Source organism: Ectothiorhodospira magna, from assembly GCF_900110965.1.
GTDB lineage: Bacteria > Pseudomonadota > Gammaproteobacteria > Ectothiorhodospirales > Ectothiorhodospiraceae > Ectothiorhodospira > Ectothiorhodospira magna.
Window position 1 is genome coordinate 57672 of record NZ_FOFO01000007.1, and the last position, 45103, is coordinate 102774.

General features: G+C 61.6%; 38 protein-coding genes, 7 tRNA genes, 1 other RNA gene and 1 pseudogene (1 of these 47 running past the window's edge). 7 read left to right on the plus strand and 40 right to left on the minus strand.

The genetic code is table 11. From position 1 onward, the window contains the following. The 4 genes in view from BMX62_RS04215 to BMX62_RS04230 are tightly spaced (at most 40 nt apart) and all read right to left on the minus strand, a layout consistent with a single transcriptional unit that may run on beyond the window. Window positions 1-406, minus strand: the start of a protein-coding gene (locus BMX62_RS04215) for an ABC transporter ATP-binding protein (RefSeq protein WP_090204872.1). It extends 1283 nt beyond the left edge of the window; 406 of the gene's 1689 nt are visible here — the first part of the coding sequence; it begins with the start codon at window positions 404-406; its stop codon lies beyond the left edge, outside the window. 2 nt (window positions 407-408) lie between these two features. Beyond that, on the minus strand, window positions 409-1602 hold the full coding sequence (locus BMX62_RS04220; protein ID WP_090204755.1) for an ABC transporter permease: 1194 nt from the start codon (window positions 1600-1602) through the stop codon (window positions 409-411). Next, window positions 1595-2977, minus strand: coding sequence for an ABC transporter permease (locus BMX62_RS04225; protein ID WP_090204758.1), 1383 nt, complete (start codon window positions 2975-2977; stop codon window positions 1595-1597). The genes BMX62_RS04220 and BMX62_RS04225 overlap by 8 nt, the downstream gene beginning before the upstream one ends. Window positions 2978-3017: 40 nt before the next feature. Beyond that, window positions 3018-4889, minus strand: coding sequence for a peptide-binding protein (locus BMX62_RS04230; RefSeq protein ID WP_090204761.1), 1872 nt, complete (start codon window positions 4887-4889; stop codon window positions 3018-3020). 154 nt (window positions 4890-5043) lie between these two features. Here BMX62_RS04230 and BMX62_RS04235 point away from each other — a divergent pair, with 154 nt between their 5' ends. Next, window positions 5044-5832, plus strand: a complete 789-nt coding sequence (locus tag BMX62_RS04235) for an enoyl-ACP reductase FabI (protein WP_090204764.1) — start codon at window positions 5044-5046, stop codon at window positions 5830-5832. 48 nt (window positions 5833-5880) lie between these two features. Here BMX62_RS04235 and BMX62_RS04240 read toward each other — a convergent pair whose 3' ends face one another. The 24 genes and pseudogenes from BMX62_RS04240 to BMX62_RS04355 form a co-directional block, all read right to left on the minus strand. Then, window positions 5881-7767 carry a SurA N-terminal domain-containing protein gene (locus BMX62_RS04240; RefSeq protein ID WP_090204769.1) on the minus strand — a complete coding sequence of 629 codons (1887 nt, stop codon included), beginning with the start codon at window positions 7765-7767 and terminating at the stop codon, window positions 5881-5883. A 128-nt stretch (window positions 7768-7895) separates the two neighbouring features. Next, window positions 7896-7972 (minus strand) — tRNA-Asp (locus BMX62_RS04245). Window positions 7973-7989: 17 nt separating this feature from the next. Next, a tRNA-Val gene (locus BMX62_RS04250) sits at window positions 7990-8065 on the minus strand. Between the two features lie 12 nt (window positions 8066-8077). Then, window positions 8078-8350, minus strand: coding sequence for an HU family DNA-binding protein (locus BMX62_RS04255; RefSeq protein WP_090204772.1), 273 nt, complete (start codon window positions 8348-8350; stop codon window positions 8078-8080). A gap of 320 nt (window positions 8351-8670) precedes the next feature. Then, complete coding sequence (gene lon / locus BMX62_RS04260; protein WP_090204775.1) at window positions 8671-11112, minus strand: endopeptidase La; 2442 nt, start codon at window positions 11110-11112, stop codon at window positions 8671-8673. Window positions 11113-11398: 286 nt separating this feature from the next. After that, complete coding sequence (gene clpX, locus BMX62_RS04265) at window positions 11399-12673, minus strand: ATP-dependent Clp protease ATP-binding subunit ClpX (RefSeq protein ID WP_090204778.1); 1275 nt, start codon at window positions 12671-12673, stop codon at window positions 11399-11401. Between the two features lie 99 nt (window positions 12674-12772). Then, complete coding sequence (gene clpP / locus BMX62_RS04270) at window positions 12773-13432, minus strand: ATP-dependent Clp endopeptidase proteolytic subunit ClpP (protein ID WP_090204781.1); 660 nt, start codon at window positions 13430-13432, stop codon at window positions 12773-12775. 163 nt (window positions 13433-13595) lie between these two features. Beyond that, window positions 13596-14906 (minus strand): trigger factor, encoded by a 1311-nt coding sequence (tig, locus tag BMX62_RS04275; RefSeq protein ID WP_090204784.1) that lies wholly within the window; start codon window positions 14904-14906, stop codon window positions 13596-13598. Window positions 14907-15054: 148 nt separating this feature from the next. Next, window positions 15055-15139: transfer RNA gene (locus BMX62_RS04280), tRNA-Leu, on the minus strand. Window positions 15140-15257: 118 nt separating this feature from the next. Further along, a tRNA-Lys gene (locus BMX62_RS04285) sits at window positions 15258-15333 on the minus strand. A gap of 75 nt (window positions 15334-15408) precedes the next feature. After that, a tRNA-His gene (locus BMX62_RS04290) sits at window positions 15409-15484 on the minus strand. A 36-nt stretch (window positions 15485-15520) separates the two neighbouring features. Then, window positions 15521-15597, minus strand: a tRNA-Arg gene (locus tag BMX62_RS04295). Window positions 15598-15626: 29 nt separating this feature from the next. Continuing rightward, a tRNA-Pro gene (locus tag BMX62_RS04300) sits at window positions 15627-15703 on the minus strand. 73 nt (window positions 15704-15776) lie between these two features. Continuing rightward, window positions 15777-16553 carry a CDP-diacylglycerol--serine O-phosphatidyltransferase gene (gene pssA / locus BMX62_RS04305; protein WP_090204787.1) on the minus strand — a complete coding sequence of 259 codons (777 nt, stop codon included), beginning with the start codon at window positions 16551-16553 and terminating at the stop codon, window positions 15777-15779. Then, entirely contained in the window at window positions 16553-17191 is a 639-nt protein-coding gene (locus BMX62_RS04310; RefSeq protein ID WP_090204790.1) for a phosphatidylserine decarboxylase, read from the minus strand. Before BMX62_RS04310 ends, pssA begins: the two co-directional genes overlap by 1 nt. A gap of 124 nt (window positions 17192-17315) precedes the next feature. Continuing rightward, window positions 17316-18332 carry a ketol-acid reductoisomerase gene (ilvC, locus tag BMX62_RS04315; RefSeq protein ID WP_090204793.1) on the minus strand — a complete coding sequence of 339 codons (1017 nt, stop codon included), beginning with the start codon at window positions 18330-18332 and terminating at the stop codon, window positions 17316-17318. 59 nt (window positions 18333-18391) lie between these two features. Continuing rightward, window positions 18392-18886 (minus strand): acetolactate synthase small subunit, encoded by a 495-nt coding sequence (gene ilvN, locus BMX62_RS04320; RefSeq protein WP_090204796.1) that lies wholly within the window; start codon window positions 18884-18886, stop codon window positions 18392-18394. A gap of 7 nt (window positions 18887-18893) precedes the next feature. Continuing rightward, window positions 18894-20609 (minus strand): acetolactate synthase 3 large subunit, encoded by a 1716-nt coding sequence (locus tag BMX62_RS04325; RefSeq protein WP_090204799.1) that lies wholly within the window; start codon window positions 20607-20609, stop codon window positions 18894-18896. Window positions 20610-20762: 153 nt separating this feature from the next. After that, complete coding sequence (locus BMX62_RS04330) at window positions 20763-21914, minus strand: radical SAM protein (protein ID WP_090204802.1); 1152 nt, start codon at window positions 21912-21914, stop codon at window positions 20763-20765. Next, window positions 21911-23020: a geranylgeranyl reductase family protein gene (locus BMX62_RS04335; RefSeq protein WP_090204806.1), complete on the minus strand. Its 1110-nt coding sequence runs from the start codon at window positions 23018-23020 to the stop codon at window positions 21911-21913. The genes BMX62_RS04330 and BMX62_RS04335 overlap by 4 nt, the downstream gene beginning before the upstream one ends. Then, complete coding sequence (locus tag BMX62_RS04340) at window positions 23007-24113, minus strand: lipoate--protein ligase family protein (RefSeq protein ID WP_090204811.1); 1107 nt, start codon at window positions 24111-24113, stop codon at window positions 23007-23009. Before BMX62_RS04340 ends, BMX62_RS04335 begins: the two co-directional genes overlap by 14 nt. A 32-nt stretch (window positions 24114-24145) precedes the next feature. Beyond that, window positions 24146-25195, minus strand: a pseudogene (locus BMX62_RS04345) (radical SAM protein); the annotation flags it as partial. A 33-nt stretch (window positions 25196-25228) separates the two neighbouring features. After that, entirely contained in the window at window positions 25229-25669 is a 441-nt protein-coding gene (locus BMX62_RS04350) for a biotin/lipoyl attachment domain-containing protein (RefSeq protein ID WP_090204815.1), read from the minus strand. A gap of 79 nt (window positions 25670-25748) precedes the next feature. After that, window positions 25749-25979: a sulfurtransferase TusA family protein gene (locus BMX62_RS04355; RefSeq protein WP_090204818.1), complete on the minus strand. Its 231-nt coding sequence runs from the start codon at window positions 25977-25979 to the stop codon at window positions 25749-25751. A gap of 186 nt (window positions 25980-26165) precedes the next feature. On the opposite strand from BMX62_RS04355, the gene BMX62_RS04360 reads away from it, so the two are divergent. From BMX62_RS04360 to soxZ, 3 genes are all read left to right on the plus strand, one after another. Continuing rightward, window positions 26166-27707, plus strand: coding sequence for a M48 family metalloprotease (locus BMX62_RS04360; RefSeq protein ID WP_202906200.1), 1542 nt, complete (start codon window positions 26166-26168; stop codon window positions 27705-27707). Between the two features lie 123 nt (window positions 27708-27830). Then, window positions 27831-28301 carry a thiosulfate oxidation carrier protein SoxY gene (soxY, locus tag BMX62_RS04365; protein ID WP_090204821.1) on the plus strand — a complete coding sequence of 157 codons (471 nt, stop codon included), beginning with the start codon at window positions 27831-27833 and terminating at the stop codon, window positions 28299-28301. Window positions 28302-28340: 39 nt separating this feature from the next. Then, entirely contained in the window at window positions 28341-28649 is a 309-nt protein-coding gene (gene soxZ / locus BMX62_RS04370; RefSeq protein ID WP_090204826.1) for a thiosulfate oxidation carrier complex protein SoxZ, read from the plus strand. A gap of 180 nt (window positions 28650-28829) precedes the next feature. On the opposite strand, the gene BMX62_RS04375 is transcribed toward soxZ, so the two are convergent. Genes BMX62_RS04375 through glyA form a run of 11 tightly spaced genes read right to left on the minus strand, consistent with a single transcriptional unit; the run spans window position 28830 to window position 39843 of the window. Then, the gene (locus BMX62_RS04375) at window positions 28830-32186 is read right to left on the minus strand and encodes an EAL domain-containing protein (protein WP_090204829.1); all 3357 of its coding nucleotides are present in this window, start codon (window positions 32184-32186) and stop codon (window positions 28830-28832) included. 46 nt (window positions 32187-32232) lie between these two features. Next, window positions 32233-32745, minus strand: a complete 513-nt coding sequence (locus tag BMX62_RS04380; RefSeq protein WP_090204833.1) for a phosphatidylglycerophosphatase A family protein — start codon at window positions 32743-32745, stop codon at window positions 32233-32235. Then, window positions 32742-33713, minus strand: a complete 972-nt coding sequence (gene thiL / locus BMX62_RS04385) for a thiamine-phosphate kinase (protein WP_090204836.1) — start codon at window positions 33711-33713, stop codon at window positions 32742-32744. Before thiL ends, BMX62_RS04380 begins: the two co-directional genes overlap by 4 nt. 9 nt (window positions 33714-33722) lie before the next feature. Then, window positions 33723-34166, minus strand: a complete 444-nt coding sequence (gene nusB / locus BMX62_RS04390) for a transcription antitermination factor NusB (protein WP_090204838.1) — start codon at window positions 34164-34166, stop codon at window positions 33723-33725. Next, window positions 34163-34645: a 6,7-dimethyl-8-ribityllumazine synthase gene (gene ribH / locus BMX62_RS04395; RefSeq protein ID WP_090204841.1), complete on the minus strand. Its 483-nt coding sequence runs from the start codon at window positions 34643-34645 to the stop codon at window positions 34163-34165. Before ribH ends, nusB begins: the two co-directional genes overlap by 4 nt. Before the next feature lie 15 nt (window positions 34646-34660). After that, window positions 34661-35776, minus strand: coding sequence for a bifunctional 3,4-dihydroxy-2-butanone-4-phosphate synthase/GTP cyclohydrolase II (gene ribBA, locus BMX62_RS04400; protein WP_090204844.1), 1116 nt, complete (start codon window positions 35774-35776; stop codon window positions 34661-34663). Window positions 35777-35824: 48 nt separating this feature from the next. Beyond that, window positions 35825-36160, minus strand: coding sequence for a DUF3392 domain-containing protein (locus BMX62_RS04405; protein ID WP_090204847.1), 336 nt, complete (start codon window positions 36158-36160; stop codon window positions 35825-35827). A 57-nt stretch (window positions 36161-36217) separates the two neighbouring features. Further along, a complete protein-coding gene (locus tag BMX62_RS04410; protein WP_090204850.1) occupies window positions 36218-36874 on the minus strand; it encodes a riboflavin synthase in 657 nt (218 codons plus the stop codon). A 47-nt stretch (window positions 36875-36921) separates the two neighbouring features. Next, a complete protein-coding gene (gene ribD / locus BMX62_RS04415) occupies window positions 36922-38061 on the minus strand; it encodes a bifunctional diaminohydroxyphosphoribosylaminopyrimidine deaminase/5-amino-6-(5-phosphoribosylamino)uracil reductase RibD (RefSeq protein ID WP_238375848.1) in 1140 nt (379 codons plus the stop codon). Between the two features lie 12 nt (window positions 38062-38073). After that, window positions 38074-38556, minus strand: coding sequence for a transcriptional regulator NrdR (nrdR, locus tag BMX62_RS04420; RefSeq protein ID WP_090204855.1), 483 nt, complete (start codon window positions 38554-38556; stop codon window positions 38074-38076). Window positions 38557-38589: 33 nt separating this feature from the next. Continuing rightward, on the minus strand, window positions 38590-39843 hold the full coding sequence (glyA, locus tag BMX62_RS04425) for a serine hydroxymethyltransferase (protein WP_090204858.1): 1254 nt from the start codon (window positions 39841-39843) through the stop codon (window positions 38590-38592). A 136-nt stretch (window positions 39844-39979) separates the two neighbouring features. On the opposite strand from glyA, the gene BMX62_RS04430 reads away from it, so the two are divergent. Beyond that, the gene (locus tag BMX62_RS04430) at window positions 39980-40951 is read left to right on the plus strand and encodes a TAXI family TRAP transporter solute-binding subunit (RefSeq protein WP_090204861.1); all 972 of its coding nucleotides are present in this window, start codon (window positions 39980-39982) and stop codon (window positions 40949-40951) included. A 71-nt stretch (window positions 40952-41022) separates the two neighbouring features. Then, window positions 41023-43755: a TRAP transporter permease gene (locus BMX62_RS04435; protein WP_090204864.1), complete on the plus strand. Its 2733-nt coding sequence runs from the start codon at window positions 41023-41025 to the stop codon at window positions 43753-43755. Here the strand turns inward: BMX62_RS04435 and BMX62_RS04440 are convergent. Beyond that, entirely contained in the window at window positions 43749-44390 is a 642-nt protein-coding gene (locus BMX62_RS04440) for a 3'-5' exonuclease family protein (protein WP_202906201.1), read from the minus strand. The two genes, BMX62_RS04435 and BMX62_RS04440, sit on opposite strands and share 7 nt — an antisense overlap. 174 nt (window positions 44391-44564) lie before the next feature. Between BMX62_RS04440 and ssrA the strand changes: the two genes are divergently transcribed. Continuing rightward, window positions 44565-44917: a transfer-messenger RNA gene (ssrA, locus tag BMX62_RS04445) on the plus strand. Window positions 44918-45103 lie beyond the last annotated feature (186 nt).

Here is a 45103-nt window from a genome sequence, read left to right on the forward strand (position 1 = left end):
CCGCCTCCGACAATTCCGGACGATGGAGCCTGAGCACTTCGCCGATCTGCTCCCCCACCGTGAACACCGGGTTGAGGGAGGTCATGGGCTCCTGGAAGATCATGCTCATGCGGGCGCCGCGGATGCGGCGGCGTTCCGTCTCCGGCAGAGCCAGCATGTCCACGGTCCGGTGACTGCCGTCGGCGAGGCGTTCCTGGAACAGGATCTGTCCCCCGGGATGATCACTGATGCCCCGCGGCAGCAACTGGATCACCGACAGGGCCGTGACCGACTTGCCGCTGCCCGACTCCCCCACCAGACAGAAGGTTTCCCCCCGCTCGATAGCGAAACTGACATCATCCACAGCCTTCACCACGGCACCGCCGGCCTGGAGATGGGTCTGCAGGTTTCTGACCTCCAGCAGCATGGTCATGCCTTCTTCTTCAGATGGGGATCGAGGGCATCCCGCAGGGATTCCCCCACCAGGTTGTAGGCAAATACGGTGAGAAAGATGGCCCCACCGGGGAAGGCGGCCATCCACCAGTTGAAGGAGGAAGACTGTACCGCCTGATTGAGCATCTGCCCCCAGGAGGGATCATCCACCAGCCCCAGTCCGAGGAAGCTCAGGGTGGCCTCCGCCAGGATCGCCGAGGCCACGCCGAAACTGGCCGCCACCAGGATCGGCGCCACGCCATTGGGCAACATGTGGCGGAACAGCACGGAACGCAACGGCAGACCGCAGGCCACCGCCGCCTGCACATAGTCCTGCTCCCGCAGTTTGAGGAACTCGGCGCGCACATAGCGGGCATAACCGGACCAGGAGGTGATGCCGATGATGATCATCATCATGTAGAGACTGCGGCCAAAGAAGGCGACAAAGGTGAGCAGCAGGAACAGGGTGGGAATGGCCTCGAAGATCTCCACGATGCGCATGCCAATCATGTCCACGATGCCCGAGAAATACCCCATCAGCCCGCCGACGATGACCCCGATCACCAGGGCGATGCCGGTGGCGATGAAGCCGATGGCCAGGGCGATGCGGGAGGCATGGATCATCCGCGACAACACGTCGGCGCCGTTTTCCTCCGTGCCCAGCCAGTGCCGGCGCAGGTCATCGGCCAGGGGCGGCTCCATGCCCGTGTCGCCGAAGTCCCGCAGGTAATCCCTGGGGGAATAGGGAATCGGGGCACGCAGCACCCAGTCGTACTGGCCGGCCGCTTCCGCCTCCCGGTACTGTTCATGAATCACCAGTTTGGGGGGAGCCACAGTGACGGCACTGATCCCGCCGGCCACCACCAGCACCCCCAGCAGGATGAGCAGTTTCCTGGGCAGGGACAGGCGCAGGCACAACAACACCAGACCGGTGCAAAAACCCGCCATCAGGGTCACATCGGTGGGGGTCAGGTGACGCAGCACCGGACTGGACCAGTGGCCCCCCTCCAGGATCAGCCACGGATGGCTGCTGGCCAGGAAGGGGGCAAACACCGCCACCGCCGCCAGAATGCCGATCCAGGCCAGTCCCACCCGCGCCCCCCAGCGCAGCAGTACCTCCCGGACCACCTGGGCCGCATAGCCGCGGGAGCGCCGGGTGGGTGGGGGCGGCGCCTGTACCGTGTCAGTCATAACTCACCCGCGGGTCCGCAATCGCATAACACAGGTCCGCCAGCAGGTAGCCCACCAGCGTCAGCACACCACTGATCAGGGTGACCGACAGCACCAGTTCCCGGTCACGGGTCTGCACCGCCTCCACCGCCAGCTTGCCCATGCCATCGATGGAAAACAGGGTTTCAACGATCACCGAACCCGCCAGCAGGCTGGGCAGCAGGGTGGCGGACACGGTGATCAGGGGCAACAGGGAGTTGCGAAACACGTGTCGCCAGAGCACGTCCCTCTCCCCCACCCCCTTGGCCCTTGCGGTGCGGGCGTAGTCGGAGAGCAGATTTTCCAGCACCGCCGAGCGGGTCAGCTTGGCCAAAAAGGCAAACCCGCCGTAGGACAGGCACAACACCGGCAGGATCAGATGCCAGGCCCGGTCCAGCACAAACCCCCGGACGAACTCACCCTGGGCCAGCCCCGTCGCCAGGGCGATGCCCACCCCCATGCCCAGCAGCCCGAGGATACCGACCCGCAGGCCGGTGAACGTGGAGGCCGCCACCAGGCCCACCACCCCGGCCACCAGCAGCATCAGGACCAGATGCAGCGGCCCGAAGGTGACCTCCGACACCCCGTTGGCCATCAGCACCCCCAGCCCGCCGCCCAGGACCGCCCCGAGCAGGATGCGCCAGTGACGGGCCAGTTTCAGCGCGCCCCAGATCATCAGCGCGGCACACAGCCCCGCCAGCAGGAACAGCACAAGCAGGTCGGTGGCCACGGTCCAGTGGGGCAGGAACGGCATGTCCAGGGCCTCGCGCCGGTTGATGCCGCCGGTGGGGAACCAGCGCCAGAACTGCTCCGAGGCAAAGAATCCGATCAGCAGCACGCCGGCCAGCATGGTGGGCACGGACCACAGGCCCAGCAGGACCATCCCCGACCCGGTATCGAAGCGGCTGCCGCGCCGGGTGGCGGCCTGCACCCCCACGGCGATGGCGATGACGTAGATGATGGGAATGGACAGGATGTTGAGCAGCAAGGTGATGGGCAGGCGCTCGGCAATCAGCTCTCCCACCGGCCGGCCGTAGCGGAAACTGGTGCCCAGCTCGGAGCCCTTGAACAGGGAAAAGCCGCTGATGGCCCCGTCCTGATCGAAAGTGAAACCCGCCGGGGAGACATTGTTGAGCCAGCGCAGATACTGGATCGGCGCCGGCTGATCCAGGCCGTACATGCGGTTGTAATAGTCCTCCAGTGCCTGTTTGGCCTGGGGTTCCAGATTCATGCCATCCACCAGGGACTGGGCACTGATGCCGCCGGGGGCGGCGGCCATGACCACGAACACCACCACGGTGATCCCGATCAAGGTGGGAAACATGAGCAGCAGGCGACGGACGATATAGGTCAGCATGGCCGGGTCCCGGGGTCTGCGTGGATGCCACCGGGCATGGTCAGCGGGCGTATTTCTGCTGAATCGCCGGCACGTAGATCTCCACCGGGATGCTGGTCAGGTTCAGGCCCAGCCGGGTCTTTTGCAGATTGGTGATGCGCTGGTCGATGAAGGCCAGGGTCATGCGCCGCATGAGGAAGGTATAAGGTTGATCCTCGTGCAGAATGCGCTCCGCCTCGTGCCAGATGGCCATCCGCTCATCGTCGTCCACCGTGGCCCTGGCCCGCTCGATCACCGCATCCAGTGCCGGGTTGCGGTAATTGATGAAGTTGTCGCCACCGGACACGGTCTGGCTGGAATGGAACATCTGGTAGATGTCCGTTTCCACGCCGCTGGTCCAGCCCAGGGTAATGGCATCAAAATCCTTGCGGTTGAGCAGGTCCAGCATCACCGACCATTCGGTGGGCCGGGGACGCATCAGGATGCCGGCGCGGGCGTAGAGATCCCGCAGGAACAGCACCATGCGGCGGGTATCCTCGTTGTCCTGGAAGAACACCAGGTCGAACTCGAAGGCGCGGCCTTCCGGGTCCTGGAGGATGCCGTCGCCGTTGCGGTCCTCAAAGCCCGCCTCTCGCAACAGGGCACGGGCCCTTTCCAGATCAAAGGCATAGGGTTCAAGGGTGCGGTCATGCTGGGGGCTGCGGGGGTTGAAAGGGCTTACCGCCGGCTCGGCGTATCCCAGCATGATCTCGTCGATGATCCGCTGGACGTCCGTCAGATGGCTCATGGCCTGACGCACCCTGGGATCGGCGAACCGGGTGGGCCGGCCATCCCGTTCCTGATTCCAGCCGATGTAGGCGTAGCCGGCGGTCGGACTCATGTACTCGAAGTGATGGGTCCGCTGGCGCAGGCGGTCATCGGCCAGCAGTTGCCCGAATTCCCGTGGCCGGGCGCCGTAGACGTCCAGTTCCTGATTGCGGAACGTGGTCAGGCGGGCGCTGTCGTTCTCGATCACCCGCCACAACAGGCGGTTGAAGGGCGGGTCCACCGGCCCCCAGTACCGGGGATTGCGCTCCAGTTCCACCAGACCCTGATCCGGGGTCCAGCCCCTGGGGTCCGCCAGGCGATAGGGGCCGGATCCCATCAACAGGCCACGGGACTGGTTGAACCGCTGGGGATTGTCCAGAAAGGGCGCGTAGAAATGGCGGGGCAGGATCTGCAGGCCACCCGCCAGGGAAAGGCTGTTGAAGTAGGGATCGGAAAAGGTGAAAGCCACCTCATGGGTTCCCAGGGCCTTTACCGTCTCCAGTTTTTCCAGAAAGGCCCTGGACCTTGGGGCGGCGATGGCATCGGTCATGATGAAGTCGTAGGTGAACACCACGTCTGCGGCGGTGAGCGGCTCGCCATCGGAAAACTCGATCCCTTCTCTAAGCTGGAACGTGATGGTCAGGCCGTCGTCGCTGATGGACCAGTCCCGGGCCAGCAGACCCTGCCATTCCAGGGTATCCGGGTCACGGATCAGCAGGGACTCCAGCACATAGCTTTGTACCTCCGAGGCATAGGCGTCGGAAGAGACCAGCGGAGTCAACGTGGCCAGGCCGGTACCAAAAGCCCGGACCAGCCAGTCTCCCTGGGCATGGTCCGGTTGCTGGGTGGCAGCCCAGGCCCGGGCAAAGGCGGGGGGCACTTGCGCGTGGGCATCGGGACCGCCGTCCTGGGCGGCAATGGCCCCGGCCCTGAGCCGGGCATCCAAAGATTGCATCACCGCCCGCATGCGCCGCATGTCATCGGCCTGCTCCTGCATGGCCCGCTGCATCTCGGACAGCCGGTTCCATTGCCGGTCCACCTGGTACATGAGCATGACCACCAGCAGGGCGATCCCCAGCAGGAAGACCATCAGGATGGCATCTTTGGACGTAAAGCGCTTTTCCATGGATCGCGGATTCTTCTCAGGGTGCGTGACGGGTCCAGAGTATAGAGATTGCGGCCCGGCCCACAAGTTTCCCGGCAAAACCCGGCAAAGGCGCAGTCGTAGTATCATGACCGGCTTTAAAACCCGATCACAACATCAATCAGGAGACAACCTCATGGGCTTTATGACAGGCAAGCGCGTACTGATCGTCGGCCTCGCCAGCAACCGCTCCATCGCCTACGGTATCGCCAAGGCCATGGCCCGGGAAGGTGCCGAACTCGCCTTGAGCTACCAGAACGACCGCCTCAAAGACCGGGTGGAAAAGATGGCGGCAGAATTCAATGCCAGCATCGTACTGCCCTGCGATGTATCCAGCGACGAAGAGATCACCAGTCTGTTCGACGCCCTGGGCAAGCACTGGGACGGTCTGGACGGCCTGGTCCACTCGGTGGCCTTTGCCCCCAAGGAAGCCCTGGAAGGGGATTTTCTGGAGGGCATGTCCCGGGAAGCCTTCCGCGTGGCCCATGACATCAGCAGCTATAGCCTGTCTGCCCTGGCCAAGGCCGCACGACCCATGATGCAGGGTCGGGAAGGAGCCATTCTCACCCTGTCCTACCTGGGCGCTGTGCGCGCCATGCCCAACTACAACATGATGGGTCTGGCCAAAGCCAGCCTGGAGGCCAATGTACGCTTTCTGGCCTACACCCTGGGGCCGGAAGGCATCCGGGTCAACGGCATCTCCGCTGGCCCCATCCGCACCCTGGCCGCCGCCGGCATCGGCGATTTCCGCAAGATTCTCGACCATGTAGAGAAAAATGCACCGCTACGCCGCAACGTGACCATCGAACAGGTGGGTAATGCTGCCGCTTTCCTGTGCTCGGACCTGGCCTCCGGCATCACTGGAGAAATCACTTATGTGGACTCCGGCTACAGCACCCTGGGCCTGGGGCCGGCAGAAGTGTAATCCAGCTGACCCCGTTCGCCGGACCCTCCAGCGAACGGGGATCAGAGGTTAGAGATTGTTGCGGTGAATCTTGATCTTGGCCGCCGCCTCCATGGCATTGAGCATGGCCTCAAATTCCATCGCCCCGTGGAGTCCTTCCAGATGGGCCCTGGCCCGGGCCAGTTCCCTGGAATCAGGTTCCACATCCCTGACCTGATGCAGCTTGACCAGGGCATAGTCTCCGTTCTCCAAAGCCACCCCTTTCAGGCCCGACGCTGACAGGCCAAAAGCGGCAGTGATGACTGCCACAGGCACTTCGGCAGTCTCCCGGGTGATGGTACGCCGTTGCTCCAGACGGCCGGGCAAATCCGCCACTGCCGTTGCCAATGCCGTACCATCCTGCAAGGTTTTCAGTGCTGCCTCACCCGCCTCAAGGGCCAGACGGCCAGACTGTTCCCGCCGGATCAATGCCCGAATATCGTCTTTTACCTCCGCCAGGGGCCTGGGGGCCGCTGGCTCATGGTCCAGTACCCGCACCACGGCGGAACGGCCATCAGGCAAATCGATCAGGTCACTGTTGCGCCCTTCCTGGAGCACATCCTGACTAAAGGCGGCCTGACGCACCGCAGCAAAGCTGCCCAGTCCCGGCCCCTGGTTGCGGGTGATCCAGTCGGAACGGCGAATCTCAAGACCTGTGGCATCAGCGGCCGCCTCCAGACTGCCAGGATGTTCATAGCTTTCAGTCAGCAGACGTTCCATCAGTTCAATCTGACGGGACTCCACCTGCCGTGCCCGCAACTCATCGGCCACTTGATCGCGCACATGTTCAAAGGGTTCAGCCTGGGCCCGCTCAATATCCTTGAGCATCATCAGATGGAAGCCTTCACTGGTGCGCACCGGCTGACTCAGATCCCCCGCAGACAAGGTGAACAGCACCCCGTCCAGGGCTGGCCCCAAATCGCCTCGCTGGACATAGCCCAGATCCCCACCCCGAGCTGCGGTCAAACGATCCTCGGAGGCTTCTTCTGCCACCTGGGCAAATGGCTCGCCATCCGTCACCCTGGCCCGCAGAGCCTGGGCATGGGCGCGGGCATCCGCCACAGCATCCCCATCGGCATCCGCATCAAGCCGGACCAGGATATGGGCAGCCCGGCGGGCTTCCGGGGTGGTGAAACGATCAATCTGCTGCTGGTAATAGCGCCGCAATTCTGTCTCTGTGAGGGTGAGACGGGACTCCAGCTGCTCCAGATCCAGCAGCAGATACTCCAGACGCACCCGCTCCGGGGTACGGAAACGCTCACCGTGGGCAGCGTGATAGGCCTCGATCGCCTCATCGCTGATGGCCACGCCCGCGGCATATTCCGCCGCCGGGATGATGAAATAACTCAACTCCCGCTCCTGATCACGCAGCCGGAGATATTCATCCACTTCATGTTGGGTCACGAAGGCCGAAACCCGGATCCCGCCTTCGAACTGTTCCATCAACAGGCCCGTGGCCACGTCCTGTTCAAAGGCACCCCGACTGATACGCTGGGCTTCCAGGAGCTGGGTATATCGAACCGGATCAAAGACACCATCCCGCTGAAATACCTCAAAACCGGCCAGTTCCCGTGCCACCGCCTGGGGGCTGATCCGAAATCCCTGATCCTCTACCGCCTGTCGCAGCAGTTCCCGGCGAATCAGGGTCTGCAGGGCATTTTCCCGCAGGCGCTCATCGTCCACCAGTTCTGGTGGCAACCGGCCACCGAAGAACTGGGCCAATTGCTGCCGCTGTTGCTGCACTTCCCGCTGAAGTGTGCGGGTGGTGATTTCCACACCGTTGACTTCTGCGGCCACCAATCGGGTGCCACCGCCAAAATATTCATGGACACCCCAAAGGGCGAAGGGAATGGCGATCATGATGATGATCGCATAGGCCAGCCAGCCGCTGGCTTTATCACGAATTTTCAGGAGCATGGGAAAACACTATCCATCTGCCATTGGGACAATGGGCGACATGATACCGGATCAGCGGGGGGGACAGGCAAAAGATAGGACAATAAAAAAGGGCGCCCTGGGACACCCTTTTTAATACATACAACACATGGCGGAGCGGACGGGACTCGAACCCGCGACCCCCGGCGTGACAGGCCGGTATTCTAACCAACTGAACTACCGCTCCAGAAACTGCTGAAATATTGGTGGGTGCTGAGGGGATCGAACCCCCGACATTCGCCTTGTAAGGGCGACGCTCTACCAGCTGAGCTAAGCACCCATCTAAAGCAGGCTAGTTTACAGCATCCTTGAGGGCTTTACCAGCCTTAAAACTGGGAACATTGGAAGCGGCGATCTTGATGGTCTCGCCGGTACGGGGATTGCGGCCACTGCGGGCTTCACGCTTGCGCACCAGGAAGGTACCAAAGCCGACGATCGTCACCTGATCCCCTTTGCGGAGGCTTGCGGTAACCGCATCAATCATGGCATCCACTGCACGGGCCGCTGCTGCCTTGGGAAGATCGGCGGAATGGGCTACGGCCTCGATCAATTCGGATTTATTCATTACAGTTTTACCTTCGCTTGGGCAGATTAGGTGGACAGGATAGTGAGCGGAGTGCGCGAGCCGAGGAAAAATACAAACTGGCGCGCCTGACGACAGTGGTCGGCGCCGGGCTCGGGCAATGAAGATTCTGGGTATGGTTATGGACGTCCCGACAAGAACGCGGACTTTATACCAAGCCGATTTCGGGCCTGTCAACACGGCCCCTCGCCGACAGGGCGCCCCGGTTCGGGGGCGGGAAGATCCACCCACCCCGGCAGGGGAAAAAAATCCACATCCCCCACCGGGCACCATTGCTGGCATATGACCTTTTGGGTCGGGCATCAGTGATGGGGTACTCCCCGCCGGGTGGTATCCTTGCCTCTCTTGGAGACCACTTTTGCCTTTTCCGGTGAACAATCACCGGCCTCTGGCGATGGATGTTCCTTAAGGGCGATGGCCAGGACTTCATCAATCCAGCGTACCACCCGGATATCCAGCTTGCTTTTGATATTTTTGGGGATATCCACCAGATCCTTCTCGTTTTCCTGGGGAATGATGACGGTCTCAATCCCTCCCCGATGGGCCGCCAGCAGCTTCTCCTTGAGGCCGCCAATGGGCAGAACCTCACCTCTCAGGGTGATCTCGCCGGTCATGGCCACATCGGATCGCACCGGAATGTCCGTCAATGCCGAGACAATGGCCGTACACATACCGATACCGGCGCTGGGGCCATCCTTGGGGGTCGCCCCTTCCGGGACATGGATGTGAATATCCTTCTTTTCGTGAAAATCTTCGCTGATGCCCAAAGTGCGGCAACGACTGCGCACCACGGTCATGGCCGCCTGGATGGACTCCTGCATCACGTTGCCCAGCTTGCCAGTATGCAAACACTTGCCCTTACCGGGCACCACTGCAGATTCAATGGTCAGTAACTCGCCGCCCACCTCGGTCCAGGCCAGGCCGGTCACCTGCCCCACCTGATCATGTTCTTCTGCCAGACCATAGCGGAAACGTCGTACCCCCAGATATTTATCAAGATTCTTCGGGGTCACCTGGGTTTTGCGCTCGGTCCCCTTGAGTAGATGCTCCTTGACCACCTTACGACAAATCTTGGAAATTTCCCGCTCCAGGTTACGCACCCCCGCCTCACGGGTATAAAAACGGATCACGTCCCGGATGCTGGCCTCGGTCACCACCAGTTCACCTTCCTTGAGGCCATTGTTTTTCATCTGTTTGGGTAACAGATAGTTCTGGGCAATACTGGTCTTTTCATCCTCGGTGTAGCCCGGCAGCCGGATGACTTCCATACGATCCAGCAAAGGCCCGGGAATATTCAGGCTGTTGGCGGTGGCCACGAACATGACATCAGACAGATCAAAATCCACTTCCAGGTAGTGATCTGCAAAAGTGCTGTTCTGTTCCGGGTCCAGCACTTCCAGCAGGGCCGAGGCGGGATCACCCCGGAAATCCATGGCCATCTTGTCGATTTCATCCAGCAGGAACAGGGGATTACGCGCCGCGACCTTGGACAGGTTCTGCACGATCTTGCCGGGGAGCGCACCAATATAGGTGCGACGGTGCCCCCGGATCTCGGCCTCGTCCCGAACCCCCCCCAGGGACATGCGGGTGAACTTGCGATTGGTGGCCCGGGCAATGGAACGACCCAAAGAGGTTTTTCCCACCCCCGGTGGTCCCACCAGGCACAGGATCGGTCCTTTGAGCTTGCGGACCCGCTGCTGCACCGCCAGGTATTCCAGAATCCGTTCCTTGACCTTTTCCAGGCCGTAATGGTCCTCATCCAGTACCCGCTGGGCCTCCGCCAGGTCGTTACGCACCTTGCTGCGCTTCTTCCAGGGCATGTTGGCCAACCACTCCACGTAGTTGCGCACCACGGTGGCCTCGGCGGACATGGGAGACATCATCTTGAGCTTGTTAAGTTCGTTCTGGGCCTTTTGTCTGGCCTCTTTGGGCATACCTGCGCTGTCGATACGCCGCTGCAATTCCTCCAGTTCGTTGGGCGCATCTTCCATGTCCCCCAATTCTTTCTGGATTGCCTTCATCTGCTCATTGAGATAATACTCCCGCTGACTTTTTTCCATCTGCTGCTTCACCCGACCACGGATCCGCTTTTCAATCTGCAGGATATCAATTTCCCCTTCGATCATGGACATGAGGTGCTCTAGTCGGGCACGCACGTCGATGATTTCAAGAATTTTCTGTTTTTCCTCAATCTTCAGGGACATATGGGCGGCAATGGTGTCTGCCAGCCGGGCTGCATCGTCAATACCTGCCAAAGAGGTGAGAATTTCCGGTGGAATTTTTTTGTTCAGCTTGACGTACTGATCAAACAGATTGAGCACTGAGCGTGTCAGCACTTCCATCTCCCGCTCATCCCCTGCACCGGGCTGGGGCACCCGGGTAATCTGGGCAGTGAAATGCTCCGGGGCATCCACCAGTTCGATCACTCTGGCCCGCTCTGATCCTTCCACAAGCACCTTGATGGTACCATCAGGCAATTTGAGCAGTTGCAAAATGGAGGACAGGGTGCCTATCCGGTGAATCTCTGCTGCCGAAGGTTCATCCACTTCAGCACTCTTCTGGGCCACCAGCAGGATCTGCTTGTTTCCGGACATGGCCATGTCCAAGGCTCGAATGGACTTTTCCCGACCGACGAACAGCGGGATGACCATGTGGGGATAGACCACCACATCACGCAGGGGCAGCACCGGCACAGTGCGGATCGGGTCGTCCGTAGCTGCCTGGGGGGTTTGATCATTATCCATGGTGTTCGTCTCTCGATAAGGATTTGGTGACGGATGGGGTTGTCACCGGACACCATCCGGCGACGGTACTCCGCCATGACCTATTTGATGGGTATGTTCGCCGGGAAATCAAGACACCGGGAGACAAAAAGGCGGCAAATCGGATCAAGGGAAGAAAAAAATGCGGGAAACTGAGCGGAAAAGCCGATCAGCGCATGATGACATCGCCAGAATAACGGTCTTACCGGAGAAACCCGTCAACCTCAAAAGCATTGACGGGCTACCCCCGGTGGCCGTCAATCAATCCTCAATCCGAGGCGGCCTTTTGATAATCCGAGTTTTCGTAGATCAAGTAGGGATTGGCATCACCTTCGATCACCGCATCATCAATGACCACCTTGGACACACCCTCTACTGATGGAATCTCGTACATGGTATCCAGCAAGACCTGCTCCAGGATGGTACGCAAGCCTCGGGCGCCTGTCTTGCGTTCCATGGCCTTGCCCGCCACGGCACGCAATGCGTCCTCCCGAAACTCAATTTCCACCCCTTCCATATCAAACAGTTTGCGATACTGTTTGGTCAGGGCATTCTTGGGTTCGGTGAGGATGCGCACCAACGCCGCCTCGTCCAGTTCCTCCAGTGTAGCCACCAGGGGCAGACGACCCACAAACTCGGGAATCAGACCAAACTTGATCAAATCCTCCGGCTCTACACCAAACAGCAACTGGGTCGAGGCCTGAGCATCGTCACGGCTTCTGACTTCAGCCGAAAAACCGATACCACCCTTTTCAGTGCGGTCGCGGATGACTTTCTCCAGTCCGGCAAAGGCACCTCCCACAATGAAGAGAATATTGCGGGTATCCACCTGCAAAAACTCCTGCTGGGGATGTTTGCGCCCACCCTGGGGCGGGACTGAGGCGATGGTGCCCTCAATCAGCTTGAGCAGGGCCTGCTGTACCCCTTCACCGGATACATCCCGTGTGATGGAGGGGTTGTCCGACTTGCGGGAAATCTTGTCGATTTCGTCGATGTAGACAATGCCCGTCTGAGCTTTCTCCACATCGTAATCACATTTTTGCAGCAGCTTCTGGATGATGTTTTCCACATCCTCGCCCACATACCCCGCCTCGGTGAGGGTGGTGGCATCGGCGATGGTGAAAGGGACATTCAGCAGGCGCGCCAGGGTCTCCGCCAGCAGGGTCTTGCCGGAACCGGTGGGACCGATGAGCAGAATGTTGCTCTTGGCCAACTCCACCTCATCCTTGCCGGTGCTCGCCTCCAGGCGCTTGTAATGGTTGTAGACGGCCACGGAGAGAATTTTTTTGGCCCGCTCCTGGCCAATGACATATTCATCCAGAATCTGTTTGATCTCATGAGGACGAGGCAGCTTGCTACCTGAGGTGGCGCTTTGCTCCTGCATTTCCTCACGGATAATGTCGTTACATAGTTCCACACATTCGTCGCAGATGAACACCGACGGACCGGCAATCAGCTTGCGAACCTCGTGCTGGCTTTTGCCACAGAAGGAACAGTAAAGCAGTTTGCCGCTGTCTGAATCCTTGCCTTTCTTGTCGCTCATGAGCGGACCTACCTCAAATCATGCCATTCGGTGACACCTTGCCCCTTTTCGGGACAAGATGCAAGCCGCCGCCGGGCGCGGTTTAACCACGCTTCGGCATTATCGGGAATCAGCGCCCTGAAGCAGCGCCCGACTCTCCAGCACCTTATCGATGATGCCGTATTCCTGGGCTTCGACGGCACTGAGGAAACGATCGCGCTCGGTATCCTGCTCAATGCGTTCCACCGGCTGTCCGGTGTGTTTGGAAAGAATGCCGTTGAGCTGGTCGCGCACCTTGAGAATTTCCCTGGCGTGAATGTCGATGTCCGTCGCCTGTCCCTGGAACCCTCCCAGAGGCTGATGGATCATCACCCGGGAATGGGGCAGGCAATAGCGCTTGCCTTCAGCCCCACCAGCCAGCAGCACGGCACCCATGCTGGCCGCCTGACCGATACACAGCGTGCTCACATCGGGTTTGATGAACTGCATGGTGTCGTAGATGGCCAACCCGGCAGTGACCACGCCACCGGGAGAGTTGATATAGAGGCTGATGTCCTTGTCGGGATTTTCAGACTCCAAAAACAGCAGCTGCGCCACGATGACATTCGCCATGTAGTCCTCCACCGGACCCACAACGAAAATCACCCGCTCCTTGAGGAGTCGGGAATAGATGTCGTATGCACGTTCTCCCCTGGCGGTCTGCTCGACCACCATGGGAACCAGATTCAATGCCCGGGTATTCAGGGCACTGCCCTCTGCTGTAAACCCACGATCGCTCATCAGTGTCTCCGCGAGAAGCCCCACCCTTTCAGGGCGGGGAGGGATAGTGGCTGCAGAATGACAGCCACTGGAATCGGCATGGGCCTCTCAACCACAGGGTCGTGAGGCGCCGGCCAGGGCTCCACACCCATCGGCCCTCGCCTTTTCAGGCGGGGGCGCTGACTCAGGCCTGGGTGTCCTGGGACGGATTCATGATACGTTCAAAGCTGGTGGGCTCGTCATTGATCTGGCACTGGGCCAGCAGAAAATCCACCACTTGCTGCTCAAGCACCATGGCTTCCAGGGTGCTCATGGCCTGCTTGTTGGCGCGATAGTAGTTCATCACCTGTTCTGAATCTTCGTAACCGGCAGATATGGTTTCCAGCTCTGCGGTAATCAGACTTTGATCCACACGGATTGCATCCCGACGGATGATTTCACGAATGATCAGCCCCAGAGCCACCCGACGCTGGGCTTCCTCTTCAAACAGGTCATCACCCAGTTGCGGTACGCCCTGAGCACTGCGACCAAAACGGGATATCGCCTGCTCCCGCAGACGGTTGATTTCGTCCTTCACCACCGCCTGGGGCAGATCCAGCGGATTGCGCTCCAACAGCGCCTCCATGACCTGTTCCTTGACTTTGGCCTTGATCGCCTGCTCCAGTTCCCGGCCCATATTCTTGCGTACTTCTTCACGCAGCTTGTCCACGCCGCCTTCTTCGACACCAAAATCCTTGGCAAATTCCTCATTGATCTCAGGCAATACAGATTCCTGCACTGCCTTGATGGTCACGGCAAACTCAGCAGGACGCCCCGCCAGATGCTCGGCCGGGTAATCTTCCGGGAAGGTTACGGCGATGGTTTTCTGGTCACCGGCCTTGAGCCCTTCCAGCTGCTCTTCAAAGCCGGGAATCATGCGGCCTTCCCCCAGTTCCAGATTGGCATCCTCGGCACTACCACCCTCAAAGGGCTCGCCGTCCAGGGTGCCGGTGAAATCCATGACGACACGGTTGCCCTTGGCGGATTCCCGCTCTATATCGACCCATTGACGACGCTGCTTCTGCAGGGATTCGATGACTTTATCCACATCGGCGTCAGTGATCTCCACCTGGGGGCGGGAAATTTCCACACCACTCATGTCGGCAGGCTCTACCTGAGGAAAGACCTCGAAAGTGGCCACATACTCCAGCGCCTCGCCCGCCTCGACGGACTTGGGTTCGATATTCGGCATTCCGGCAGGCACCAGATTTTCCTGGTTGAGGGCATCCTGATAGGAAGACTGCATCAATTCCCCCAGCACCTCCTGATAGACACCATCGCCATAGCGCTGCTGGACCACCTTGAGCGGCACCTTGCCGGGGCGGAAGCCATCAATCTTCACCCGCTTCACCAGGGACTTGAGACGGCGATTCACTTCTTCCTGAATCCGCTCGGCAGGCACCTGAACCGTCATACGCCGTTCCAGGCTGCTCAAGGACTCCACTGATACTTGCATGGACTGAAAACCTCTTCGCGTCGTTCGCGTCTATTTCAGAATTCTTGGACCCGGCAAGGCCAGCCAACCAAAAGGCACCACATAACCCCTTGGCAGGTTACCGAGTGACCGGGGATGCAGCTGAACAGCCATTGCCGATGGGTGGGCATGGTGCGAAAGGAGAGACTCGAACTCTCACGGGTTGCCCCACTGGAACCTAAATCCAGCGCGTCTACCAGTTCCGCCACTTTCGCCAGACATCATTGCCACTACCGGACGTAGCGGGACATTATACAGGCACGTTCCCAGCTTCATAACCCACAATGAAAAAAGGCCCGACAATCGCCGGGCCTCCTGCGTATCCGAACACATTGGTGGGCCGTGTAGGAATCGAACCTACAACCAATGGATTAAGAGTCCACTGCTCTACCAATTGAGCTAACGGCCCAGGCACAGGCGTTTTCGTCTGAAAGTTACCCTGACGAGGCACCCTGAGAGGCTCAAACCATTATCCATAAAATATTGGGGTGGCCGACGGGACTCGAACCCGCGACAACCGGAATCACAATCCGGGACTCTACCAACTGAGCTACGGCCACCATAAAACGACATAAACCACATCAAGACCAGCCAAATGGCGCGCCCGGCAGGACTCGAACCTGCAACCCTCGGCTTAGAAGGCCGATGCTCTATCCGGTTGAGCTACAGGCGCTTGAATCGCGCCGCCTAGCGGTTCAAATATGGTCGGGGTAGAGGGATTCGAACCCCCGACATCCTGCTCCCAAAGCAGGCGCGCTACCAGACTGCGCTATACCCCGGTTCTACCGAGCATCGCGTGCAGTCAATAGGCGATGCCGAAGACGCGAATAGTACGCCGATCTGCAGGTATCGTCAATCCCTTGAGGATGATTCCTCCGAACCTTCCGGCAAGGCCCGCTGCTGACGCCGGCGGTGCCAGCGCAACAGCATCAGGGCCGGACCAGACAGGGCATAGACCACAAACCCGACCCACAGCACCTTGGGGGGATCGATGGCGGTGAGCATCACCGCCAGCACCACTGCGATGACCACGAAAAAGGGCACCCGATGACGAAAGTCCATGTCCTTGAAACTGAAATAGGTGAGACTACTCACCATGGCCGCCCCGCACAGAACGGTGACCAATAAGGCAGGCAACATGATCCCGGCGCCGGAGAACTCCAGATCGTTCCAGACCCAGACCAGCCCCATCATGACGGCGGCAGCGGCGGGACTGGGCAAACCCTGGAAAAAACGCTTGTCCGCCACCCCCAGCCTGGTATTGAAACGGGCCAGACGCAGGGCAGCAGCGGCGGTATAAAAAAAAGCGGCCACCAGCCCCAACTGGCCAAGCCCGTTGAGCACCCACAGATACATGACCACCGCCGGCGCCACCCCGAAGGAGACCATGTCCGCCAGGGAATCATACTCGGCCCCGAAGGCACTCTGGGTGTTGGTCAGTCGCGCCACTCTGCCATCCACGCCATCGAGCACCATGGCAATAAAGACCGACACCGCTGCGGCAATGAAGTCCCCGTTGATGGCCGCCATGATGGCGAAAAATCCGGCAAACAGCGCCGCAGTGGTAAACAGGTTGGGCAGAAGATAGATTCCCTTGCGCCCTTTGGGATGTTCCGGCGGCAACGCCATCACCACGAGCCTCCCGTGGGCTCTTTTTTGTGCAGCAAGGTGGCAATGACATTGACCCCCGCCAGAACCGTCTGACCGGGTTTTACGTCCACTCTGGCATTGTCGGGCAGATACAGTTCCACCGGGCGCCAGAACCCCAGAAACCCGCAGCGCCGGCCCTGCCCCAACCGCTCGCCGGCATGGGTCAGGATGCTCAGCCGATGGGGCCAGCGCCGACGGTCCGTGGCCATGACCACGTCCTCCTTTTCGTCGGTCTGCAACCAGATGGCAAAACGGCCCTCGGTCTCCGCCACTTCCTGTCCCTGGCCACCGGCCCAGTACTGCTGGAACTTGCCTTCAATCGGGCTGTGGACATTGAATTCACCAAAGCGGCGCTGCTGCAGGGTGACTTTGGTGGTTCGGCGGTCAAGAAACGGGTCATGACATTCCTGCACCTCGGTCACCACCGCATCCACCGGACTGACCACAGCCAGGGGACTGGGCGGAGTCTTGCGGGGCATGTCACGAAACATCACCACGGCTGCAATCAGCAACAGCCAGGTGGGCAATGCCCAGATACCAAAAAGAAAATGGGCCAGGGCCACCAGGACGGCGACCTGCGCCAGATAGGGACGTCCTTCCGGAGCGATGGGAAGCATGGATGTATCCCGCACGACAGGCCCGCGGGACAGGGTCGCCCCCGGACTAAATGACAGACACGACAGGGGCCGCGACTGGCGCAGCCCCCGACACAAACATCATTGATACCCCTTCACGAAGGCATCAGTTCCTGGACTTGTCCACGATCTTGTTGGCCTTGATCCAGGGCATCATGTCCCGCAGACGGGAACCCACCACTTCGATGGGATGCTCGCGGGCGATGCGACGGCTGGCCTTGAGCTTGGCATTGCCGGAAGCGCTTTCCAGAATGAATTCCCGGGCGAAATCACCGGTCTGGATTTCCCGCAGGATCTTGCGCATCTCTTCCTTGGTCTGCTCGTTGACCACGCGGGGGCCGCGGGTGATGTCGCCGTACTCCGCCGTATTGGAGATGGAGTAGCGCATGTCGGCAATGCCGCCCTCGTACATCAGGTCGACGATCAGCTTGAGTTCATGCAGACACTCAAAGTAGGCCATTTCCGGCGGATAGCCCGCTTCCACCAGGGTTTCAAAACCGGCCTGAACCAGGGCGGAGGCGCCACCGCAGAGCACCGCCTGCTCGCCGAACAGGTCGGTTTCGGTCTCGTCCTTGAAGGTGGTCTCGATCACGCCGGCGCGGCCACCGCCATTGGCGGAAGCATAGGACAGGGCGATATCACGGGCACGACCACTGGCGTCCTGGTAGACGGCGATCAGGCTGGGCACGCCGCCGCCCTGCTTGTAGGTGGAACGCACCAGATGGCCGGGACCCTTGGGCGCAACCATGATGACGTCCAGGTCGGGGCGGGGCTGAATCTGCTCGAAATGGATATTGAAGCCGTGGGCAAAGGCCAGGGCGCCACCTTCCTTGAGGTTGGGTTCCACCAGATCCCGGTAAAGGGCAGCCTGGTGCTCATCGGGGGCCAGGATCATCACCAGATCGGCATTCTTCACCGCCACTTCAATATTCTTGACATTGAGACCGGCATCTTCGGCCTTTCTGGCGGACGCCGAGCCGGGGCGCAAGCCCACGGTCACGTCAACGCCGGAGTCCTTGAGGTTGTTGGCGTGGGCGTGGCCCTGGGAGCCATAGCCGATGATGGCCACCTTCATCCCCTGGATGATGGAGAGATCGGCGTCTTTGTCGTAATAGACCTGCATGGTAGGTATCCCCGAAATACGGATAAGGAGTAAAAAGGTTCAGATGAAGAAAAATGGGATCAAAGTCTAAGCGCCACGTCGCCACGGGCAATGCCCATGACGCCGGAGCGTACCACTTCGACCACCTCGAAATCGCGCACTGCGTCGATGAAGGCATCCAGCTTGGGGCTGTCGCCGGTCAGTTCCACCACATAGGTGGTGGCGCTCACATCGATGATGTGGCCGCGAAAGATCTCGGTCATGCGCACGACCTCGGCCCGCTGTTCACCATCCTGGACCTTGAGCTTCACCATCATCATCTCCCGTTCGATGTGACGGTGTTCGGTCAGGTCCAGCAACTTGACCACGTCCACCAGCTTGTTGAGCTGCTTGGTGATCTGCTCGATCACCTCGTCGGACCCCCGGGTCACCAGGGTCAGACGGGACAGGGTCGGGTCCTCGGTGGGGGCCACGGTGAGGGACTCGATATTGTAGCCACGGGCCGAGAACAGGCCGGCCACCCGGGAGAGGGCGCCGGACTCGTTTTCCATCAGGATTGAGATTATGTGTCTCATGGTCGCATCACAGGAGGATCATTTCGTTCTGGCCCGCACCGGCCGGAACCATGGGATAGACGTTCTCGCTCTGGTCGGTGACAAAGTCCATGAACACCAGGCGATCCTTCATCTTCAGGGCTTCCTGGATGGCGCCTTCCACGTCACCCGGCTGTTCAATGCGCATGCCCACATGGCCATAGGCTTCGGCCAGTTGCACGAAATCAGGCAGCGCATCCATGTAGGACATGGCATAGCGCCCCTGATAGAAGAACTCCTGCCACTGGCGCACCATGCCCATGTAGCGGTTGTTCAGGGCCACCACCTTGATGGGCAGATGGTACTGCAGGGCGGTGGACAGCTCCTGAATGCACATCTGGATGCTGGCCTCGCCGGTGACACAGACCACGGTCTCGTCCGGATGGGCGATCTGGGTGCCGATGGCCGCCGGCAGACCAAAGCCCATGGTGCCCAGACCGCCGGAGTTGATCCAGCGATTGGGCTTGTCAAAGCCGTAGAACTGGGCCGTCCACATCTGGTGCTGACCCACGTCGGAACAGACAAAGGCATCGCCCTTGGTCAGGCGCCAGAGGGTCTCCAGCACGTGCTGGGGCTTGATCAGCTCGCTGGTCTTGTCGTACTTGAGGCAGTCCATGGCCCGCCAGTCGTCGATCTGCTTCCACCACTTGGCCAGGGCCTCCTGATCGGGCCGGGCCTCGCCGGCCTTGATCTCCTTGATCATGGCCTTGAGCACCGGGTCCACCTGTCCCACGATGGGCACGTCCACCTTCACGTTCTTGGAAATGGAGGCCGGGTCCACGTCCACATGGACGATGCGGGCATGGGGGCAGAATTTCTCGATGTTGCCGGTCACCCGGTCATCAAAGCGGGCGCCGATGGCAATGAGCACGTCGGCATGATGCATGGCCATGTTGGCCTCGTAGGTGCCATGCATGCCCAGCATGCCCAGGAACTGGCGATCGGAGGCTGGATAGCCACCCAGACCCATGAGGGTGTTGGTGATGGGGTAGTTCAGCAGACGGGTCAGTTCGGTCAGGGACTTGGCCGCATTGCCCAGGATCACGCCGCCGCCGGTATAGAGCATGGGCTGTTTTGCCGACAGGATCAGGTCCACCGCCTTGCGGATCTGCCCAGAGTGCCCCTTCACCGTGGGGTTGTAGGAGCGCATCTTGATGCTCTTGGGATAGCTGAACTGGCAACGGGCGGCGGTGATGTCCTTGGGGATGTCCACCACCACGGGACCGGGGCGGCCGGTGGTGGCCACATAAAACGCCTTTTTGATGGTAGTGGCCAGATCCTTGACATCCTTCACCAGGAAATTGTGCTTCACGCAAGGCCGGGTGATACCCACGGTATCCACTTCCTGGAAGGCATCGTTACCGATCAGACTGGTGGGCACCTGGCCGGTGAAGACCACCATGGGCACGGAATCCATATAGGCATCGGCAATGCCGGTGACGGCGTTGGTAGCGCCGGGACCGGACGTCACCAGGACCACACCGGGCTTGCCGGTGGACTTGGCGAAACCTTCGGCGGCATGTACTGCCCCCTGTTCATGTCGCACGAGGATATGGGTGACCTTGTCCTGTCGGTACAGGGCGTCGTAGATGTGAAGTACGGAGCCGCCAGGGTATCCGAATATCAGGTCAACACCTTCCTCCTGCAGACAGCGGACGAAAATCTCGGCACCGGTCAATTCCACGGTCTTGGTCTCCTGCTGCATAAGAAGCTTGCCTGCTCTGGGCTGACTTCGCGCTGGCGCCGTCCTCAAGGGCCGTGCCGGCAACGCGAAGGGGAAAAGGCTCGATCATAATATGTCGGCGCATGAATTTCATCATTTGGATAATTTGCCCCCCTAATTTTCAGTCCCCTGCCCTCACGGCTCGCCGTCGTGGTCGAAGGTGCCGATGTCCTCGCCGGCCATCTGGCGGCGCACGAATGCCACATCCCGATCCGACAGGGCAAACGGGAAGGACATGATGTCCGTGGGCGTTGAATCCCCGTAGGGACGATTGCAGGGGGAGATCTCGTCGTCGGAATGCCCAGGGCAACCGGAGGTCTGAAAGGGGCGACCGGACATTATCAGGGCCTCCAGTGTCTGCCGATCCAGGCCGAAATCGGTCACTTGCCCCTGCTCGTTGAAGCCCATGTCCTGCACCCGCATCCCGCGATGGTCGATCAGGAAACGGGCCAGTTGCACCCGCCGCCACTGGTCCCTGGGCACCGGCGACCAGTCCTCCATCAGGGAACCCCGTTCCGGGAAGAAGGCAAACAGATGATTGTGCCCGCCCATGTCACGGATGCGCTGGCAGACTTCCAGCATCTCCTGCTCCGTCTCCCCCATGCCGCAGATGAGATGGGCACCGAAACGCTCCGGGCCGTAGATCTCGGCGGCCCAGTCCAGGGCCCGCCAGTAGGTATCCCAGCGATGGGGACTGTCCACTGTAGCGCCCCGGGTACGCTCGAAGATTTTTGGGGTAACGGCATCCAGGGCCACGGTGAAGATCTGGGCACCCATGTCCCGCAACCGCACCAGATCGGCACGGTCCATGGTGGTGGGATTGGACAGGATGGAGACCGGGATGTGGGGCACCGCCTTGACCCATTTTTCCAGCAAAATCCCGGTGTCCTTGTCCGAATTCGGGTGGGTGATCATGGAGATGCACATGCGTTGAAAGCGTCCCTGATCGGCGCCGCTGCAGATGCGCTCGATCACGTCATCGTAACGGGCCGTGGGCCAGTTAACCCGAATGAAGTTGCGGTCGGCATAGTCGCGGGAGGCCTCCCGATGCCGGGCAAGGCCGCAATAACTGCAATTGGCCCGGCAGCCTTCTGGATAGGTCACCAACAGATTGAGACAATGGGTGCAGTCGGTGCGGTGCATCCAGCCCTTGACCAGCCCCAGGGTGATGGCGGCAGCGGTGGACATCTGCACGTATTCCGGGGAACGCATCCTGGGGGTGCTGATGGACGGATCAGGACGATAGCAATGCGCCGGGATGCCCCGGACATGGGCCAGAGAACTCATGGAAGTGTCCACTCCTCGGAGGCTGTGGGTGTGTGTTCCTGATTCGCGCCCTGCCAATATTCCGCAAAAGCAATCCAGCCACGACGGTGGGGGGCGTCCTGATCCAGTGCCGATGCCCGCCAGGCGGCGATCAGTTCCCGCCGCCGGATCACGGCCCGGTCCAGGCCGGGCTGATAGAGGTCGCGGATCTCCTCGTCATACTCGGCCAGGGCCCCGTCCTCGCCCCGCAGGCAGGCCAGCGCCGCCGCCCCGGCCCGCTCGCCGGAGATCACCGCCGGGGCGATGCCGCTGCCGGTGATCGGATGGGTCAGGCCCGCCGCATCGCCCACGAACAGCACCGCCCCATGGACCAGGGTCTTCCGCATGCCGCCCACGGGAATGGCCCCACCGGTACGACCCAGTATCTCCGGCCCGACCCGCCCTGCCCGCACCAGCGTCCGATGCAGGGCATCCAGGGGCGCCTTGAGATCCGGTGCCAGGCGCTTGTGGACCCCCAGACCCAGATTGGCTTGTGTCCCCTTGGGAAAGAGCCAGGCATACCCCCCGGGATAGTCCCCGGACAGCCAGATGTCCGTCTTCTGCTGGGCCTTGAGCAGCGGCACGGTGTACTGCCGGGTCTGTACCGTGGCCAGGGCCGGCAGCCCCAGATGGGCCGCCACCGGAGAATGGGGGCCATCCGCCGCCACCAGTACCCGGTAAGCGACGCCATGGGTTTCCTTCCCGCGCCGGATCCGGGCCACCCGCGCCGCCGGGTCCAGCCCCACCAGGGTCGCGCCGGTCCAGAGTCCGGCGCCGGCCTGTTCGGCCCGCCGGGCAATGGCCCGGTCAAAGGCACCGCGATGAATCATGATCCCGGGAAAGTCACTGTCGTGACCCATGCCCGAGGGCAGATAGGTGGTCATGCCGGTGATGGGCTGGCAGTACACCGACCCATCCCGGGCATGACACCCCATGGGCAGGGGGATGAACTCGGCACATTGCACCGGCTCCCCCACCACGGCCCGACGGTCCACCGCCAGTACCCGGGCACCGCCCTGGGCCGCGATCCGGGCGGCGCTGCCGCCACCGGGCCCCAGCCCCACCACCAGCACATCAACCGGCGGCATGGGTCTGCGCCCTTGTGGATGCCGGGTCACGGGAGTCCAGGGCCTTGCGCAGGACCTGCAGGAAGTCCTCCCGGGAGAGCATCAGCATCTCCACCCGGTAGGCGTCGAAGAAACGATGAATGTTCGCCTCCAGCTCCGCCACCGGCGTCTCCTTGAGGGACGCCTCCAGATCCACCAGCATGCGGCGGGGATTCACAAAGAAGTCACCGGTGATCCAGACCTGACGGATGATGTCCCGGGCCTCGTCCAGCATCACCCCGGCCCGCATAAGGCCGCCCGGACAGCGATGCACCGCCTCCAGCAGGGGCATCCCCCCCGCCGGGCGATGACGCTGGTAGACCCAGTCTTCCCTGTCGATCTCCGCCAGGGCCTGGGCAAAATGGGGCTGCTCCCGTGGGTTCAGGTCATCCACCGGCACCAGCTCCACCTGAAAAGCCTCGGCAAAGGCGCCGGCCAAGGCGGACTGGACCCGCGCCAGGGGCGGCGGCTCCCCCAGCAGCGCCCGCAGGTTCGTCACCCGCTCCCGGGCCGAGGCAATGGCCTTGTCGGAGCATTTTTCCGCCGGGATGCGCAACACCCTGAGCATGCGTTCCACGTCGAAGTCGATGAGCAGGGTGCCCTGATACATGATGGCGTTGCCGTCGAAGGCCCCGCCGGTGCCGGAGATCTTGCGGCCGTCCACCTCGATGTCGTTGCGGGGACGGTAGCGGGCATCCACCCCCAGACGACGGATGCCGTCCGCCGCGGCCTCGCAGATGCGCCGGGCAATCTCCCCCATGTGGGCGGTGCCGAGAAAACGGCGGTCCACGTACAGTTCCCAACCGATCTGACCCGGATCGAAATAGATGGCACCACCGCCGGTGATGCGCCGCTGGATGTGGATGCCCTCGGCCCGGCAGTGATCCACCCGCAACGCCTGCTCCACGTTCTGATGGAACCCCACCAGGGCGCAGGGCGTAAAGCGCAGAAAACGCAGGGTATGGGGACTGTCTCCCGCTTGATGACATTCCAGCAGGGTCCGGTTCAGGGCGATGTTCTCGGCGGCCCGGCGCAGACCGGTGTCCAGGACTCTGAGATGGGTCTTTTCCCACATCACTTCCACTCCCATTGCATGCCCTCGATGGCCTCCAGGTTCAGACCGGCCCGTTCATCTTCCAGCATCGGCTCGCCCACCGCCATGGAACAGCAGGAGGGGATGACGCGGACCCGATATCCCAGGCGGGCCGCCAGTTCCACGGTGCCTTCGGCCGGATGGGCCAGCCCGTTGAGGCCCGCCATCACCGCATAACTGTCGATCATGGCCTTCACCTCGCCCGGGGGACGGGCACACCCCAGCAGCAGCGGTGTCCCCGGCAGGGCCTGACGGGCATCCAGGAAAAATCGACCCACCGCATCCGGGTCCGGCGTCTCGAAAGGTCGTTTTCGATGGGCATGAAACGGCATCACCACCACCAGCACCACCCCATCGGGGGGATGACGCCGGAGCATCTCCAGGGCATGCCACTCCCCCAGAAAGTGTCCGTAATGCAGCCCCATGACGATATGAGGCACCACCTTCATGGGGGTCTTCACCAGGTGCGCCAGGGTGGCCTCGAAATCCTCCACCCTGCGTCGCAGGTGGTAGACCTGGGTGATGGTGTCCTGGGCACCGATCACATCCATCATGGCGGCATCAATGCCCGACTCGGCCATGCAGCGGGCGGCATCCTCGTCCACCAGGGCCGTGTGCAGGGCGATGCGAAATTGGGGAAATGCATCCTTGATGCGGCGAATGGTGTCGTAATAGGGGCCGTACTCCACCTCGTTGCGGTGGTTGGAGCCGCCGGTCAGCAGCATGCCCTGCCCTCCCGCCTCCACCAGTCGGTTCACCAATGCCCACAGGGCCTCGGGAGAACGGGCGGGGATCATGGGTTCCAGCAACTTGGCCTTGCAGTGATCGCACTGCAGCTTGCAGTGGGCACCGGTGATGGACACCGCAGGCCAGGCATGGCTGGCGCAACGGCTGATCTCGGTGGTCTGGTAGGACTTGAAGCTGGGGGTGTAGAAATCGATCCGGGCATCCGGGGCCAACCCATCGGCCAGATGCCGGTCCTGGAAACAGCGCACCAGGTCACGATTCAAGGGCAAATCTTCCAGGGCCTCGATCCGGGCAGCCAGCGGGTACCAGTCGGTCATGGGAAAGGGACTTGGGTCGGCCATCGCCGACGATCAGGCACAGCCGTTGAAGCCGTCCGCATCCATCTTGGCCTGAAAGGCCGTCAGGGCATCGGCACCGGTCTTGAGATCGACGGCATCGGCATCCCAGTCGGCGGGCTTGATCTTCACCAGCCAGCCCTGACCGTAGGGGTCCTGATTGATCAGGCCGGGACTGGCGGAAACGGCCTCATTGACGGCCACCACCTCGCCGCTGATCGGGGTCTTGGCAGGACCCACCCACTTGCCGGATTCCAAGGTAGCGCAGGATCTGCCCTTCTTCACCTCCTTGCCGGCCTTCTTCGGGGTGTAGGACTCCACCGGCCCCGCCAGGGCACAGGCATAGGCGGTCATGCCCAGGGTCACGTTGCCATCTGCCTCCCTGCGTACCCAGACGTTGTTGTCAATGCTGTAAAGTAGCGTTTCCGGCAGATCACAGCCCTTGACTGCGCCCATGGTGGTCTCCTTTATTTGATGATTTGAGGGAATTTGCTGCAGAAAACCGGGCGCCAGTCCCAGGGCCGGCTCCCCGGAATCAGGATTTGCGCATCAGAAAGATAAATTTGCCGCCTTCTTCCCGGTGTTCCAGCAGCGTGTTGCCCGTCTGCTTGGCGAAAGCCTCAAAGTCCTTCATGGACCCTGGATCGGTGGCGATAATGCGTAGCACCTGGCCACTATCCATGGCGGCCAGGGATTTCTTGGCGCGCAGAATAGGCAAGGGGCAGTTCAGCCCGGAGGCATCCAGTTCCTGGTCAACATCAGACATTGCAATTGTCTCCTCATGTATCAAATATTCATCGGAATGTTTTTTATTCCTCGTGAGAATATACCAATCTTCTTGTGACCCCACCAAATAACGAACGAACGATCGAGCCTGCTGTCCCACCGGTCATGCAGACATGATGCTGTCTCGATCCAGGAGATTCATGCTGCCAGAGGCCATGCTCAAACTATGGAAACATCCCACCACCATGAACGCCGGCATCCAGGCCCCCTCTGGGTAATTGGCGGGGGCGCGCCCTGGGGCCAACAGCCAACAGGTAACCATTACCCTACGGGGGCTGGCGTCCTGCGCACTGTCCTGACCCTGGCCCTGTGTCTGTTGCTGACCGTGGCCGCTCCCGTTGAGGCAGGCATCAACTTACCGGAAATCGGAGACCCCGCCTCCGCCCTGCTTTCCCCTTCCCAGGAACAGCAACTGGGCCGTACCCTGCTGCGGGAAGTGCGTCGCACCCTGCCTCTGAGCAACGATCCGATCCTGCTGGGCTATGTAGAGGCCCTGGGGCAGCGGCTGGTTTCCAGCGCCCCGGATGCCCACCCCAACTTCACTTTTCTGGTGGTGGATGACCCACGGATCAATGCCTTTGCCATGCCCGGCGGTATCATTGGTATTAATACCGGATTGATCGATGCTGCCCGCAATGAAGGGGAACTGGCCGCCGTCATCGCCCACGAAATCGCCCATGTCACCCAGCGCCATATCGCCCGGGCCTATGCAGGCAGTACCCGGATCGATCTGGCCACCGGGCTGGCAGTGTTGGCCGGCATCATTGCCAGCGCCCATGCCCCGGAGGTCGGACAGGCAGCCATCATTGGCGGCATGGCCGGCGCCGCCCAGGCACGCATCAACTTCACCCGTGCCCATGAACAGGAGGCGGATCGCATCGGTATCAGCATTCTGGCGGCAGCCCATTACGATCCCCAGTCCATGCCTGGCTTCTTTGAGCGCATGCTCCAGCTCAGTGGTGGCGCTGGAGAATCGGTACCCGAATACCTGCGCACCCATCCGGTCACCAGCAGTCGGATCACCGACAGTCGCTTGCGTGCAGATCAATATTCTGGTGATTTTCGCACTGACTCCCAGGCATTCCAGATGATCCGGGCCAGGGTTCAGGCCCTGCACGAACCAGCCCGGGTCATTGATCACCATACCCGCAGCCGGCGGGACAAGGAAAATGGCAACGTGGCCGGATACTACGGTCATGCCATTGCCCTCATCCAGCGGGGACAAACCCGCCAGGCTCTGGAGTTACTGCACAAGGCCAGCGATGCAACAGGAGAGGATCTATACCTGTCACTGGCCAAGGCAGAGGCTCACATGGCAGCCAGACCTGCAGACCATCCAGCTGCCCTGGCGATCCTGGAGCGTCTCAACGACCTTTATCCCGGACATCTGCCCGTGACTCAAATCCATGTACAGGCCCTGATCGGTGCCGGTGACTATGGCCGGGCCATCCAGCGGGTAGACAGCTGGCCGGCATCAACCTCCACGGCTCCGGAATTACTACGGCTCAAGGCCGATGCCGCCGCCCGCCTGGGCCGCGAGGCAGTCAGCCATGAAACCCTGGCAGAATACTATTTTCATCACGGGCAATACCGTGAAACCGTCAGGCAACTGGACATGGCCCTGGTGGCTCCGGACCTGACCTGGCATGTGGAAGAGCGGGTCAGGAGCAAGCGGGCCATTGCCCTGAGATTTGTGGATCACCGATAATCGATTGATATAACCAAAAAGTACTTGTAAAAAATTTTTAGTTAGCTAGGCTATCCCCCCTGGAGAGGCACCATGGCCTCCAACACCGTTGATCTCCTCCTGGTTATCTAAAGAGGCATAGGAATGGACAGCAAGCGTCGCGTGTTTCTCAAGGGCACCCTGGCGGCTGGCACCGTGGGTGTAGCCGTGGGCACGGGCCTGCTTACTCCGGCCATCGCGCTTGCTGATCGGCCCAAAACCGCCTTTGAGACCACCACCATAGAAGACGCGATCAGGGCTGCCCTGGGTGCGGGCAACCCACAAGACAGCGATCAGATCACCATTGATACCCAGGATGTTGCTGAAAATGGGGCCGTTGTCCCCATCACTGTCACATCCAGTCTCCCTGGCGTGACCCACATTGCCATCCTGACAGGCGCCAATCCCTTCCCTCTGGTGGCCAGCTACACACTGGGGGAAAACACCAAGGCCTTTGTTGCCACCCGTATCAAGATGGGCGAAACCTCCGACATTATCGCCGTGGTCAAGGCCAATGGCCGACTCTACAGCGCCCGCCAGAAGGTCCGGGTCACCCTGGGTGGCTGCGGCGCCTAGGGTCACAGCATATCCGGTGAATTTCCAGGAGAACCCACCATGTCCAGCATCCGAGTCCGCGCCCAGATTGAAGCAGGCATTGTGACCGTGCGCGCCATCATCAATCACCCCATGGAAACCGGTCAGCGTCGGGATCAGGCCGGAGAGGTCATTCCTGCCCATTACATCACTAAGGTCCAGGCTCAATGCAATGGCCAGGATGTGTTCACCGCCCACTGGGGGCCGGCCATTTCCCGCAATCCCTTTTTATCCTTTCAGTTTCAGGGGGCCGCCGTGGGTGATGTCCTGAAGCTGTCCTGGACAGACAACATGGGTGAGTCGGACACCAGCGAAATTTCCATCGACTGATACGCAGAAGATCGGTCGTGCCAGCAGCAGTACCAGCAGTGCCCCAAAAGTATTGTCGCGCCAGGGTTCCAGTCTGACCGGAACCACCACCAAAGAGGAGGAAAGATCTGGCCGGAATAGCGGTGCAGATCCGGCAGGAACATCATCAAATAATAACCTGCCGAATTGACCAGGCCCGGTTTATACCGGGCTTTTTTTGAACTGATGGCCGCCGGTATCCGCCTGCCCGGCAAACGCTGAAATATAGGCATAGCAGGTACGGGCATCCTCCCCCAGTTCCAGCAGACTGATGGTGCGCCGCCGCCATTGAGTAAAATCAGGTGCGCCAGGCATCCGGGACATGTCCTGAAATCCCATACTCCAGTCGGAAAACAAGCGGGAGGTAATGCTCCCTTCCATCACCACCCGGATATCCCGATGCCGGGGATCACGCCGGATATGTGCCATCACCGCCCGCACCTGATCCCGCCGGCCTTCCAGCATCTGCATGAACTCCCCTTCCTGATGGATCAAAAATCCCGTCACACCCCATTGGGCATTGGCTTCCCGGCTATGGGTGAGGATGCTTTGCAATACCTCGGAAGACATCGGCGGATCAGTCACCCGGCTGACATAGAGCACAAAACATTCCTCGTTTTGATCCTGTTCCCTTTCAGTCAGCTGCCGAAGTTGCTCGTTGACCGCTAAAATCAGTTCCTTTGGCTTCATGGGGGCATGGAACAGGTAACCCTGGAACAGATCACAGCCACCGCTCATCAATTCCAGATGCTGCCCCTGGGTTTCAACGCCCTCGGCCACCAGTTGCAGACCCAGGGACCGCCCCAGACTGATAACCGCCCTGACCACGGTACGACTTTCATGGTGGGTCTCGATACCATCCACAAAGGCCCGGTCGATTTTGAGGATGTCTACCGGCAAACGAGTCAGTTGAGCCAAAGAAGAGTATCCGGTACCAAAATCATCCACCGCCAGCCTCAGTCCCATATCGGTCAGACGACGCAACATGCGAATATTGGCATCAATATCGGCCATCAGCGCCGTTTCGGTCACCTCCAGGGTAATTCGTGTCGGATCGGCGGCGGTTTCCATCAACACGCGACGCATCTCGTCGAGCAGGGATTCATCAGTCAACTGGCGGGCGGACAGGTTGATGGACACATAAGGGGCATGGGCTCCCCAGCGACGACGCCATTCCACTTCGGCTCGACAGCCCTCACGAAATACCCACAAACCGATGGGCAAGATGGCCCCGCTCATCTCGGCGATGGGAATAAAAATGCCCGGAGACACCTCACCCTGGGGTGGAAACCAGCGCAGCAGCAGTTCCGCCCCCACAATCCGGCTGCGGTCAGAAGACACAATCGGCTGAAAGCGGGCCTCCAGTTCTTCCCGTTCAATGGCCAGACGCAGCCCCAGGGTCACATTCAAGCGCTGAAGGGCCTGATGATGCTGATAATCATTGAAAAACTGCCAACCGTCCCGTCCCTTCTGCTTGAGGGCATGCAAAGCGGTTTCAGCACACCGCAGCACGTCATCGGCACTATGGGTTGACCCCTGCCCGGTGGCCACACCAATACTGGCGGTTACCACCACGGGCACGCCGTCAATCTCAAAGGGACGGCGCATGGATTCATTCAGGCGCTCGGCCAGACCGGCGATGGAGGCCGCTTCCTCCACCCGCTCGGCCAATACGGCAAATTCATCCCCCGCCAGCCGGGCCACAATATCGCCGGGCCGCACCTGCTCCAGCAAACGTCGGGTGACGGCCACCAGCAAGGCATCCCCCGCCTCGCGGTCGTGGCTGTCATTGATGAGCTTGAATCCATCCAGCCCCAGATGCAGCAGAGCCACACTCAGGCCATGACGCCGGGAGCGCTCCAGGGCACTGCCCAAACGCTCGTGCAACAAGGCTCGATTGGGCAGTTCGGTCAAACCATCATGGGTGGCGCGCCAGATGAGTTCCTTTTCCGCCTGCTTGCGGGAGGAAATATCCACCACCGTTACCACCAGATTCCAGCGCCCCTCGTCGTGAAACTTGGCGATGGAGGCTTCAAGGGGCATGAAACTGCCATCCCGGCGGTAGCCGGTGATCTCCGCCCGCTCCGACATGCGCCGCTCCTGGATCGGGCTGTTGAGGAACGCTTGATAGACCTGTTGGTGGCGAGCCCGCATCTGGGGGGGGACCAGCATGTGTACGGGCTGGCCCAACAGTTCACCCTCATCATAACCAAACAATTCACAGGCCCGCCGGTTGACGTGGGTGATGATGGCCTGCTCGTCCGCCGTCAAAATGGCAATATCAGCCCAGGCCAGAATATGCCACGCCAGGGTGGTGGAAGGCATGGATGCCTGACCCCCTCCTCGGGATACGGTCCTGACAGACGCCTGTGCAGACTCTCCTGTGGTGACAGACAGGCGGTAGGCGTCCAGAATCAGAGGCGGTACCAGGCCAAAATGGGTCACGATGTGAAACTGGCCATCGGCATCACATCGGGCCAGACAGGCATGGGTCCAGGCATGGGGCAGGGCCGGATCGGTCCTCACCTCGCCCTGGGGGGCAGACACCCGAACCTGCTTCAACGCCCCGGCCAGCGCCTCGGGCGCTGTGGTGCCTGCCTCCCGAACCGCCGCAGCAAAGGCCGCCACACACACATGGACCCCTTCGCCAAAGTGGGTAAGAATCCCGTTGCCCCTGGGCCAGATGCCTGTGACACCGGGCACGCCGGACAACTGCTTGAGCACCCGGCGGTTGGTCGGGGTATCCACGGACATGAAATAGCTGCCAACGGCATGAATACCCCGGCGTTCCGAATGGCTCAGGCAACCGGCCATGCGTTCATCAAAATGGGGCGTTAACAGGGTCATGCGCCGGTTAAGACCGACTTGGGCACACCGTCGCAGCAACTGAATCTGTTCCGTCCCGAACAGACAGGGCATAAATACATCGGCACCAGAGCGACTCACCTGCCCCAGCAGGGTATCGAATGTCTGATCATCCGCATCAAAGGGCAGGTACTCTTCCCCCACCACATCTCCCCCCAGGGCCGCCAGGGAAACCTTGGCCGTATCTGCGATGCTGCGGGGCCACTCGTGATTATGTCCGGCAAAAAACAGTTTCAGGCCATGATGACGGGCCATGAACGGAATCACCGGGTCCATCAGCTGATTGGGCAAGGGAGAAAAATTAAAAAACAGGGGAGCCTGGATACTGGCTTTCAGACAGGAAAAATTCAGCAGTGGCACCTGCAGGGGCTGGGCGACTTCCGTGGCCACGGCAAGCCGGGGACCGGGTAACAGGGTGCCAACCAGCGCCACGCACCCCCGGTCCTGTACCAGACGCCGGGCAGCAGGGATGGCGGTTTCCGGCAGACTGCCATCATCCTCGATCACCAGTTCCACAACCTGGCCCAACACGCCACCTGTGGCGTTGATATCGTCCACGGCCATTTGCGCGGCCCTGGCAATCTCTTCGCCATACAACGCAGCCGACCCGGTGAGAGGGGCCAGAAGACCCAGACGGACAGAATCAGAAGCCATTAAATCCATACACCCCATGATGTGCCGTTAAGGGCATTGAACAGGGTCATGCTGTTGCCATCAAGACCTGCCACCACCAGGCCAGCAACTGCAATACCACCAGGGCATAAACCCCGGCCAGCAGATCATCCACCACAATGCCCGTGCCGCCACCCACTCGACGATCGACCCAACCGATGGGCCAGGGCTTGAGCACATCGAAGATGCGAAACAGCACAAAGCCCACCAACACCCAAATCCAGCCTGCCGGAGCTGCGATCATGGTGACCAAAAAGCCGGCGAACTCATCCCAGACAATACCAGGATGATCATGAACCCCCAGGCGCCGGGAACTTTCCCCGCACAACCAGATCCCGGCCACAATAACCACCAGGGTGGCTAACAGATAACCCCAAAGGGGCAGACCCGATAACAGCAGATACAAGGGAATGGCGGCCACGGTACCCGCTGTACCGGGCGCCTTGGGCGACAGGCCGCTACCAAAGCCGAAGGCCAGAAAATGTACCGGATCTGTGAAAACCTGCCGTGGCGGGACAGGAGGGGGACGATGTGAACTCATGGCCGCTCCAGGGTGTGAAAATGATCATATCCGCTGCGTTCCAACAGTAACCGGTTTCCCGTTGGCCCCAAAACCCGCAACCCCGGTCTGGCTTCAATCTCACCAATTTCCGTCACTAGACAGCCGGCAATGGCCAGAGCCTGGTGTACCGCAGCGATGTGTTCCGGGGGCACTGTGAACAGCAGTTCGTAATCATCCCCCCCGGTCAGGGGCAGAGTCCAGTCAATTGAGTCTACAGGGTGACCGCTGAGGAAAGCCGGCGACAGGGGCAGGGCAGATGTATGCAGGGTCGCCCCGACCCCGGAGGCTGTCAGGATATGCCCTAGGTCCTGGCATAGTCCGTCAGAGATATCAATACAGGCCGTGGCCAGATCACGCACCGCCAGACCCGCTGCCACTCTGGGGGTAGGTCGGTCCAGCCGCTGAACCAGGGGGTCATCCGGGTCCAGGGTCTGGCCAGCCAGCAGCCGTTGCAGCGCCAACGCCGCGTCCCCCGGTGTCCCTGTGACCATAATCCGATCTCCCGGGCGGGCACCCTGGCGCCGCAGGGCAGTGCCCGTGGGCACCAGCCCCATCACTTGCACCGTGATGGACAACGGCCCCCGGGTGGTGTCCCCCCCCACCAGTTCTACCTCGTGCTGCCGGGCCAGATCCAGCAGGCCCTGGGCAAAGGTTTCGAGCCAATCCGGGTTTTGGTCCGGCAGGGTCAGGGCCAGGGTGATCCAGCGAGGCAGGGCGCCCATGGCGGCCAGATCGCTTAAATTCACTGCCAGGGCCTTATGGCCCACAGCGGCCGGTGGGGTCTGCAGGGGAAAATGCACCCCCTGAATGAGGGTGTCCACCGATACCACCAGTTCATGCCCCGGCGGCACCCGCAACAGGGCTGCGTCATCCCCCACCCCCAGGATCACGTCCGGATGCCTGGGCGCCTGGGTGAAATAACGACGGATCAGGTCAAATTCCTTCACGGGCAGGCACTAGCGGATCGACACCTGGGCCGCCACCTTGTCGATGACCCCGTTGACGAACCGGTGTCCCTGCTCTGCGCCAAACTTCCTGGCCAGGGCCACCGCCTCGGTGATGGCCACCTTGTAGGGTACCTCGGGGCAATGGTGCAATTCATAGGCGGACAGCCGCAGGATGGCCCGCTCCACCGGGTCCACCTGTTCCATGGGGCGATCCAGATGAGGTTCCACCAGGGCGTCGACCACCTTCACCTGGTCGGTCACCCCCAGCAGGATCATGCGGAAATATTCCCAGTCCGCCTTTTCCATCTCGGGATCTTCCTTGAACTGGGCCAGGATGTCCTTGGGGTGGTAGCCGGTCAACTGCCACTGATACAGGGCCTGCATCACCAGACGCCGGGCGTGGCGCCGGGCGTGGATCAGGCGACGATGGTCCATGGAATGGGGCTGGTTCATACGCGAAGCGACCTGATCAGGCTGACCATCTCCAGGGCGCCCAGGGCGGCATCGGCGCCCTTGTTGCCGGCCTTGGTGCCGGCGCGCTCGATGGCCTGCTCGATGGTGTCCGTGGTCAGCACGCCGAAGGAGATGGGCAGACTGTATTCCAGCTGAATCTGAGCCAGGCCCTTGGTGGCCTCGCCCGCCACATAGTCGAAATGGGGGGTGGAACCGCGGATCACGCAGCCCAGGGCGATGATGGCGTCGTACTTGCCGGAATCGGCCATCACCTTGACCGCCAGGGGCAGTTCGTAGGCACCGGGCACCCGGGCCACGGTCAGGTTTGCGGCCGGTACGCCGTGACGCAGCAGGGCGTCCTCGGCCCCTTCCAGCAGGCGCTCGACAATGAAGGCGTTGAAGCGGGACAAGACCAGGCCGACGCGCACGTCGGAGAGGTCGGTGAAGGTCCCTTCATGGGTCTGGATGGCTGAGTTCATGGGATTACTCTTGAATTAGTCGTTGACGTATTCGACCACTTCGAGCCCGAAACCACCGAGCCCATGGAAGCGTTTGGGGGAGGACAGCAGGCGCATCTTGCGGATGCCCAGGTCCTTGAGAATCTGGGCGCCGATGCCGTGGGTGCGCAGCTCGGCCGGTTCCTGCTCATCCTGGACCGGCGGGCTGGGGTGGCGGCTGCGCAGGGCCATCTCCCGCAGGCGACGGACCATTTCCCGGGGACTTTCCGGCTTGTGAATGACCACCGCCACCCCGGCCCCTTCCGCCTCGATGCGTGCCAGCGCCCCCCGCAACGGCCAGCCACAGTTGGGGCCGCGATAGGCCAGGGTATCGCACAGGCCACCCCCCAGATGGACACGCACCAGGGTGGGCGTCTCGCCGTCCACTTCGCCCTTGACCAAGGCAAAGTGCAGGGCCTTGTCCACCGTATCCTCATAGGCGATGAGGCGAAACTCGCCGAACTCGGTGGGAAACGGGCTTTCCGCCACCCGCTCCACGCTGCGCTCGTTCTCGATGCGGTAGCGGATCAGATCCTCGATGGTCCCCATCTTCAGGTCATGCTCGGCGGCAAAGCGCTCCAGGTCCGGGCGCCGGGCCATGGAGCCGTCCTCGTTGAGGATCTCGACGATCACCGCCGCCGGCTCGAACCCCGCCAGGCGGGCATAGTCACAGCCGGCCTCGGTATGTCCGGCCCGCACCAGCACCCCACCCGGCTGGGCCATGAGGGGAAAGATGTGTCCGGGCTGGACCAGATCCTCGGGGCGGGCATTGGGCGCCACCGCGGTACGCACCGTATGGGCGCGATCATAGGCGGAAATCCCGGTGGTCACCCCTTCCGCCGCCTCGATGGAGACGGTGAAGTTGGTGGCATGCTTGTCGTTGGTATCCCCCACCATCAGCGGCAGCTTGAGCTGACGACAGCGTTCCCGGGTCAGGGTCAGGCAGATGAGGCCACGCCCGAAGCGGGCCATGAAATTGATGTCTTCGGGCCGGGTCAGGGAGGCGATCATGAGCAGATCACCCTCGTTTTCCCGGTCCTCGTCATCGACGATGATCACCATCCGACCCTGACGCAGGTCTTCGATGATTTCTTCCGTGGTATTGAGTGACATGGGCAATCGCCGGCTGGAAGTTGGGAATGAAAATCCGGTACAACCGGATCAAAGCTGATGCTTGCGCTCGGCCAGAAAGCCCAGCAGCAGGAAGGCGCCCACCACCATGGGGGCCATCCAGCGGGTATCCACCATGACCAGGACATTGGCCAGCAGCGGCGTGAAAAACACCGTCAGGGCACCGTAGCCAAAGGCACACATCAGCACAAAGCCCAAGAGACGCAGCAGGCGATGATAGGGCCGCAGGATGATTTTCAGGGTGCGATTGATGTCATTGCCATAAATCACCAGCAACGTGGCCACAAGGGCCAGGGCAATCTGGCCCACATGACCCCGTACCCAGCTTCCTGCCTGCAGCAGGATGGTATCCAGCCATTCAATCATCAGTTCCTCCGCGAGAAACCCCGTCAAGGGGGGGTAATTGACGCATCTGCGCCGGAGCTATTTCACAAAGCCATGCTCGGCTAAAAAAGCCTCGCTGATGGCACCGCCGGAGCGGGCGGCCCCCTCCCCCAGCAGCAGACGTTCCAGGTAACGGGCAATCAGGTCCACCTCGATGTTCACCTGACTGCCTACCCGATAGGTCCGGATGATGGTTTCCTGCTGGGTGTGGGGGACGATATTGACGCTGAACCGTGCCCCATCCACCGTGTTCACGGTCAAACTGGTGCCGTCGATACACACCGATCCCTTGGGGGCGATGTAACGGGCCAACTCGTCCGGCACCTGCACATGATAGCGCCAGGAACGGCCATCGGACTCGATGGCGGTTATCCGGCCCAGGCCATCCACATGGCCACTGACCAGATGCCCCCCCAGGGGCGTGGACAGGGTCAGCGCCTTTTCCAGGTTCACCGGATCACCGGGGGAGAGATGACCCAGAGAGGTTCTGGACAGGGTTTCGCCGGAGACATCAGCAACAAAGCTGTCACCGGGCAGGGCCACGGCGGTCAGACACACACCGTTGACGGCAATGCTGTCGCCCAGTCTCACATCGGACAGGTCCAGTTTGCCGGTACCCAGGGTCAGGCGGCTGTCTCCGCCCCGGGCCTCGACAGCGGACAGGGTGCCGACGGCCTGAATAATACCTGTGAACATGTCGGGTTCTCGGGTTGATGATTGTGGATGGTGCCGGGGCCGCTCCATCAGCGACCCTCGTCCCCTGCGCCCGGACCAACGACGCGGGCCGTGATTCGCCAGTCCCTGCCCACGGCCCGCAGGTCGCTGATGTCCAGTGCCACGCGATCCGCCATTCGCCCCAGGGGCAGGTCGAACAGCCCTCGTCCCGTGGCGCCCATCAGATGGGGTGCCAGATAGAGCACCAGCTCGTCCACCAGACCGGCCTCCAGCAGGGCACCGCACAAGACCGGCCCGGCCTCCACGTGTAGTTCATTGACCTGATGCCGGGCCAGCAGATTCATCACGGCGGGCAGATCCAGGTGCCCCCGGGAGACGGTCACGGCCTCAACCTGGGCGTTGACATGGGCCAGATCCCGGGTTTGACGGGCCAGCACCTGAGGGTCGGTCAAGACCAGCACCGGACCCTCGGTCTGAAACAGGCGGGCGGCGGCGGTCAGCCGGCCCTCCCGGTCCAGCACCACCCGCAAGGGCTGGCGCACCGGTCCGTCCACGTCCAGGGCCTCGGCAGACAGGCGAACATCCAGGCGGGGATCATCGGCCCGTACCGTACCCATCCCGGTCAGGATGGCGGAGGCTCTGGCCCGCAGAAACTGTACATCCCGCCGCGCCGCCTCGTCGGTGATCCAGCGGCTCTCGCCGCAGGCCATGGCGGTACGACCGTCCAGACTGGCCGCCAGCTTGACCCGGACCCAGGGTCGCCCCCGCTCCATCCGGCTGACAAAGCCGGGGTTGAGGGCACGTGCCTGGGATTCCATCAGGCCCACGGCCACCGCCACCCCCGCCACCCGCAGCCGTTCCAGTCCCCGACCGGCCACCAGGGGGTTGGGGTCGGTCATGGCCGCCACCACCCGCCCCACGCCGGCCCGGAGCAAGGCATCCACACATGGCGGGGTGCGGCCATGATGGCTGCAGGGTTCCAGGGTCACATAGGCCGTGGCGCCCCGGGCCGCCTCGCCCGCATGGGCCAGGGCCAGGACCTCCGCATGAGGTTCGCCAGCCCGCACATGAAAGCCTTCCCCCAGCACATGACCATCCCGGGCCACCACACACCCCACCCGGGGATTGGGATCGGTGGTGTACAGCCCGCGGCGCGCCAGTTGCAAGGCCCGGCCCATAAGCCGGTGGTCCCGGCCGGTCAATGGCATCGTGGTCATCGGTCAGACGGTGGGTGCGCCGCCGTCCGGTGGCGGCTCCCGTTCCAGACGTTCGACCATTTCCCGAAACGCCCTGACATCGGCAAAACTCAGATAAACCGAGGCAAAACGGATGTAAGCCACCTGATCCAGTTCCCTGAGTGCCTCCATCACCCATTCACCAATGCGCTTGGCCGGAATTTCCCGCTCACCCTGGGTCAGCGCCCGGTGCTTGATACGTGCCAGTTCAGCCTCAATCCGGTCCGTAGGTACGGGACGCTTTTCCAGGGCATGCATCATGCCCGCCCGCAACTTGGCCTCGGCAAAGGGTTCGCGACTGCCGTCGCGTTTGATCACCCTGGGCAGATTCAGCTCCGCCCCTTCAAAGGTGGTGAAGCGTTCGCTGCAGGAGACACACTCCCGGCGCCGCCGGACCTGATCTCCCTCGCCCGCGAGGCGGGAATCCACCACGCGGGTATCGGGGGCGCCGCAGAACGGGCATTTCATGGTGACATTCCCCCAGGTCGCCCCGATGGCGCCTTAACCACCATACACCGGGAAACGGGTACAGACCTCCAGCACCCGGGCCTTGACCTGATCAATCACCGCTTGGTTGTCCAGATCGTCCAGCACATCGCAGATCCACTGGGCCAACGCCTTGCACTCGGCCTCCTTGAAGCCGCGGGTGGTGATGGCCGGGGTGCCGATGCGCAGACCGCTGGTGACGAAGGGGGACTGGGGATCGTTGGGCACCGAGTTCTTGTTCACGGTGATGTTGGCCCGACCCAGTGCTGCGTCCGCGTCCTTGCCGGTCATGCCCTTGTCGATCAGGTCCACCAGGAATAGATGGTTGTCGGTGCCGCCGGACACCACCTTGTAGCCCCGGGCCATGAGTTCGGCCGCCATCACGCGGGCATTGGCCACCACCTGCTGCTGATAGGCCTTGAATTCAGGCTCCAGGGCTTCCTTGAAGGCCACGGCCTTGCCGGCGATGGCGTGCATCAGCGGACCACCCTGAGTGCCGGGGAAGACCAGGGAATTGAATTTCTTTTCCAGCTCCGGATTGCTCCGGGCCAGGATGATGCCGCCGCGGGGACCCCGCAGGGTCTTGTGGGTGGTGGAAGTGGTCACATCGGCGATCTGCACCGGATTGGGATAGACCCCGCCGGCCACCAGACCGGCCACGTGGGCCATGTCCACCATCAGGTAGGCACCCACGGTGTCGGCGATGTCACGGAAGCGTTGCCAGTCCACCACCCGGGAATAGGCGGAGAAACCGGCCACGATCATCTTCGGCTTGTGTTCCAACGCCAAGGCTTCCACCTGGTCGTAGTCGATGTAGCCCTGATCGTCGATGCCGTAGAGCACCGAGTGGTAGATCTTGCCGGAGAAGTTGACCTTGGCGCCGTGGGTAAGATGGCCGCCATGGGCCAGGCTCATGCCCAGCACCGTATCACCGGGGTTGAGCAGGGCCATGTAGACGGCGGCATTGGCCTGGGAACCGGAATGGGGCTGGACGTTGACGTAGTCGGCACCGAACAGGGTCTTGGCGCGGTCGATGGCCAGCTGTTCGGCCGTATCCACGTATTCACAGCCACCATAGTAGCGCTTGCCGGGGTATCCTTCGGCATACTTGTTGGTGAGTACCGAGCCCTGGGCCTGCATCACCCGGGGGCTGGCATAATTCTCCGAGGCGATCAGTTCGATATGCTCTTCCTGACGACGGGACTCGGACTCGATGGCCTGCCAAAGCTCATCGTCATAGCCGGCGATACTCATGTTGCTGGAAAACATTTTCGGGTTACTCCCCGCAAAGCGATTGATCAGGCGGTGGAAAAAGGCTTGAATGTTACTGGATTTTGCTGTTTCACGCACGTTAAAAACCCATGAACAGGAGTCAGGTTCACAGCTGCCTTCAGGAGAAAAGCCCATGCGCAAGCACATGACAGGAATGGCCTTGACTGCGGTACTGGCTGGCCTTACAGCCCTTCCCGCTGCGGCCGACCAGCGTTTCATCACCATCGGCACCGGCGGCGTCACCGGTGTCTATTATCCCACCGGCCAGCACATCTGCCGGCTGGTCAACCGGGACCAGGACAGCCATGGCCTGCGCTGCCGAGCCCAGAGCACCGGTGGTTCGGTGTTCAACCTCAACTCCATCCGTGCCGACGAAATGGACCTTGGGGTGGTGCAGTCGGACTGGCACTACCATGCCTATCATGGTTCCGACCGCTTCGAGGAAGCCGGTCCGAACGAAAGCCTGCGGGCCGTCATGTCCCTGCACCCTGAACCATTCACGGTGCTGGTGCGGGAGGACAGCGATATCCGGCATTTCGAGGACATCAAGGGCAAGCGGGTCAATGTGGGTAATCCTGGATCCGGTCAGCGGGGCACGGTGGAACGGCTGATGCGGCATTACGGCTGGACGATGCAGGATTTTGCCCTGGCCTCGGAACTCCCGTCCCGGGAGCAGGGACAGGCCCTGTGCGACAACCGGATCGACGTGGTGCTGTTCACGGTGGGTCATCCGTCGGCGGCCATCCAGGAGCCCATCGTCACCTGCAACGCCCGCCTGGTGCCGGTCAGTGGCGAGGTGATTGATCGTCTGGTGGAGGATACCCCCTACTACTTCACCGCCACCATCCCGGCGGGAATGTATCCGGGGCAGGAGGAGGACGTAAAGACCTTCGGCGTGGGCGCCACCCTGGTCTCCTCCACCCGCAGTTCGGACGCCGCCATTTACCATGTGACCCGGGCGGTGTTTGAAAACTTCGACACCTTCAAGGGCATGCACCCGGCCTTCGGCGTCCTGGAGAAAGAGACCATGGTGACTCAGGGCCTGTCGGCGCCGTTGCATGAGGGGGCCAGGCGGTATTACCGGGAAGCGGGGCTGATGGACTAAAAAATCCCGCTTTACGCCCTTCTCCCCCAGGGGAGAAGGGCTATTTCATGCCCTGAACGGAAAAAACACCCGTGAACAACCCGGACACTTCCAGCATCGACCTGGCCGGTCAGGTGGAAACCGGCGGTCGCAAACCCGGACCACCGGTCCGGGCGCTGCTCTATGTCACCGCCCTGGCCTGGTCGCTGTTCCAGATCTGGATCGCCTCCCCCCTGCCCTTCTGGTTCGACGTTTTCGTCGTCTCTGAAACCCAGGCCCGGTCCATCCACCTGGCCTTTGCTGTCTTTCTTGCCTTCATCGCCTTCCCCGCCGTCAGCCCCATGGCCAGGCATCGCCCCCTGGCGGGCATCTTCTTCCTGCTGCTGGCCGCCGGCCTGTTCGGCCTGGCCCTGTACCAGTTCATCCAGGACATCCCCAGGGCCTGGGTCTTCGCCGCCACCGGCGGCGCCGTCCTGCTGGCCGCCTGGCCGTCCCTGCGCCCCGCCCCGGCCGAGCGCGTGCCGGTGGCCGACTGGCTGCTGGGGGGCATGGCCGCCTTCTGCGCCGCCTACCTGTTCCTGTTCCACCAGGAACTGGCACAGCGCCCCGGCGCACCCACTCCCCTGGACCTGGCCATCGCCGGCTGCGGCATGGCCTTGCTGCTGGAAGCCACCCGCCGGGTGCTGGGGCCGGCCCTGATGATCATTGCCCTGGTATTCCTGCTCTACACCTTCGCCGGCCCCTGGATGCCCGATATGATCGCCCACCGGGGGGCGTCCTTCGCCCGCGCCATGTCCCAGCAATGGCTTTCCAACGAAGGGGTCTTCGGCATTGCCCTGGGGGTCTCCACCAGCTTCGTCTTCCTGTTTGTGCTGTTCGGTGCCCTGCTGGAAAAAGCCGGTGCCGGCGGCTATTTCATTCGCGTGGCCTTCGCCCTGCTGGGCCACCTGCGGGGCGGCCCGGCCAAGGCCGCCGTGGTGGCCTCCGGCATGACCGGCGTGGTGTCCGGTTCTTCCATCGCCAACGTGGTCACCACCGGCACCTTCACCGTGCCCCTCATGAAACGGGTGGGCTTCCCCGCCCACAAGGCCGGGGCGGTGGAAGTGAGCAGTTCGGTCAACGGACAGCTCATGCCGCCGGTCATGGGGGCCGCCGCCTTTCTCATGGTGGAATACGTGGGCATCCCCTACGTGGAGGTGGTCAAGCACGCCTTCCTGCCGGCGGTGATCGCCTACATCGCCCTGTTCTACATCGTTCACCTAGAAGCCATGAAGGCCGGCATGGAAGGACTGCCCAGGCGCCATGAAAGCACCTGGCAGCGCCGCCTGCTCGGTTTCGGCCTGACCGTCTCGGGGCTGTTCATCCTGGCCGGCGTCACCTACTACGGCCTGGGCTGGATCAAGACCGTCACCGGCGACGCTTCCCCATGGGTGATCGGCACGCTGGTGATGGCCGCCTACCTGGGTCTGCTCTGGATTGCCTGCCGGGTACCGGAGCCCCCCATGGTGGACGAGGGACACCTGGAACTGCCAGACCCCGGACCCACCCTGCAGGCGGGCCTGCACTACCTGCTGCCGGTGGTGGTGCTGGTGTGGTGTCTGGTGGTGGAACGGCTCTCCCCCGGCCTGTCGGCGTTCTGGGCGGTGGTGTTCATGATCTTCATCATGGTGACCCAGCGACCGCTGATGGTGCTGTTCGGGCGCCGACAGGACAATGCCTTCCTGCGGGGTTTCAAGGACCTGGCCGACGGCATGGTGCAGGGCGCCCGCAACATGGTGGGCATCGGCGTGGCCACCGCCGCCGCCGGGATCATCGTCGGCACCGTGGCCATGACCGGCATCGGCCTGGCCATGACCGACCTGGTGGAATTCCTCTCCGGCGGCAACCTGATGCTCATGCTGCTGCTCACCGCCGTCATCTGCCTGGTGCTGGGCCTGGGTCTGCCCACCACCGCCAATTACATCATCGTCGCCACCCTGATGGCCCCGGTGATCGTGGAACTGGGCTCCATGCACGGCCTGCTGATTCCGCTGATCGCCGCCCACCTGTTCGTGTTCTATTTCGGCATCATGGCCGACGTCACCCCGCCGGTGGGCCTGGCCTCCTTCGCCGCCGCCGCGGTCTCCCGCGCCGACCCGATCCGTACCGGGGTGCAGGCCTTCATCTACAGCCTGCGGACCGTGACCCTGCCCTTTTTGTTCGTGTTCAACACCCAGCTCCTGCTCATCGGCGTGGACAGTCTCTGGCAGTTGCTCATCACCTTCATGGGTGCGCTCATCGGCATCCTGATGTTTGCCGCCGCCACCCAGGGCTGGTTCCTGACCCGCAGCCGCCTGCACGAATCCGCACTCCTGCTGGCGGCGGCCCTGGTGATGTTCGCCCCCAACCTGCTCATGGACCGCATCCACCCCCGCTATGACCACCTGCCCGCCGCCGAGATCCAGGCGGTGGCCGAGGCCACTGCGGGCGGGGGACAACTGCGGCTACGGGTGGAAGGCATGGATCTGGAGGGTCGGGAAGTGACCCGGGCCGTGATGCTGCCCCTGGGCGAACCGGCCCCGGCAACCCAGCGCCTGCGCCAGGCCGGACTGGGCATCATGGCCTTTGGTGATCAAGTGAGTATCAGTTTCGTCGCCTTCGGCAGCCCGGCGGAACGCCTGGGGCTGGAACCTGGCTGGCAGATCACCGAAGTGATGGTACCCGCCAGCCGACCGGCCCCCGAATGGTTCTACCTGCCCGCCCTGGCCCTGCTGGGCCTGATCGCCTGGCGGCAGCATCGCCGTCGATGTCGTGACAGCACCTTGACACCAACAGCCAGTCAATAACCACCATCACGCCCCCGGACATGTGCCTGCACTCCCGTGGGTCCGTGTCCGGGCGGATATAACCGAGGGGACATACTTGGGCCGGTATCAGCCCCTGCCGATAATGCTGATCCATGGCGCACCAATTGCCACAAATTCAGCATATATTTGACATCAGTGTCTGCCTGATGGGCAAAGCCTGGGGTCAACTTCCAGGCTTTATCTATCAGGTTGCGCAACAAATCCGGTGGTCGGTATTCCGGCGGCGGCAGCCGGGGTTCCAGCAGCTTGAACAGGTCACCCAAGCGAAAACGGGGCATGGCGTTGCCGGCGACAAACAGGCGTCGCAGCCAGAAACGGTCCAGATGGACGCCATCGGTGAAGACCACCTTGCCAGCCAGAGCCTGATTCATCCGCCGGCACACCCAGGCGATGTCTTGTCCCTCGTCCTCGATGGATTCACGGGTAATCCCGTGTATCTCCTCGGCCCCTTCACACCAGTCACGCCAATCATCGGCGGGACGGATCAGCCAGCACTCCACCTGCCCCTCGCCATCGGACCAGGCCACTTGAACCGGATAGCTTTGCTCGCTGAGGGATGACGCCTCAAAATCCAGAAAACAAGGGAACGTGCTGTGAGAAAAGGAAGCAGGCATAAGGAGACTTGGCAGGCGCCAGGGTAGGGCTGACCATCATAACCCCGTGTACCCTGGAGCAACAACCTTGCCAAGAGGGCAGGGGTTCGCGGGGATTGTACTGGCCCCCTCAATGCAGAAAAAAACATCGGATGACAAGGAACCCCGATTGGGGTAATCTGTCTACTCCTTCAAGGGGGCGACCTGGCTTCGACGTGGGTCGTGAAACCTGAGGTGCATGCCGAGGATACAGCTAACCTCGTCAAAATGCTGTAACGCTATAGTTGCCAACGACGACAACTACGCTCTGGCCGCCTAAAAACCGGTCAGCCTCTGACGGGATTTGCTTGTAGGTTCTACTCAGAGGTCATCGCATACAAGCTCGTGGAGCGGACCTGCCCGGGTCTTAACCATTAAAACCGATCGGGCTCGCGCTGCGGTATCCTGTTCGTCGGAGACCAAGGCGTTAACCTAAAAGACGAACTAAGCATGTAGTACCAAGGGCGTAGGGCTTGCGGACGCGGGTTCGATTCCCGCCGCCTCCACCAGCATGATGAAAAGGCTCTTTCGGATCATACGAAAGGGCCTTTTTTATTATAGGCCCTCTCCCCTACCCACACCTCGGCACTCACTTTTCGGCCACGAAAAAAACCCCGACTGGTTGACCAATCGGGGTTTGGAATAAGTGCCTGGCAGTGACCTACTTTCACATGGGGAGGCCCCACACTATCATC

What these genes read in the sequence shown, in the direction of transcription:
- BMX62_RS04220 (WP_090204755.1), bottom strand. Translation starts at nt 1,602, where the DNA reads ATGACTGACACGGTACAGGCGCCGCCCCCACCCACCCGGCGCTCCCGC.
- BMX62_RS04225 (WP_090204758.1), bottom strand. Translation starts at nt 2,977, where the DNA reads ATGCTGACCTATATCGTCCGTCGCCTGCTGCTCATGTTTCCCACCTTG.
- BMX62_RS04230 (WP_090204761.1), bottom strand. Translation starts at nt 4,889, where the DNA reads ATGGAAAAGCGCTTTACGTCCAAAGATGCCATCCTGATGGTCTTCCTG.
- BMX62_RS04235 (WP_090204764.1), top strand. Translation starts at nt 5,044, where the DNA reads ATGGGCTTTATGACAGGCAAGCGCGTACTGATCGTCGGCCTCGCCAGC.
- BMX62_RS04240 (WP_090204769.1), bottom strand. Translation starts at nt 7,767, where the DNA reads ATGCTCCTGAAAATTCGTGATAAAGCCAGCGGCTGGCTGGCCTATGCG.
- BMX62_RS04255 (WP_090204772.1), bottom strand. Translation starts at nt 8,350, where the DNA reads ATGAATAAATCCGAATTGATCGAGGCCGTAGCCCATTCCGCCGATCTT.
- lon (WP_090204775.1), bottom strand. Translation starts at nt 11,112, where the DNA reads ATGGATAATGATCAAACCCCCCAGGCAGCTACGGACGACCCGATCCGC.
- clpX (WP_090204778.1), bottom strand. Translation starts at nt 12,673, where the DNA reads ATGAGCGACAAGAAAGGCAAGGATTCAGACAGCGGCAAACTGCTTTAC.
- clpP (WP_090204781.1), bottom strand. Translation starts at nt 13,432, where the DNA reads ATGAGCGATCGTGGGTTTACAGCAGAGGGCAGTGCCCTGAATACCCGG.
- tig (WP_090204784.1), bottom strand. Translation starts at nt 14,906, where the DNA reads ATGCAAGTATCAGTGGAGTCCTTGAGCAGCCTGGAACGGCGTATGACG.
- pssA (WP_090204787.1), bottom strand. Translation starts at nt 16,553, where the DNA reads ATGGCGTTGCCGCCGGAACATCCCAAAGGGCGCAAGGGAATCTATCTT.
- BMX62_RS04310 (WP_090204790.1), bottom strand. Translation starts at nt 17,191, where the DNA reads ATGCTTCCCATCGCTCCGGAAGGACGTCCCTATCTGGCGCAGGTCGCC.
- ilvC (WP_090204793.1), bottom strand. Translation starts at nt 18,332, where the DNA reads ATGCAGGTCTATTACGACAAAGACGCCGATCTCTCCATCATCCAGGGG.
- ilvN (WP_090204796.1), bottom strand. Translation starts at nt 18,886, where the DNA reads ATGAGACACATAATCTCAATCCTGATGGAAAACGAGTCCGGCGCCCTC.
- BMX62_RS04325 (WP_090204799.1), bottom strand. Translation starts at nt 20,609, where the DNA reads ATGCAGCAGGAGACCAAGACCGTGGAATTGACCGGTGCCGAGATTTTC.
- BMX62_RS04330 (WP_090204802.1), bottom strand. Translation starts at nt 21,914, where the DNA reads ATGAGTTCTCTGGCCCATGTCCGGGGCATCCCGGCGCATTGCTATCGT.
- BMX62_RS04335 (WP_090204806.1), bottom strand. Translation starts at nt 23,020, where the DNA reads ATGCCGCCGGTTGATGTGCTGGTGGTGGGGCTGGGGCCCGGTGGCGGC.
- BMX62_RS04340 (WP_090204811.1), bottom strand. Translation starts at nt 24,113, where the DNA reads ATGTGGGAAAAGACCCATCTCAGAGTCCTGGACACCGGTCTGCGCCGG.
- BMX62_RS04350 (WP_090204815.1), bottom strand. Translation starts at nt 25,669, where the DNA reads ATGGGCGCAGTCAAGGGCTGTGATCTGCCGGAAACGCTACTTTACAGC.
- BMX62_RS04355 (WP_090204818.1), bottom strand. Translation starts at nt 25,979, where the DNA reads ATGTCTGATGTTGACCAGGAACTGGATGCCTCCGGGCTGAACTGCCCC.
- BMX62_RS04360 (WP_202906200.1), top strand. Translation starts at nt 26,166, where the DNA reads ATGGAAACATCCCACCACCATGAACGCCGGCATCCAGGCCCCCTCTGG.
- soxY (WP_090204821.1), top strand. Translation starts at nt 27,831, where the DNA reads ATGGACAGCAAGCGTCGCGTGTTTCTCAAGGGCACCCTGGCGGCTGGC.
- soxZ (WP_090204826.1), top strand. Translation starts at nt 28,341, where the DNA reads ATGTCCAGCATCCGAGTCCGCGCCCAGATTGAAGCAGGCATTGTGACC.
- BMX62_RS04375 (WP_090204829.1), bottom strand. Translation starts at nt 32,186, where the DNA reads ATGGCTTCTGATTCTGTCCGTCTGGGTCTTCTGGCCCCTCTCACCGGG.
- BMX62_RS04380 (WP_090204833.1), bottom strand. Translation starts at nt 32,745, where the DNA reads ATGAGTTCACATCGTCCCCCTCCTGTCCCGCCACGGCAGGTTTTCACA.
- nusB (WP_090204838.1), bottom strand. Translation starts at nt 34,166, where the DNA reads ATGAACCAGCCCCATTCCATGGACCATCGTCGCCTGATCCACGCCCGG.
- ribH (WP_090204841.1), bottom strand. Translation starts at nt 34,645, where the DNA reads ATGAACTCAGCCATCCAGACCCATGAAGGGACCTTCACCGACCTCTCC.
- ribBA (WP_090204844.1), bottom strand. Translation starts at nt 35,776, where the DNA reads ATGTCACTCAATACCACGGAAGAAATCATCGAAGACCTGCGTCAGGGT.
- BMX62_RS04405 (WP_090204847.1), bottom strand. Translation starts at nt 36,160, where the DNA reads ATGATTGAATGGCTGGATACCATCCTGCTGCAGGCAGGAAGCTGGGTA.
- BMX62_RS04410 (WP_090204850.1), bottom strand. Translation starts at nt 36,874, where the DNA reads ATGTTCACAGGTATTATTCAGGCCGTCGGCACCCTGTCCGCTGTCGAG.
- ribD (WP_238375848.1), bottom strand. Translation starts at nt 38,061, where the DNA reads ATGCCATTGACCGGCCGGGACCACCGGCTTATGGGCCGGGCCTTGCAA.
- nrdR (WP_090204855.1), bottom strand. Translation starts at nt 38,556, where the DNA reads ATGAAATGCCCGTTCTGCGGCGCCCCCGATACCCGCGTGGTGGATTCC.
- glyA (WP_090204858.1), bottom strand. Translation starts at nt 39,843, where the DNA reads ATGTTTTCCAGCAACATGAGTATCGCCGGCTATGACGATGAGCTTTGG.
- BMX62_RS04430 (WP_090204861.1), top strand. Translation starts at nt 39,980, where the DNA reads ATGCGCAAGCACATGACAGGAATGGCCTTGACTGCGGTACTGGCTGGC.
- BMX62_RS04440 (WP_202906201.1), bottom strand. Translation starts at nt 44,390, where the DNA reads ATGCCTGCTTCCTTTTCTCACAGCACGTTCCCTTGTTTTCTGGATTTT.